Annotated in this window: 55 protein-coding genes, 1 other RNA gene and 2 pseudogenes (1 of these 58 running past the window's edge); 37 read left to right on the plus strand and 21 right to left on the minus strand. The window is 69.8% G+C overall.

Annotated features, from left to right (window positions below; translation table 11 throughout):
* From FPZ47_RS05170 to prfB, 10 genes are all read right to left on the minus strand, one after another.
* Window positions 1-1,304: site-specific integrase (locus FPZ47_RS05170; RefSeq protein WP_246133297.1), on the minus strand; the 1,304-nt coding region annotated here is incomplete at its 3' end.
* A 193-nt stretch (window positions 1,305-1,497) separates the two neighbouring features.
* Window positions 1,498-1,865: a transfer-messenger RNA gene (gene ssrA, locus FPZ47_RS05175) on the minus strand.
* Between the two features lie 96 nt (window positions 1,866-1,961).
* The gene (locus tag FPZ47_RS05180) at window positions 1,962-2,807 is read right to left on the minus strand and encodes a maleylpyruvate isomerase family mycothiol-dependent enzyme (protein ID WP_144949527.1); all 846 of its coding nucleotides are present in this window, start codon (window positions 2,805-2,807) and stop codon (window positions 1,962-1,964) included.
* A 65-nt stretch (window positions 2,808-2,872) separates the two neighbouring features.
* Window positions 2,873-3,718, minus strand: a complete 846-nt coding sequence (locus FPZ47_RS05185) for an EamA family transporter (protein WP_342781052.1) — start codon at window positions 3,716-3,718, stop codon at window positions 2,873-2,875.
* Window positions 3,715-4,224 (minus strand): SsrA-binding protein SmpB, encoded by a 510-nt coding sequence (gene smpB / locus FPZ47_RS05190; protein ID WP_144949521.1) that lies wholly within the window; start codon window positions 4,222-4,224, stop codon window positions 3,715-3,717. The genes FPZ47_RS05185 and smpB overlap by 4 nt, the downstream gene beginning before the upstream one ends.
* Before the next feature lie 2 nt (window positions 4,225-4,226).
* Complete coding sequence (gene ftsX / locus FPZ47_RS05195; protein WP_144949519.1) at window positions 4,227-5,120, minus strand: permease-like cell division protein FtsX; 894 nt, start codon at window positions 5,118-5,120, stop codon at window positions 4,227-4,229.
* The gene (ftsE, locus tag FPZ47_RS05200; RefSeq protein WP_144949547.1) at window positions 5,121-5,810 is read right to left on the minus strand and encodes a cell division ATP-binding protein FtsE; all 690 of its coding nucleotides are present in this window, start codon (window positions 5,808-5,810) and stop codon (window positions 5,121-5,123) included.
* Window positions 5,811-5,853: 43 nt separating this feature from the next.
* Window positions 5,854-6,330, minus strand: a complete 477-nt coding sequence (locus tag FPZ47_RS28265) for an Rv3103c family proline-rich protein (protein ID WP_168209368.1) — start codon at window positions 6,328-6,330, stop codon at window positions 5,854-5,856.
* On the minus strand, window positions 6,327-7,376 hold the full coding sequence (locus tag FPZ47_RS05210) for a mechanosensitive ion channel family protein (RefSeq protein WP_246133296.1): 1,050 nt from the start codon (window positions 7,374-7,376) through the stop codon (window positions 6,327-6,329). Before FPZ47_RS05210 ends, FPZ47_RS28265 begins: the two co-directional genes overlap by 4 nt.
* Window positions 7,366-8,487, minus strand: a complete 1,122-nt coding sequence (prfB, locus tag FPZ47_RS05215) for a peptide chain release factor 2 (protein WP_144949513.1) — start codon at window positions 8,485-8,487, stop codon at window positions 7,366-7,368. Before prfB ends, FPZ47_RS05210 begins: the two co-directional genes overlap by 11 nt.
* A 118-nt stretch (window positions 8,488-8,605) precedes the next feature.
* Between prfB and FPZ47_RS05220 the strand changes: the two genes are divergently transcribed.
* Window positions 8,606-9,982: an FAD-dependent oxidoreductase gene (locus FPZ47_RS05220; RefSeq protein WP_144949510.1), complete on the plus strand. Its 1,377-nt coding sequence runs from the start codon at window positions 8,606-8,608 to the stop codon at window positions 9,980-9,982.
* On the opposite strand, the gene FPZ47_RS05225 is transcribed toward FPZ47_RS05220, so the two are convergent.
* Together FPZ47_RS05225 and FPZ47_RS05230 are read right to left on the minus strand one after the other, a co-directional pair.
* Window positions 9,979-11,646 (minus strand): GAF domain-containing sensor histidine kinase, encoded by a 1,668-nt coding sequence (locus tag FPZ47_RS05225; protein WP_144949507.1) that lies wholly within the window; start codon window positions 11,644-11,646, stop codon window positions 9,979-9,981. The genes FPZ47_RS05220 and FPZ47_RS05225 overlap by 4 nt on opposite strands.
* 9 nt (window positions 11,647-11,655) lie before the next feature.
* Window positions 11,656-12,477, minus strand: a complete 822-nt coding sequence (locus FPZ47_RS05230; RefSeq protein WP_246133295.1) for a universal stress protein — start codon at window positions 12,475-12,477, stop codon at window positions 11,656-11,658.
* Between the two features lie 499 nt (window positions 12,478-12,976).
* Here FPZ47_RS05230 and FPZ47_RS28270 point away from each other — a divergent pair.
* Window positions 12,977-13,740 (plus strand): annotated as a pseudogene (locus tag FPZ47_RS28270) (PPE family protein, SVP subgroup); the annotation flags it as partial.
* 69 nt (window positions 13,741-13,809) lie between these two features.
* The gene (locus FPZ47_RS29250; protein WP_246133299.1) at window positions 13,810-13,980 is read left to right on the plus strand and encodes a PPE domain-containing protein; all 171 of its coding nucleotides are present in this window, start codon (window positions 13,810-13,812) and stop codon (window positions 13,978-13,980) included.
* Window positions 13,981-14,465: 485 nt separating this feature from the next.
* On the opposite strand, the gene FPZ47_RS29255 is transcribed toward FPZ47_RS29250, so the two are convergent.
* Complete coding sequence (locus tag FPZ47_RS29255; protein WP_246133294.1) at window positions 14,466-14,807, minus strand: hypothetical protein; 342 nt, start codon at window positions 14,805-14,807, stop codon at window positions 14,466-14,468.
* An 85-nt stretch (window positions 14,808-14,892) separates the two neighbouring features.
* Between FPZ47_RS29255 and hisN the strand changes: the two genes are divergently transcribed.
* From hisN to FPZ47_RS05390, 29 genes are all read left to right on the plus strand, one after another.
* Entirely contained in the window at window positions 14,893-15,675 is a 783-nt protein-coding gene (hisN, locus tag FPZ47_RS05250) for a histidinol-phosphatase (RefSeq protein ID WP_144949504.1), read from the plus strand.
* 78 nt (window positions 15,676-15,753) lie between these two features.
* Window positions 15,754-17,169, plus strand: a complete 1,416-nt coding sequence (locus FPZ47_RS05255; protein WP_144949501.1) for an acyl-CoA dehydrogenase family protein — start codon at window positions 15,754-15,756, stop codon at window positions 17,167-17,169.
* Window positions 17,170-17,215: 46 nt separating this feature from the next.
* On the plus strand, window positions 17,216-18,421 hold the full coding sequence (locus FPZ47_RS05260; RefSeq protein WP_144949498.1) for an acyl-CoA dehydrogenase family protein: 1,206 nt from the start codon (window positions 17,216-17,218) through the stop codon (window positions 18,419-18,421).
* Window positions 18,422-18,633: 212 nt separating this feature from the next.
* On the plus strand, window positions 18,634-19,605 hold the full coding sequence (locus FPZ47_RS05265) for an NADPH:quinone oxidoreductase family protein (RefSeq protein WP_144949495.1): 972 nt from the start codon (window positions 18,634-18,636) through the stop codon (window positions 19,603-19,605).
* Between the two features lie 165 nt (window positions 19,606-19,770).
* Window positions 19,771-20,874 (plus strand): homogentisate 1,2-dioxygenase, encoded by a 1,104-nt coding sequence (locus FPZ47_RS05270; protein WP_144949492.1) that lies wholly within the window; start codon window positions 19,771-19,773, stop codon window positions 20,872-20,874.
* A gap of 2 nt (window positions 20,875-20,876) precedes the next feature.
* Window positions 20,877-22,076 carry an alpha/beta hydrolase family protein gene (locus FPZ47_RS05275; RefSeq protein WP_144949489.1) on the plus strand — a complete coding sequence of 400 codons (1,200 nt, stop codon included), beginning with the start codon at window positions 20,877-20,879 and terminating at the stop codon, window positions 22,074-22,076.
* On the plus strand, window positions 22,073-23,275 hold the full coding sequence (locus FPZ47_RS05280; RefSeq protein ID WP_144949486.1) for a CaiB/BaiF CoA transferase family protein: 1,203 nt from the start codon (window positions 22,073-22,075) through the stop codon (window positions 23,273-23,275). Before FPZ47_RS05275 ends, FPZ47_RS05280 begins: the two co-directional genes overlap by 4 nt.
* Before the next feature lie 5 nt (window positions 23,276-23,280).
* On the plus strand, window positions 23,281-24,174 hold the full coding sequence (locus tag FPZ47_RS05285) for a hydroxymethylglutaryl-CoA lyase (protein ID WP_144949541.1): 894 nt from the start codon (window positions 23,281-23,283) through the stop codon (window positions 24,172-24,174).
* Entirely contained in the window at window positions 24,165-24,785 is a 621-nt protein-coding gene (locus tag FPZ47_RS05290) for a TetR/AcrR family transcriptional regulator (RefSeq protein WP_144949483.1), read from the plus strand. Before FPZ47_RS05285 ends, FPZ47_RS05290 begins: the two co-directional genes overlap by 10 nt.
* Before the next feature lie 10 nt (window positions 24,786-24,795).
* On the plus strand, window positions 24,796-26,034 hold the full coding sequence (locus tag FPZ47_RS05295) for an acyl-CoA dehydrogenase family protein (RefSeq protein WP_144949480.1): 1,239 nt from the start codon (window positions 24,796-24,798) through the stop codon (window positions 26,032-26,034).
* Entirely contained in the window at window positions 26,031-27,035 is a 1,005-nt protein-coding gene (locus FPZ47_RS05300) for a phosphotransferase family protein (RefSeq protein WP_144949477.1), read from the plus strand. Before FPZ47_RS05295 ends, FPZ47_RS05300 begins: the two co-directional genes overlap by 4 nt.
* Window positions 27,032-27,385 carry a DUF6285 domain-containing protein gene (locus FPZ47_RS05305; RefSeq protein ID WP_144949474.1) on the plus strand — a complete coding sequence of 118 codons (354 nt, stop codon included), beginning with the start codon at window positions 27,032-27,034 and terminating at the stop codon, window positions 27,383-27,385. Before FPZ47_RS05300 ends, FPZ47_RS05305 begins: the two co-directional genes overlap by 4 nt.
* Before the next feature lie 214 nt (window positions 27,386-27,599).
* Window positions 27,600-28,136 (plus strand): YceI family protein, encoded by a 537-nt coding sequence (locus FPZ47_RS05310; protein WP_144949471.1) that lies wholly within the window; start codon window positions 27,600-27,602, stop codon window positions 28,134-28,136.
* 29 nt (window positions 28,137-28,165) lie between these two features.
* On the plus strand, window positions 28,166-28,579 hold the full coding sequence (locus FPZ47_RS05315; RefSeq protein ID WP_144949468.1) for an Rv3143 family two-component system response regulator: 414 nt from the start codon (window positions 28,166-28,168) through the stop codon (window positions 28,577-28,579).
* 235 nt (window positions 28,580-28,814) lie between these two features.
* The gene (locus FPZ47_RS05320) at window positions 28,815-29,183 is read left to right on the plus strand and encodes an NADH-quinone oxidoreductase subunit A (protein ID WP_144949465.1); all 369 of its coding nucleotides are present in this window, start codon (window positions 28,815-28,817) and stop codon (window positions 29,181-29,183) included.
* 26 nt (window positions 29,184-29,209) lie between these two features.
* Window positions 29,210-29,764, plus strand: coding sequence for a NuoB/complex I 20 kDa subunit family protein (locus FPZ47_RS05325; protein ID WP_144949462.1), 555 nt, complete (start codon window positions 29,210-29,212; stop codon window positions 29,762-29,764).
* Complete coding sequence (locus FPZ47_RS05330; protein WP_144949459.1) at window positions 29,761-30,468, plus strand: NADH-quinone oxidoreductase subunit C; 708 nt, start codon at window positions 29,761-29,763, stop codon at window positions 30,466-30,468. Before FPZ47_RS05325 ends, FPZ47_RS05330 begins: the two co-directional genes overlap by 4 nt.
* On the plus strand, window positions 30,468-31,784 hold the full coding sequence (nuoD, locus tag FPZ47_RS05335; RefSeq protein WP_144949455.1) for an NADH dehydrogenase (quinone) subunit D: 1,317 nt from the start codon (window positions 30,468-30,470) through the stop codon (window positions 31,782-31,784). Before FPZ47_RS05330 ends, nuoD begins: the two co-directional genes overlap by 1 nt.
* 101 nt (window positions 31,785-31,885) lie before the next feature.
* A complete protein-coding gene (nuoE, locus tag FPZ47_RS05340; protein ID WP_144949452.1) occupies window positions 31,886-32,632 on the plus strand; it encodes an NADH-quinone oxidoreductase subunit NuoE in 747 nt (248 codons plus the stop codon).
* Window positions 32,629-33,957, plus strand: a complete 1,329-nt coding sequence (gene nuoF / locus FPZ47_RS05345) for an NADH-quinone oxidoreductase subunit NuoF (protein ID WP_144949449.1) — start codon at window positions 32,629-32,631, stop codon at window positions 33,955-33,957. Before nuoE ends, nuoF begins: the two co-directional genes overlap by 4 nt.
* A gap of 7 nt (window positions 33,958-33,964) precedes the next feature.
* Window positions 33,965-36,391: an NADH-quinone oxidoreductase subunit G gene (locus FPZ47_RS05350; RefSeq protein WP_144949446.1), complete on the plus strand. Its 2,427-nt coding sequence runs from the start codon at window positions 33,965-33,967 to the stop codon at window positions 36,389-36,391.
* A 2-nt stretch (window positions 36,392-36,393) separates the two neighbouring features.
* Complete coding sequence (gene nuoH, locus FPZ47_RS05355; RefSeq protein ID WP_168209369.1) at window positions 36,394-37,662, plus strand: NADH-quinone oxidoreductase subunit NuoH; 1,269 nt, start codon at window positions 36,394-36,396, stop codon at window positions 37,660-37,662.
* On the plus strand, window positions 37,655-38,215 hold the full coding sequence (nuoI, locus tag FPZ47_RS05360) for an NADH-quinone oxidoreductase subunit NuoI (protein WP_281291809.1): 561 nt from the start codon (window positions 37,655-37,657) through the stop codon (window positions 38,213-38,215). The genes nuoH and nuoI overlap by 8 nt, the downstream gene beginning before the upstream one ends.
* On the plus strand, window positions 38,212-39,012 hold the full coding sequence (locus FPZ47_RS05365; protein ID WP_144949434.1) for an NADH-quinone oxidoreductase subunit J: 801 nt from the start codon (window positions 38,212-38,214) through the stop codon (window positions 39,010-39,012). Before nuoI ends, FPZ47_RS05365 begins: the two co-directional genes overlap by 4 nt.
* Window positions 39,009-39,308 (plus strand): NADH-quinone oxidoreductase subunit NuoK, encoded by a 300-nt coding sequence (gene nuoK / locus FPZ47_RS05370; RefSeq protein ID WP_144949431.1) that lies wholly within the window; start codon window positions 39,009-39,011, stop codon window positions 39,306-39,308. Before FPZ47_RS05365 ends, nuoK begins: the two co-directional genes overlap by 4 nt.
* A gap of 10 nt (window positions 39,309-39,318) precedes the next feature.
* A complete protein-coding gene (gene nuoL / locus FPZ47_RS05375) occupies window positions 39,319-41,220 on the plus strand; it encodes an NADH-quinone oxidoreductase subunit L (protein WP_144949428.1) in 1,902 nt (633 codons plus the stop codon).
* A gap of 11 nt (window positions 41,221-41,231) precedes the next feature.
* On the plus strand, window positions 41,232-42,860 hold the full coding sequence (locus FPZ47_RS05380) for an NADH-quinone oxidoreductase subunit M (protein WP_144949538.1): 1,629 nt from the start codon (window positions 41,232-41,234) through the stop codon (window positions 42,858-42,860).
* Window positions 42,860-44,443: an NADH-quinone oxidoreductase subunit NuoN gene (gene nuoN / locus FPZ47_RS05385; protein WP_144949535.1), complete on the plus strand. Its 1,584-nt coding sequence runs from the start codon at window positions 42,860-42,862 to the stop codon at window positions 44,441-44,443. The genes FPZ47_RS05380 and nuoN overlap by 1 nt, the downstream gene beginning before the upstream one ends.
* 39 nt (window positions 44,444-44,482) lie before the next feature.
* A complete protein-coding gene (locus FPZ47_RS05390) occupies window positions 44,483-44,716 on the plus strand; it encodes a hypothetical protein (RefSeq protein WP_144949424.1) in 234 nt (77 codons plus the stop codon).
* A 70-nt stretch (window positions 44,717-44,786) separates the two neighbouring features.
* Here FPZ47_RS05390 and FPZ47_RS28875 read toward each other — a convergent pair whose 3' ends face one another.
* Window positions 44,787-45,098, minus strand: a complete 312-nt coding sequence (locus tag FPZ47_RS28875) for a hypothetical protein (RefSeq protein ID WP_210419836.1) — start codon at window positions 45,096-45,098, stop codon at window positions 44,787-44,789.
* Between the two features lie 366 nt (window positions 45,099-45,464).
* Between FPZ47_RS28875 and FPZ47_RS05400 the strand changes: the two are divergent.
* A pseudogene (locus FPZ47_RS05400) lies at window positions 45,465-47,163 on the plus strand (transposase).
* Between the two features lie 129 nt (window positions 47,164-47,292).
* On the opposite strand, the gene FPZ47_RS05405 reads toward FPZ47_RS05400, so the two are convergent.
* Genes FPZ47_RS05405 through FPZ47_RS05425 form a run of 5 tightly spaced genes read right to left on the minus strand, consistent with a single transcriptional unit; the run spans window position 47,293 to window position 51,462 of the window.
* Window positions 47,293-47,751 carry a hypothetical protein gene (locus FPZ47_RS05405; protein WP_144949421.1) on the minus strand — a complete coding sequence of 153 codons (459 nt, stop codon included), beginning with the start codon at window positions 47,749-47,751 and terminating at the stop codon, window positions 47,293-47,295.
* Window positions 47,748-49,007: a DUF58 domain-containing protein gene (locus FPZ47_RS05410; RefSeq protein ID WP_425461748.1), complete on the minus strand. Its 1,260-nt coding sequence runs from the start codon at window positions 49,005-49,007 to the stop codon at window positions 47,748-47,750. Before FPZ47_RS05410 ends, FPZ47_RS05405 begins: the two co-directional genes overlap by 4 nt.
* Window positions 49,008-49,034: 27 nt before the next feature.
* On the minus strand, window positions 49,035-50,036 hold the full coding sequence (locus tag FPZ47_RS05415; protein ID WP_144949415.1) for an AAA family ATPase: 1,002 nt from the start codon (window positions 50,034-50,036) through the stop codon (window positions 49,035-49,037).
* Window positions 50,033-50,515 carry a hypothetical protein gene (locus tag FPZ47_RS05420; protein ID WP_144949413.1) on the minus strand — a complete coding sequence of 161 codons (483 nt, stop codon included), beginning with the start codon at window positions 50,513-50,515 and terminating at the stop codon, window positions 50,033-50,035. Before FPZ47_RS05420 ends, FPZ47_RS05415 begins: the two co-directional genes overlap by 4 nt.
* Window positions 50,512-51,462 (minus strand): DUF4129 domain-containing protein, encoded by a 951-nt coding sequence (locus FPZ47_RS05425; protein ID WP_144949533.1) that lies wholly within the window; start codon window positions 51,460-51,462, stop codon window positions 50,512-50,514. Before FPZ47_RS05425 ends, FPZ47_RS05420 begins: the two co-directional genes overlap by 4 nt.
* A gap of 226 nt (window positions 51,463-51,688) precedes the next feature.
* On the opposite strand from FPZ47_RS05425, the gene FPZ47_RS05430 reads away from it, so the two are divergent.
* Window positions 51,689-53,071: a 13E12 repeat family protein gene (locus FPZ47_RS05430; RefSeq protein ID WP_144949410.1), complete on the plus strand. Its 1,383-nt coding sequence runs from the start codon at window positions 51,689-51,691 to the stop codon at window positions 53,069-53,071.
* 230 nt (window positions 53,072-53,301) lie between these two features.
* Here the strand turns inward: FPZ47_RS05430 and FPZ47_RS05435 are convergent, their stop codons facing one another.
* Both FPZ47_RS05435 and FPZ47_RS05440 read right to left on the minus strand, forming a co-directional pair.
* Window positions 53,302-54,171: an SDR family NAD(P)-dependent oxidoreductase gene (locus tag FPZ47_RS05435; protein ID WP_144949407.1), complete on the minus strand. Its 870-nt coding sequence runs from the start codon at window positions 54,169-54,171 to the stop codon at window positions 53,302-53,304.
* The gene (locus tag FPZ47_RS05440; protein WP_144949404.1) at window positions 54,168-54,770 is read right to left on the minus strand and encodes a TetR/AcrR family transcriptional regulator; all 603 of its coding nucleotides are present in this window, start codon (window positions 54,768-54,770) and stop codon (window positions 54,168-54,170) included. Before FPZ47_RS05440 ends, FPZ47_RS05435 begins: the two co-directional genes overlap by 4 nt.
* Window positions 54,771-54,850: 80 nt before the next feature.
* Between FPZ47_RS05440 and FPZ47_RS05445 the strand changes: the two genes are divergently transcribed.
* The 3 genes in view from FPZ47_RS05445 to FPZ47_RS05455 are tightly spaced (at most 54 nt apart) and all read left to right on the plus strand, a layout consistent with a single transcriptional unit that may run on beyond the window.
* Window positions 54,851-56,011, plus strand: a complete 1,161-nt coding sequence (locus FPZ47_RS05445) for a phosphotransferase family protein (RefSeq protein WP_144949401.1) — start codon at window positions 54,851-54,853, stop codon at window positions 56,009-56,011.
* On the plus strand, window positions 56,011-57,135 hold the full coding sequence (locus tag FPZ47_RS05450; RefSeq protein WP_144949398.1) for an Rv3169 family protein: 1,125 nt from the start codon (window positions 56,011-56,013) through the stop codon (window positions 57,133-57,135). Before FPZ47_RS05445 ends, FPZ47_RS05450 begins: the two co-directional genes overlap by 1 nt.
* Before the next feature lie 54 nt (window positions 57,136-57,189).
* Window positions 57,190-57,671 carry the 5' portion of a flavin monoamine oxidase family protein gene (locus FPZ47_RS05455; RefSeq protein WP_144949395.1) on the plus strand. It continues 895 nt past the right edge of the window, so the window shows 482 of its 1,377 coding nt (coding positions 1-482); it begins with the start codon at window positions 57,190-57,192; the stop codon falls past the right edge of the window.

The raw sequence follows: 57,671 nt of genomic DNA on the forward strand, positions 1-57,671 counted from the left end.
GTAGTGGGACCGTTGCCTTCGCCCACTCGCCAGGCGACCTGCGACAATTCGCCCGTCTGATGCAATTCCCGAGGGTTGAGGTAGTGCATCGTGGTTTGGACACTGGCGTGACCGAGGAGTTCCTTCACGGTCAGCACCGGGTTCGCCAGCAGCAGATAGTGGTCCCCGGTGCGCTGCCCTCCTTCCTTCATCAGCGCTGCGAGCATCCGGACCGCGTAGGAATGTCGCATCGTGTGCGGTGTGACATGAACGTGGCGGGGTGGTTGATCCCGGTGGCCGGAGCGGCGGACTCGTTCGCGAGCGTCGGCGAAGAGTTGGTTCCAGCGTTCGAGACCGGGCGCAAGTCCATTACGGGACACGAACAACGCGAGTGGGTCGATGGTGCCGTCGTCAAGAACCCGGACCGATTGGGCACGGTCCTTGTTGCTGAACCGAACCAACGGAATGCGCTGGGACCCGACGGCGACGTAGAGCTTTCCCCGCCGCTCGATCAGATCGTCGATCACCAGCAGTGAACCGTCACGAACCTTGGCGCGGAGGCTGCGCTGTGCCGCCTGTACGACGCGGTGCCGTTCAGTCTGGCGGTAGAGGTCGGCGGCGTGAGCTACCTGTGCGGTGACGTAGACAGATCGGACCACCTGCTTCTTGCCGAGCCGATCGAAGACGTGGATGGACTCCGATCCCATCGTCTCCGGTGCCGGAACCTCGGCGTCGACGAGAAGCGCGCACTCCTCACGTCGCAGGCCAGTCGTTGCGAGCAACAGCCCGTACACGTAGTCCCGCTCCGGGTACCCAGGTGTGCTCGCCGACTCGCAGCCGTCACCACGCACGCCAACTTCGAGGAAGTGCTTGGTCTGAGCCGCCGTAAGGAAGCGCGCTCGACGTTGATGTCGTGTCCGGGAAATGAGGGTGTTGCGGTTGTTGCGGCCCCAGCGAGGGATCGGGTCTTTCGCCATCCAGCCGACCTGGGTGGCGAAAAAGAAGAATGAGGAGAAGCAGCCAAACTCGGTCGCCAGCGTGGTGCTTTGGACTTCCTGCTGGCGGGCGTCGCGATACGCCGTCAGATCGTCGGTCGTTGCCGCGGTGAGGTCTATTAATTCCCCGCATCGGCGTGCCCGGACGAACCTGAGTAGCCGGGCGAGATGGTAGGCGTGGAAGCTCCGGAGGCTGTCGAGGTCGTAGGCCCGTTGACGCCACGCGATGAGCAGGTAGGTGTTGAGTCGGTCGCAACCGGTCAGTGAGCCGTCGTCGTCGACGATGAACGGCAGGCCCTCCGGGATGTCGTGGCGGTCGAGCGTCTCCACAACCGACGACCATGAGAGCGACGACGCGCCGTCGGAAGCGTGAAGCACTTCGTGCGCATGTGCGCTTCTCTGCGCCACAACTATCCGCATAAAGAAACCTCCTTGCCGACTGTGCATCCAGTGGTACTCCACGGGTATGACACTTTTGCTCGTCGGCAAGGAGGTCTCAGATATGAAGTTGTCTGTACTTCAAAAGTGGAGCTGCCGGGAATCGAACCCGGGTCCTACGGCATTCCCTCAAGGCTTCTCCGTGCGCAGTCCGCTATGTCTCTACTCGGATCTCCCGGTCACGCGAACCAGCCAGGATGACGATCCCAGTCGCTGTGAGTGTCCCGATGAGTCCCGCGACCGGACTCACCGGTGGATCCCTCTAGCTGACGCCAGGCTCCGGGTCGAGGGCTTTCCCGGTCTGACGGACTAGCTGTCGCTTAGGCAGCGAGAGCGTAGTCGCGCTGATGTGAATCGGCGCTTATCTGGTTGCAACGACGCTTACGGTGGTCTCTTGCCTGCACCGGCACGCTTCCCTTGATTCGATGCGCGAAGTCGAAACCGTTCAGCCCCATGTCTTCGAACATCCCCGCCAACTTTCGGCAGGAAAATCCATAGTACCCCGCTACCAACCGGCACCGACGCAGCTTTGTTCCCGACACCAGCGGGTCAGATGACGAAGTTCAGGTGGTCGACGATGCGCTGGGCGACCTCCCGGTCACCACCGAGTTCGACGTCGCGCGCGCGGCTCGGACACATCGGCCGCCCGCCGGCCAGCCTGGTGAACTGCAGCCCGTCCAGGCGGATCGTCGCGGTCGGCTCCTGCGGGCCGAAGTCGTCGACCACCCGCGCGCGGCCGTCGACGCTGACGCGGATGCTGCGGGCCAGCGGCCCCGTCAGCTCGAACAGGACGCGGGAGCCGTCGGGGGCCTTGGCGCGCTTGCCCACGACGAAGCCCATGGTGCCGGCGATCTCGTCCAGGGACAGCTGTGCCGCCGGCCCGTCGAGTTCGGCGTCGGACGACGGCCGCTGCAGCGCGGCGCGGATGTCCTGCTCGTGCATCCAGCAGTCGAACACCCGGATCCGCATGAACCGTCCGTAGCTGTCCATGCCCGCCGGCGTCGGGGTGACCGCGTTCCACGCCTCGTCGGACATGCCGGCCAGGGCCTTGCGGCGGCTGTCGGTGATCTCCCGGAACCGGGCCAGCACGTCGGCGCCGCGTTCCCCGCCGAGATGGCGCACCCAGCACTCGTTCATCGCTCCGATGTCGTTGCGCACGTGCTCGAGCGTCTTGACGTCGCAGTCGGGCTCGGGTGCGGGGATGCCGGACAGGAACGACTCGGTGCCGATCATGTGCGACACCAGCGCCTGCACATCCCAGCCGGGCAGCGGGCTCACCGCCTGCCACTGCGTGTCCGGCAGCCCGTCGAGGAGCGCGCCGAGGTCGTCCCATACCGCGAAGAGCCCGGCGAGCACCGCAGACTTGGGGAGGATGGTCACGGGTCGGTCGGCCATCGTCGGATCGTAAGCCGCTGCGCTTTCCCCGACGCGGCCGGCCTGGGTGGGTAGAGCCGTCGCGGTCACCCCGAAGCGATCATCGCCACGGAACCCATGGCCAGGAGCATGCCGATGCCCTGCCAGCGGGTCACCCGCTCGCGCAGCACCACCATCGCCAGCACGACCGTCGCCGCCGGGTACAGCGAGATCAGCATGCTGGCCAGCGACAGCAGCCATGACCGCAGCGCAGCGAGCATGGTGAGGTTGGCGACGATGTCCAGCAGCGCCACCACGCCGGTCAGCATCAACGTCTTGCCGCGGGGCAGTCGCAGGTTCTTGCTCGTCGCGGCGAGCGCCAGCACCACCACGGTGGCCAGCAGACGCGCGAAGAACAGGGGCCAGAGCCGGCATTCGTGCGGCGCCTGGTGCAGGAACACCAAGTCCAACCCGAACGCCACCCCGGCCGCGACCGTGAGCCAGGCGACCTTGGGGGTGAACCGGTACGGCGACCCGCCCTCCGCGGTGCCCTCGCGGCTGACCAGCAGCACCGCGAGCATTGCCAGTACGACACCCACCGACGCCAGCTGCCCCGGCCGCTCCCCCAGCACCACGCCGACGGCCACGGGCACGGCGGCGTTGAGCACGGCCGCCAGGGGCGACACCACCGAGATCGGCCCGGACCCCACCGCCGCGAAGAACGCCCACATACCCAGCGCCTGGCTGATGCCGTACAGGGCACCCCAGACGATGGCACCGAGGCGAATCGGCCCGCCGGCGCCGACGGCCAGCACAGCCAGCAGCACGACCTCCACCGGGTAGGCGACCAGCAAGACCCGCAGCGCCGCGACGCGGCGTGCGGCTACCCCGCCCACGAAATCGCTGACGCCGTAGGAAACGGCCGACAGCTGGGCGTAGGCGGCGCCGATCAGGTCAGCCCCTTGGCCCGGCGGCCCAATTCGCGGACCACTTCGCGGTTGGCGTCGCGGCGAGCCAAATCCTGGCGCTTGTCGTACGCCCGCTTGCCGCGCGCCAATGCGAGTTCGACCTTGACTTTGCCTTCGGAGAAATACAACGACAACGGCACCAGGGCGAGGTTACCATCGCGGATCTTGCCGATCAGGGTGTCGATCTGGCGGCGGTGCAGCAGCAACTTTCTTTTGCGGCGGGGCTCATGATTGGTCCAGCTGCCATGCTGGTACTCCGGAATGTGCAGGTTGTGTAGCCACACTTCGCCGTCTTCGACGAGCGCGAAAGCGTCGGCCAGCGAGGCGTGACCCTCGCGCAGGCTCTTCACCTCCGTACCCTGCAACGCGACCCCGGCCTCGAACAATTCGATGATCGAATAGTTGTGGCGCGCTTTGCGATTGGTAGCGACGATTCGTTTGCCACCGCGTTTGTCGCCCGCCGCCTTAGCCCGCCCCGAGTCGTTGGCCACAGCTAGTCCCGCACGTAGAGCCGCAAAGTCACGTACGCCGTCAGGCCGGCCATCGCCACGCCGAGCAGGAACAGCCACGGCGAGATGTACAAGATGTCGGCGTAGTCCACCCGCGCGATCAAGTTTGCCTGGTAGAACTGGTTCAGAGCGTTTTCCAGGAACGAGGCCCGCACCAGGATCAGGCCGGCGATTGCTATCGCCACCCCGACGGCGGCGGCGACCATCGCCTCCACCAGGAAGGGCAGCTGCGTGTACCAGCGGCTGGCGCCGACCAGCCGCATGATCCCGATCTCGGTTCGCCGCGTATACGCCGCGACCTGGACCATGTTGGCGATCAGCAGCACGGCCCCGACCGCCTGGACCAGGGCGACCGCGAACGCCACGTTGCTCAGGCCGTCCAGGACCGCGAACAACCGGTCGATCAGATCCTTCTGGTTGAGCACCGACAGCACCCCCGGCTGGCCCTGCATGGCCATGTCGAAGTCCTTGTGCTGCTCGGGGTTGTTCAGCTTGACGATGAACGACGCCGGGAAGGAGTCCTTGCCGGCGACCTCCTTGTACTGCGGGAACTTGCGGATGGCGTCCTCGTAGGCGTCGGTGCGGTTGAGGAACCGCACCGACTTGACGTCGTCGCGGGCCTCGATGCGCTGCCGCAGCGCCTTGCAGGGGTCGGCGTCGCAGGCCGGGTCGTTGGCGGAGACGTCCTCGGTCAGGAAGACCTGCGTCTCGACGCGGTCGAGGTAGATGGCCCGCGAGTTGTCGGCCAGCCGGATCACCAGCAGACCGCCGCCGAACAGGCCGATCGAGATCGCCGTCGTCAGGACCATCGCCGCGGTCATGGTGATATTGCGACGAAGACCGGTCAGGACCTCGTTGAGCAGGAAGCCGAAGCGCACTTAGCGGTCCATCCCGTAGACGCCGCGCTGTTCGTCACGAACCAGCCTGCCCAACGACAACTCGACGACCCGCTGCCGCATCGAGTCGACGATGTGGTGGTCGTGAGTGGCCATCAGCACCGTGGTACCGGTCCGGTTGATCCGCTCCAGCAGGTCCATGATGTCGTTGCTGGTGTCGGGGTCGAGGTTGCCGGTGGGTTCGTCGGCCAGCAACAGCAGCGGCCGGTTGACGAACGCGCGGGCGATCGCGACGCGCTGCTGCTCACCCCCCGACAGCTCGTGCGGCAGCCGGTTGGCTTTGCCGGACAGGCCGACCGTCTCGAGCACGTCGGGCACGACCCGGTTGATGGCGTCGCTGCGTTTGCCGATCACCTCCAGGGCGAAGGCCACGTTCTCGTACACCGTCTTCTGCTGCAGCAGCCGGAAGTCCTGGAAGACGCAGCCGATCACCTGCCGCAGCTTCGGTATGTGACGGCCGGGGAGCTTGTTGACGTGGAACTTCGACACCCGCACGTCACCGACGCTCGGTGACTCCGCGCCCAGCAGCAGCCGCATGAACGTCGACTTGCCCGAACCCGACGGTCCGATCAGAAAGACGAATTCACCCTTGTCGATCTTGACGTTCACGTCCTCCAGCGCCGGACGGGCCGACGCTTTGTACTTCTTGCTGACATGGTCCAGGGTGATCATCACGGCACGCCAGTGTAGCGGTGGATTTCGCCGGCGGGCGCCGTCAACCGGCCGGTGGCGCGGAAGTCGGCACCGGGCCGGGGCCCGGCGGCGGTGGCGTGGTCGGGGTGGTGCTGGGCGGGCAGAAGGGCGGCGGCAGCAGGCACGGCAGCTGCGGCGGCACGAACGGCGGCGCCGCGGTGGTCGTCGTCGTGACGGGCGGCGGCACGGTGGTGGACGGGACCGGCGGCACCGTCGCGGTCGGGATGGGCGTGTACCTGGCGGTGGGTGGCGGCTGCACCCTGGTGCGCGGCACCCAGGTGTAGTTCGGATCGGGCACGAAACCCGGCGGCACCACCGCCGGGACCGGCGGCTTGGCGGGCGGCGGCGGGCGATAGGTGTCGTAGACCCACCACACCGCCAGGAACGCGATGATCAGCACCAGCGTCGACGTGCGCAAACGCCCGCCGAACAGGTAACCCGGCCAGTGACGTTCCTGCTCGGCGCCGTGCTTCCCGAGGATGTTGAGGGTGACTTTCACCGGCGCTGCACCGCGTCCGTGGTCGTGTCGCCGGCATCCGTGGTGTCCTCCCGGGCCGCCGTGGTCTTCTCGAGGGCGGCCTTGGCGGCCGGCACCGCGGGGTCGTCTTCGACCAGGCCCACCTTCGCGTCGGCCGCGGTGACGATGCCGACGCGCGCCAGCGCCCGGATGACCAGCACCCGCAGCTGCCGGCCCACCTCGAACTGCTTGCCGGGCAGCGTGCGGGCCACCATGCGCAGGGTGACGGTGTCGACTGCGATGCTTTCCACCCCCATCACGGTCGGCGCGTCCAGCAGCAGGTCCTTGAGCACCGGGTTGCCCATCGCGCGTTCGCATTCCTGGTGCAAGACGTCGTTGACGCGGTTGAGGTCGGCGTTGATCGACACCGGAATGTCCACCACCGCGCGCGCCCAGTCCTTGGACAGGTTGACCACCTTGACGATCTGGCCGTTGGGAATGGTCAGCACCTCACCATCCGCCGAGCGCAGTCGGGTCACCCGCAGGGTCACGTTCTCGACCGTGCCGCTGGCTTCCGTCGAGGCAACCACGGTCACGGTGACCAGGTCGCCGAAGCCGTACTGCTTCTCGACGATGATGAAGAAGCCGCTCAGCAGGTCCCTGACCAGCTGCTGGGCGCCGAAGCCCAGCGCGGCGCCCACCACGGTGGCCGGCGCGATCAGGCCACCCACCGAGAACCGCAGAATATCGGCGATCTGCAGCATCACCCAGATGCCGACGATGACGATCGACACCCACGAGATCACCGAGGCCACGGCCTGCCGGTGCTTGGTGGCCTCCGAGCGCACCAGCGCGTCGCTTTCGGTGAACCCGATGTCCAGCTTCCGGGTCACCTGTTGCGCCACCCAGTTGACGAAGCGGGCCGCCAGCACCGCCGCGATCAGCACCATGACGATCCGCAGACCCCTGGTGATGATCCATTCGCCGATCTCGCCGCGCCAGAAGTCGTGCCAGCGCTGGGTCGCGGAGGCTGCGGAGACCCTGGCCGCGGCGAGGGCGGTGGGGTTGACGGTGGGGTTAGTCGTCATCTTTTCGGTTGCGCCAGCGGATTCCCGCTTCCAGGAACCCGTCGATGTCGCCGTCCAGGACCGCCGCCGGATTGCCCACCTCGTACTCGGTGCGCAGGTCCTTGACCATCTGATACGGGTGCAGCACATAGGAGCGCATCTGGTTGCCCCAGGAGCTGCCGCCCTCACCTTTCAGGGCGTCCATCTCGGCACGCTCCTCGGAGCGCTTGCGCTCCAGCAGCTTGGCCTGCAGCACCCGCATCGCCGAAACCTTGTTCTGCAGCTGGGACTTCTCGTTCTGGCAGGTCACGACGATCCCCGTCGGGATGTGGGTCAGACGCACCGCCGAGTCGGTGGTGTTCACCGACTGGCCGCCGGGCCCGCTGGAACGGTAGACGTCCACGCGGACGTCGCCCTCGGGGATGTCGATGTGATCGGTGGTGTCCACGACCGGGAGCACCTCGACTTCGGCGAACGACGTCTGGCGCCGGCTCTGGTTGTCGAACGGGCTGATCCGGACCAGGCGATGGGTGCCCTGCTCCACCGACAACGTGCCGTAGGCGAACGGCGCGTGCACGGCGAAGGTGGCGCTTTTGATGCCGGCCTCCTCGGCATAGGAGGTGTCGAACACCTCGACCGGGTACTTGTGCTGCTCGGCCCACCGGATGTACATGCGCATCAGCATCTCGGCCCAGTCGGCGGCGTCGACCCCGCCCGCGCCGGAGCGGATGGTGACCAGCGCCTCCCGCTCGTCGTACTCGCCGGACAACAGGGTGCGCACCTCGGTGGCTTCGATGTCGGCGCGCAGCGCCTCGAGCTCAGCGTCGGCCTCGGCCAGCGCTTCAATACCGCTGGCCGCGCCCGCGTCCTCCTCGGCGGCCAGCTCGTAGAGCACCGGCAGGTCGTCGAGGCGCCGCCGCAGCTCCTCGATGCGGCGCAGCTCGCCCTGGGTGTGCGAGAGCTCGCTGGTCACCCGCTGGGCCCGGGTCTGGTCGTCCCACAGCTGCGGATCGGAGGCCTCGTGCTCGAGCTTCTCGATGCGGGTGCGCAGACCATCCACATCGAGCACCCGCTCCACCGTGGTCAGGGTGGAGTCGAGAGCGGCGATGTCGGCTTGACGGTCGGGTTCCACAGCCGACCACGTTACCGGCGCGGCGGCGCGCGGCGAATGCTCAGGTCGCCGTCGGCGAGCAGACGTTTAGCATCGAGGGACCGCTTCGTTGCATCCCCGACCGCGCAAAGGCTTGAGCATGCGTCCGCCCCACCCGTATCACGTTGCCATCGTCGGCTCCGGACCGTCGGGATTTTTCGCCGCGGCCGCCCTGCTGAGGGCGGCCGACGCGTCGGAAGACTTCGACATCTACGTCGACATGCTGGAGATGCTGCCGACGCCGTGGGGGCTGGTGCGCTCGGGGGTGGCACCCGATCACCCGAAGATCAAGTCGATCAGCCGGCAGTTCGAGAAGACCGCAGAAGATCCGCGCTTCCGGTTCTTCGGCAACGTGGTGGTGGGCGAGCACGTGCAGGCGGGCGAGCTCGCCGAGCGCTACGACGCCGTCGTCTACGCCGTCGGGGCGCAGTCCGACCGCGCGTTGCGCATTCCCGGCGAGGACCTGCCGGGCAGCGTCGCCGCCGTCGACTTCGTGGGCTGGTACAACGCCCACCCCAACTTCGCGCGGATGGCGCCCGACCTGTCGGGCGCCCGGGCCGTCGTCATCGGCAACGGCAACGTCGCACTCGACGTCGCCCGCATCCTGATCACCGATCCGGACGTGCTGGCGCGCACCGACATCGCCGATCACGCGCTGGAGACGCTGCGGCCCCGCGGTGTGCGGGAAGTGGTGCTCGTCGGCCGGCGCGGCCCGCTGCAGGCCGCGTTCACCACGCTGGAGCTACGCGAGCTCACCGACCTCGAGGGGGTCGATGTGATCGTCGACCCCGCCCAGCTGGACGGCATCACCGACGAGGACGCGGCCGCGGCGGGCAAGACGGTCAAGCAGAACATCAAGGCGCTGCGCGACTATGCGGGCCGCGAACCCCGCCCGGGGCACCGCCGCCTGGTGTTCCGGTTCATGACATCGCCGATCGAGATCAAGGGCGACGGCAAGGTGGAAAGCATCGTGCTGGGCCGCAACAAACTGGTCACCGACGCCGGCGGGCGGGTGACGGCCGAAGACACCGGGGAGCGCGAGGAGTTGCCGACCCAGTTGGTGGTGCGGTCGGTCGGTTACCGCGGTGTGCCGATCCCGGGACTGCCGTTCGACGAGCGGAGCGGGACCATCCCCCACACCGACGGCCGGATAGCGGGCCGCCGCAACGAGTACGTCGTCGGGTGGATCAAGCGGGGGCCGAGCGGGGTGATCGGCACCAACAAGAAGGACTCCCAGGACACCGTCGACACCCTGATCGCCGATCTGAGCGGCGCCGGCGCGGACGAGCCGGCCGGCCGCGAAGCCGGCCGTGCCGACGAACTGGCCGAGTGGCTGTCCTCGCGCCAGCCCAAGCTGGTCACCGCCGCCCACTGGCAACTCATCGACCGCTACGAGCGCGCCGCCGGCGAGGCGCACGGGCGCCCCCGCGTCAAACTGCCCGACCGGGCGGAGCTACTGCGCATCGCCCACGGTTAGACGAGCGGCGCCGTCCACCGCAGCGCCGTTCCCCCGGTCGCGGTGGTCTCGACGGTGAGCTCGCCGCCGGCCTGCGCCGCACGCCGCCGCAGCCGCGCCAGGCCGGAGCCGGCGCCGCCCGCGGGAGTGCCGCAACCGTCGTCGCTCACCTCGATGCGCAGATCGTCGCCGACGGTGACCCGGATCGTCACCGCGCCGGCCCGGGCGTTCCGCACGGCGTCGACGAGCGCTTGGGAGACCACCGCCTCGGCGTGGTCGGCCAGGGTGCCCTCGACCACCGACAGCGGCCCGACGAACTGCACGCTGGTGCGCAGGTCACCGGCGAGCCGGGCGACCGCGTCGTCGATCCGTTCGCGCAGCGAGGCCCCCGCCGGCGCTCCGTGCAGGCCGTAGATGGTCGCCTGGATCTTCTGGATGACACCCTGCAGGTCGTCGACGGCGTCGGCGAGTCGTCGCTGCACTTCGGGAACGCGCGCGAGCGGAACGGCGGCCTGTAACGCCAGGCCGACCGCGAAGAGCCGCTGTATCACGTGGTCGTGCAGGTCACGCGCGATGCGGTCCCGCTCGGTGACCACGTCGAGTTCGCGCATCCGCCGCTGCGAGGTGGCCAGCTGCCAGGCCAGCGCGGCCTGGTCGGCGAACGCCGCCATCATCTCGACCTGTTCGTCGGTGACCGAGCCCGCCGTGCCGCCGTGCAGCACGACCACGATGCCCGCGACGGTGTCGGTGGCCCGCAGCGGCAGCACCAGCGCGGAGCCCAGGTCCACACCGTGCAGATCGACGTGGTCGACCTGCCGTGGACGGCCGTCGGCCAGCACGTCGGCCAGCGGTGTGCGCGCCACGGCAAGCGTTCGCTCGCTCGCCGAAACCCTTGCGCTGCCTTCGGTTTCGATCACCAGCAGCTCGTGGACGGCGGCGATCGGCATCCCCTCGTCGACGGGGACCGCGACGAGGACACCGTCGGCCGCGGTCAACGCCAGGGCCTCCTCGGCGACGAGCCGGAACACCGTCGCGGGATCCGTGCCGGACAACAGTTCGGTGGCGATGTCGCGGGTGGCCTCGATCCACGACTGCCGCGCCCTGGCCTGCTCGTAGAGCCGGGCGTTCGCCAGGGCGATGCCGGCGGCGGCGGCCAGCGCCTTGACCAGCACCTCGTCCTCCTCGCTGAACGGCTGCCCGCTGAGCTTGTCGGCCAGGTAGAGGGTCCCGAACGAGTCGCCGCGCACCCGGATCGGCACCCCCAGGAAGGTCCGCATCGGCGGGTGGTGCGGCGGAAACCCCACCGAAGCGGGGTGGTCGGCAATGCTGTCCAGCCGCAGCGGTTGCGGATCGCGGATCAGCAGACCGACGATCCCCTTGCCCTCGGGGACATGACCGATGCGCCGGACCGTTTCCTCGTCGATGCCGTCGTGGACGAATTGCGACACGCGCCGATTCCGGTCGTGCACTTCCAGGGCTCCGTAGCGGGCGTCGACCAGGTCGGTCGCCGAGTGCACGATCGAGCGCAGGGTGGCGTCCAACTCCAGCCCGGCCGTGACCACCAGCATCGCCTCGACCAGCCTGTCGAGGCGGTCACGGCCCTCGACCATCTGCTCGACGCGGTCCCGCACGTCGGCCGCGTCCCCGGCGGGACCCGCTGGCGTCCTGGCCTTCGCGGGATTCATCGCGCCGCCCTACAGGTTTCCGAAACGGAACGCCAGCACGGAATGTTTGGCATTGGTGGCGCCGCACAACTCGCGGCAGACACGCGAGTCGGTGACGAACAGTTGGTCGGACTCGCCGTCGGCGGCCAGGTATTTCTCGACGGTCCCGCGCACGACGACGGACTCGACCGGCACGTCGGGGTACAGGCGCGCCCATGGGGCGATCCGCCGGCTCAGTTCGGCCTGCGCCAGCCGTTTGCCGTCGGCGTTGTCGGGCCCCGCGGAGGCGGCCACCGAGAGCGCGCGCAGCGGGGCACGCCGCAGCCTGGCCTCGTCGAAGGCGCACCGCAGCAGCGCGGCGTTGTCCGCCTCGACGACGACCCGGCTGACCCGATGATCCGCCGGCTGGCCCGGCGCCCGCCGGATCACCGCCACCGGGCACAGGGCCGAGGCCGCCAGGGACGCCGCCAGCGAACCGACACCGTGCTGTGCGTGGTTGAGCCCGAGCGCCCCGACACAGATCATCGCGGCGGCCCGCGACTCTTCTACCAGTACGACAAGTGGCTTCCCCGTGAGGATTTCGGTCTCGACCTGCACCGGCTTACCGGTCGCCTCGACGGCGCGTTGAGCGTCGCGCAGGGCCGACCGGGCGGTGGCATGCCCGCCCGCGCCGACTTCCGCGCCGACCGGGTGCGACGACTCGACGACGTAGACCAATCGCAGCGGTATGTCCCGGCCGACCGCCTCGTCGACCGCCCACCGGGCCGCATCGCCGGCCGCCTTGGACCCGTCCACGCCGACGACGACCGTCGGAGCCGACGTGCGCAGGTGCTCTCCCCTGGACTGGCTCACGTCGCCACGTTAACCGCGAGAAGCCCGGCGGTTCAGGGGCATTGGATGCACAAACGGGTGCCATTGGTCCCTATTCGCGGTCTCGGGGGTTGCCAACCCCGATGCGGCCCCATTCGAGCCGTCCGATGCGGGTGCCACGACTCGGCGTGTGGCGCGTTGGTCGCACGTCGGGTCACCGGACCCTTGGGATTTCACTTGATCAACGCAAACAATTGATATATTCCGCATGCGGCGCGCATGCCAACTTGCGATTTTTATGACGGTCCCAACCGAAGGTCACCTTCAATGCCCTGCGCGCGCATGCCCCCAGCGGGTGTCATCCGCACCACGTGTTTCATTGGCACCAGATTGGTAACCCGTGCCGCGCCGTCTGACAGCATTCCCGCTCACCCAAGCCCGTCGACCCGAAAACCGCTTCCTGGCTTTACATTTGGTTCCCAATCCCATGCAGGCAGGCACCGCCCCCACCACACCGGCCGCTAATCCCTCAACCAAGGCGATGCGACACAGGTATTACCTCTTCTCTGCACCGGAGATCAATTCCACCCGGATGTACACCGGCCCCGGCGCCGGCTCCCCTCCTGGCCGCCGCGGGAAGCTGGGACGCGGTCTCCGCCGAGCTGAGCGCCACCGCCGAGGGATACGAGTCGGCGGTCTCGGGGCCGGACCTGCACTGGCGTGGCCCGGCCGCGGAGGCGATGACGGCCACCGCCGCCCGGTACATGGGTTGGCTGCAATCGACGGCCGAGCAGGCGAAGCGGACGGCCATGGCGGCCAGGACGGCGGCGGCGGCCTACGAGCACGCGTGTGCGATGAGGGTTGCGGTCAGCTCCGCCTACTACATGGAGGCGTTGCCCGCCGGCGTGATCGGCGCCGAGAACAACCTGGGCGTCCTGCCCAACCTCGGTGCCGCCGGGCGGCTGTCGCCGCTCCGGCCGAGATCGCCCCGGGGATCGCCCCGGCGCTGAGCGCCGCGTCCACGGGCGGTGCCGGGGGGCTGGGCAACGTCGCCGCGACACTTGCCCGTGCGGGCACGATCGGACCGATGTCCGTGCCGGCCGGCTGCTCCGCGCCGTCGACCAGCACCGTCGCGGCGCTGGAGCCCGTTGGGATGACCACGCTGCTGGGGACCGAGGAGGCGGCCGCATCCCCGGCTACCCGGGCTACCCGGGGATGCCCGGCGGGATGGCCGCGCGCGGCATGGGCATGGGCGCCCCGCCCCGGTACGGCGTCAAGCCTACGGTGATGCCGCGCCCGCCGGCTGATACGAGTCCGGCCCGCTGGCCGTTCGCTGCTGTTCGCGGCACTCACCAGCTAGGGAAAAGTGGGACAATGGATTTCGCTTTGTTGCCCCCGGAGGTCAACTCCGGCCGGATGCACAGCGGCCCGGGATCGGGCTCACCGATGGCCGCCGTGGGCCGCTGGGACTCCCTGTCGGCCGAGTTGGACAACACCGCCGCCACCTGCGCACCGGTGTTTTCGAGCCGGACCGGCCTGCACTGACACGGCCCGGCCGCCCGGACCAGGACGGCCACCACCGCCGAACACACCAGACAACCGAACACACCAGACAAACCGCCCTGCGGGCCCGCGCCGCCGCAGCCGCCTGCCAACTGGCCTCCGCCATGACAGTGCAACCACTCGGACTTCCCCGCGAGCATCCTCGGGCCTTGAACGACGCGCAGGTGTTGCCCAGCCCGGTGACCGCGGCGGCACCGTCCGCGCGCGGTGCCGTCGCTCGGCGACGCCGCCGGGTCCGGGGCGGGCCACCCGAACCGGTGGTCGCCCCCTGCCCGGGCGGAGTCGAGCCGGCTCGCCGTTGCCGGGCAACGACATTGCGGCGCAACCGGCATCCGGCTTGGTCACCCGGGCCGGCTCGGATGCGCCCGGGATGCCTGGGATGGCGGTCGGCTAGGCCTTCGGCCCCGCGGCCGTCGTCGCACGCTACGGCGTGCGCCTCACGGTGATGCGTCGCCCCGCGCGGGCGGCTAGCCTGCGGGCGGCGGCCCGGGCGGCTCGGGCGGTGCGAGCCTCCAGTTGTCGGGATTCTTCGGCGAGTACACCACCGGCAGCAGCTGGCCCATCGTGGGCCATTGGTCCACTTCGACTTCCATGCGCTGGTATACGGCGTGCTCAGCGACGGTGGGCCCGTTGATGACGCCGGCGATGGTGACGTACTGCCTGCCGGTGGCGTCCGGTCGCGGACTGACCCCGGTGACCAGCAGCGTGCCGCCGAGCGACTCCCCGCGCGGGCCGCGCGAAAGGAACCGCTGGGCAAGGAACACTCCCAGCACCGCCACCAGGATGAGCAGCACACCGAATTCCCACACCCGGACATGGTAGGACTGCTGTCATGAGCCGCGCCGGCGACGATGCAGTGGGGGCCCCTCCCGCTTGCGGGGGAGAGCGGCGCCCATGAGCCCCGCCGACCTGGCGCTGGCGCTGGCACTGGCCGACCATGCGGACACCTGGACCCGCGCCCGGTTCGGTGCGCTGGACCTGCGCGTCGACACCAAGCCGGACCTGACCCCGGTGACCGACGCCGATCGCGCCGTCGAGACCGAACTGCGCGAGCTGCTCGGGCGCGACCGGCCGGACGACAGCGTCCTCGGCGAGGAGTTCGGGGGCACGACGACTTTCCGTGGGCGGCAGTGGGTCATCGACCCGATCGACGGGACCAAGAATTTCGTCCGCGGGGTGCCGGTGTGGGCCAGCCTGATCGCATTGCTCGACGACGGCGTCCCGACGGTCGGCGTGGTGAGCGCGCCGGCGCTGCGGCGCCGGTGGTGGGCAGCCCGAGGCCATGGCGCCTTCGTCGGCGTCGACGGTGACCCCCCGCGCCGGCTGGCGGTTTCGGCTGTGGCACAGCTGGATTCGGCCAGCATGTCGTTCTCGAGCCTGTCGGGGTGGGCGCAGCGCGGGCTGCGCGACCGTTTCATCGAGTTGACCGATGACGTGTGGCGGGTGCGCGCCTACGGCGACTTTCTCTCCTACTGTCTCGTCGCGGAGGGGGCCGTCGACATTGCCGCCGAACCGGAGGTGTCGGTGTGGGACCTGGCGGCGCTCGACATCCTGGTGCGCGAAGCGGGTGGGGCGTTCACCGGCCTGGACGGGATGGCGGGCCCGCACCGCGGCAGCGCCGTGGCCACCAACGGCTTGTTGCATCAGCAGGTGCTGGGCAGGATCGTTGTGAATTAGATAACAGGCGGCCCTCGCTATCTTACTCCAAAGTAAGATAGAGTTCTCCGCACTGCCCCGACGACAGAGGCTGCCGACATGACCGCAACTCGTTCCGGTTCGAACTCCAATTCCTCCCGCAGGCCCAACTCCCGCAGGCCCGAACGGGGCGGCGGCAGCACCGGCGTGGGTTTGCCACCGCACAAGCGGACCGCCATCGACGTCGCCATGGCGCTGATCACTCCGCTCGTCGGCCAGCAGTTCCTGGACAAGTACCACCTGCGCGGCCCGCTCAACCGCGGCCTCGGCTACGGCGCCAAGACGATCTTCTCCGCCGGCGCCGCCGCTTCCCGCCAGTTCACCCGGGTCCAGAACCTGCGCAGCGGGCCGACCCGGCTGAAGTCCAGCGGCAAGGACTATTTCGATCTGACGCCCGACGAGGACCAGAAGCTGATCGTCGAAACGGTCGGGGAGTTCGCCGAGGAGATACTGCGGCCGGCGGCGCGCGACGCCGACGAGGCCGCCGCCTATCCGCCCGACCTGATCGCCAAGGCCGCGGAACTGGGCATCACCGCGATCAACATTCCCGAGGACTTCGACGGCATCGCCGCGCACCGCTCCAGCGTGACCAACGCGCTGGTGGCCGAGGCGCTCGCCTACGGCGACATGGGCCTGGCTTTGCCCATCTTGGCCCCGGGCGGCGTGGCATCCGCGCTGACCCACTGGGGCAGCGCCGACCAGCAGGCCACCTACCTGCCGGAGTTCGCCGGCGAGAACGTCCCGCAGGCCTGCGTCGCCGTCGCCGAACCCCAACCGCTGTTCGACCCCACCCGGTTGCGGACGACGGCGGTGCGCACACCGAGCGGCTACCGGCTCGACGGCGTGAAGTCACTGGTCCCCGCCGCGGCCGACGCCGAGCTGTTCATCGTCGGCGCGCAACTGAACGGCAGGCCCGCCTTGTTCATCGTCGAGTCGTCCTCCGCGGGTGTGACCGTCAAAGCGGATCCGAGCATGGGGATCCGCGCGGCGGCACTCGGCCAGGTCGAATTCTGCGGGGTTTCGGTGCCGCTGAACGCCCGGCTCGGCGAGGACGAAGCCTGCGACGACGACTACTCGGAGGCGCTGGCGCTGTCCCGGCTGGGCTGGGCGGCGCTGGCGGTCGGCACCGGGCAGGCGGTGCTGGACTACGTCGTGCCCTACGTCAAGGAACGCCACGCCTTCGGTGAGCCGGTCGCCCACCGCCAGGCCGTCGCGTTCATGTGCGCCAACATCGCCATCGAACTCGACGGCCTGCGGCTGATCACCTGGCGCGGCGCCGCACGGGCCGAGCAGGGCCTCAGCTTCACCCGGGAGGCGGCGCTGGCCAAGCGGCTCGGCGCCGACAAGGCCATGCAGATCGGTCTGGACGGCGTGCAACTGCTCGGCGGCCACGGCTACACCAAGGAGCACCCGGTCGAGCGCTGGTACCGCGACCTGCGGGCCATCGGCATCGCCGAGGGCGTCGTCGTCATCTGAGTCGCGGTCTTGAATCGCTAGTCAAACCCGAGCCGAAAGTTCAACCATGGCAATCAATCTGGAACTCCCCCGCAAGCTGCAAGCGGTAATGGACACCACGCATCAGGGCGCCGCCGAGTTGATGCGGCCGATCGCGCGCAAATACGACCTGAACGAACACGCCTACCCGATCGAACTCGACACGCTCTTCAGCCTGTTCGAGGGCGCCTCCTCGGCAATGGCCTTCGCCGGAGCGGACGCGCTGCGCGACCAGGAGGAACGGCGGGACACCAACCACAACGGCGCCAACATGGCCGCCCTGTTGCAGACCCTGGAGGCCAGCTGGGGCGATCTGGCGATGATGCTGTCGGTCCCCTATCAGGGGCTGGGCAATGCGGCCATCTCCGCGGTCGCCACCGACGAGCAGCTGGAACGCCTGGGCAAGGTGTGGGCGGCGATGGCGATCACCGAACCGGGATTCGGGTCGGACTCGGCGGCCGTGTCCACCACCGCCAGGCTGGACGGCGACGAGTACGTCATCAACGGCGAAAAGATCTACGTCACGGCCGGTTCGCGTGCCACCCACATCGTGGTGTGGGCCACGTTGGACAAGTCGGCGGGCCGCGCGGCGATCAAGTCGTTCGTGGTCCCCCGCGAACATCCCGGCGTCTCGGTCGAGCGACTCGAGCACAAGCTCGGCATCAAGGGCTCCGACACGGCGGCGATCCGCTTCGACAACGTCCGCATCCCGAAAGAGAATCTGCTGGGCAACCCGGAAATCGAAGTGGGCAAAGGGTTTTCCGGGGTCATGGAGACCTTCGACAACACCCGCCCGATCGTGGCGGCCATGGCCGTCGGGGTCGCCCGCGCCGCGCTCGAGGAGATCCGCAAGATCCTCACCGCGGCCGGGGTGGAGATCTCCTATGACAGGCCGTCGCACGTGCAGAGCGCCGCGGCGGCCGAGTTCCTGCGCATGGAGGCCGACTGGGAGGCCAGCTACCTGCTGTCCCTGCGCGCGGCGTGGCAGGCCGACAACAACATCCCCAACTCCAAAGAGGCCTCGATGAGCAAGGCCAAGGCCGGCCGGGTCGCGACCGACATCACCTGTAAGACGGTCGAATTGGCCGGCACCACGGGGTATTCCGAGCACACGCTGCTGGAGAAGTGGGCGCGCGACTCCAAGATCCTCGACATCTTCGAGGGCACCCAACAGATCCAGCAGCTGGTGGTCGCCCGCCGCCTGCTGGGCCTGTCGTCGGCGGAGCTCAAGTAGCGAGGGCGCCCGTTGCGCCGAGCGTGTAGCCAGGGCGAGACTTCGACCCGTGGATTCAGGCGGCCGAATTTCGCCCTGTGTGCGCGTTCGGCGAAACCTCCCGGCGTGCTCGACCAACTGCGGGCCGGCGCGCACACCGGCCGGGCGGTGGTGCGGGTCGCCGGCGGCTGCTGCGGCGGAAGTAGGCTGACGGCACCGACGATGGAGGTGACATGCGCGCGGCACAAGTGACCCGGCTGGACGGTCCGGAGGCGATCGAGGTGGCCGAGGCCGAGGAACCACAGGGCGACGGTGTGGTCGTCGACGTGCACGCCGCCGGGGTCGCGTTCCCCGATGCGCTGCTCACCCGCGGCCTCTACCAGTACCGGCCGGAGCCGCCGTTCGTGTTGGGCGCCGAGATCGCGGGGGTGGTGCGAGCGGCGCCGGAGGGCGCCCACGTGCACGCCGGCGACCGGGTGGTCGGCCTGACGATGCTGTCCGGCGGCATGGCCGAGGTTGCGGTGCTGTCGCCGGACCGGGTGTTCAGGCTGCCCGACAACGTCAGCTTCGAGGCGGGTGCCGGCCTGCTGTTCAACGACATGACGGTGTACTTCGCGCTGACGGTCCGCGGCCGGCTGGCCCGGGGCGAGACGGTGCTGGTGCACGGCGCGGCCGGCGGCATCGGGACGTCGGCGCTGCGGCTGGCGCCGGTGCTCGGGGCGTCGCGCACCATCGCGGTGGTCAGCACGCCGGAGAAGTCGCAGATCGCCACGGCGGCCGGCGCGACGGACGTGGTGCTGGCCGAGGGCTTCAAGGACGCGGTCAAGGAGTTGACCGACGGGCGCGGGGTCGACGTCGTCGTCGACCCGGTCGGCGGCGACAGGTTCACCGACTCGCTGCGCTCGCTCGCGCCGGGCGGCCGCCTGCTGGTCATCGGGTTCACCGGTGGCGAGATCCCCACCGTGAAGGTGAACCGCCTGCTGCTCAACAACATTGACGTCGTCGGCGTCGGGTGGGGCGCCTGGACGGGCACCCACCCCGACGCGCTGGCGCAGCAGTGGGCCGGCCTCGAGGAACTGCTCGGCTCCGGCCGGCTGACACCGCCGGAACCGGTGGTCTATCCGCTCGACGAGGCCGCCGCCGCCGTCGCGTCGCTGGAGAACCGCACCGCCAAGGGGAAAGTCGTGCTGCGAGTTCGCGATTGATGACGCGGCCGTGGCCGTGGCGCGGTGACGTCTGCCCCACCCGGGCGCGACCGATGGGCTATCTGGGGTGGCCTGCGGCCCGAGCCCGCCCTTGTGCGGGGCAGAAAAGAAAACTAATGTCACTTTTAGTTCTGCGCCCTGGCCGTACCATCCCGGAGTCGCCCCATGGAATCCTTCGTCCACCTGCGCAAAGGCAGGACGCCGCGGCGCCTGCACGCCGACCTCGACGGACTCAAGGACGACGAGCTGGGCCGGGCCGGGTTCACCGGCCGGACCGCCAACATGTACCGCCGCCACGATCCCACCGCCTACCGTTCGGCCGGTCCGCTGCGCCCCGTCGACGTGCTGTCCGGCGACCTCAAACCCGCTGACGCCACCGACGCCCGCGGCGGCCCGCTGCTCATGTTCGACAACGACGACTGCCGAATCTCGTTGAGCCGCCGCCACGAACCGATGCCGTTCCACACCCGTCACGTCGATGGGGACCTGCTGTGCTTCGTGCACCGCGGCGCCGGCCTTCTCGAGACCGAGTTCGGGCCGCTGCGCTACCGGGAGGGCGACTGGGTCTACCTGCCCAAGGCGTGCACCTGGCGGCAGGTGCCGGACCCCTCGTCCGAAGGGGCGACGACGCTGCTGATGATCGAGACCACCGACGAGCTGCGCGTCCCTCCCCCGGGCGCGCTGGGCCGGCACTTCCCGTTCGACCCCTCCCAGGCCACCATCCCGGAGCCGGTCCCCATCGACGATGACGGCCGCGACGAGTACGAGGTCCGGCTGATCCATGACGGCGGCCCGACAACCCTGTACTACCAACACAACCCGATCGACGTCGAGGGCTGGCGCGGCGACAACTTCGCCTTCACCTTCAACATCGCCGACTACAACGTCGTCACCTCCGACAGTGTCCACCTGCCGCCCACCGTCCACCTGTTCATGCAAGCCGCCGGCGTGTACGTGATGAACTTCCTGCCCAAGCCCGCCGAAGGGGTCCCCGGCACCGAGCGCACCCCGTGGTATCACCGCAACGTCGACTACGACGAGATCGCCTTCTTCCACGGCGGCTCGCTCTACGGCATCCCGATGCCCCCCGGTCTGGTCACCCACGCGCCGCAGGGGGTGCACCACGGCGCTCCGGAGAAGGCGCGCGAACGGGCGCGCCGCAAGTTCGACGAGCATTCGCGGGTGGACTGGCAGGTGATCGCCGTCGACACCCGCCGGCGGCTGACCCCGTCGGCCGAGGTGTTGGCCCACGACCTCGGGCAGCACTGACGATGACGACTCGCCACGAGTACGAGCGCATCCCTTATCTCGTTGCCTTCCGCAACGATTCCGACGTCCGCGACGTCTACGGCGGCCTCGCCGAGATCACCGTGCTGGAGAGCTACCTGCTCGAGCCGAAGGACACGCCGTCGGACACCGTGCTGGTGTTCATGCACCCGATCGGCGGCGGGGCGTACCTGCCGATGATCAACGCGCTGGCCCGGGCCGGCCACCACGTCATCTATTGCAACAGCCGGTTTCGCGGCACCGACTCGGCGCTGCTGATGGAGAAAGTGGTCGAGGATCTCGGCGAGTGCATCAAGGACGCCAAGAACCGGCTGGGCTACTCCAAGGTGGTGCTCGCCGGGTGGAGCGGCGGCGGTTCGCTGTCGGTGCTCTACCAGCAGCAGGCCCAGCACGCGACGATCACGTCGAGCCCGTCCGGGGACGGACCCGACCTGACCCGGCTCGGCCTGATCCCGGCCGACGGGATCATGCTGCTCGCCGCGCACATCAGCCGGCACGGCACGCTCACCGAATGGCTGGACGCCTCCATCCTCGACGAATCCGACCCCACCAGGCGCGATCCCGAGCTCGACCTGTACAACCCCGACAACCCCAACCAGCCGCCCTACCGCCCGGAGTTCCTCGATCGCTACCGGGCTGCCCAGATCCAGCGCAACCGGCGCATCACCGCGTGGGTCAAAGACAAGCTCGCCGAACTGAAATCATCGGGGCGCCCCGACGCTGATGTCGCAGAGTTCTGCTTCGTCGTGCACGGCACCATGGCCGACCCCCGCTGGCTGGATCCGACGGTCGACCCCAACGAACGCGTCCCGGGAACCTGCTACCTGGGCGACCCCCGGGCGGTGAACATGAGCCCGGTCGGGCTGGCCCGCTTCTCCACGTTGCGCGGCTGGCTGTCGCAGTGGAGTTACGACGACGCCCGCGCCGACGGGGTGACGTGCGGGCGCGACATCGCCGTCCCGGCGCTGGTGATCGGTAATCTGGCCGACGACGCCTGCACGCCCAGCCACACCCGGCGGCTGTTCGAGGCGATCGGGCGCGATGACGATCACGACAAGGAGATGCACGAAATTCCCGGCGCCACCCACTATTACGCGGGCCCCGACCAGCGCGACAAGCTGCGCGCGGCGGTCGACATCGTCACCGACTGGCTGGTCCGCCACGACTTCGCGGCGCCCCGGTGACGGCGGGACCGCTGGACGGCATCCGGGTGCTCGAACTGGGCACCCTGATCGCCGGGCCCTTCGCCGGGCGCCTGCTCGGGGACATGGGTGCCGACGTCATCAAGGTCGAGCCGCCCGGCGCCCCGGACCCGTTGCGGACGTGGGGCCAGGCCGAGGTCGACGGCCGGCACGTCTTCTGGACGGTGCACGCGCGCAACAAGCGGGCCGTCACGCTGGACCTGCGCCGGCCGCGCGGCAGGGAGCTGTTCTGTGACCTCGTCGCCAAATCCGACATCGTGGTGGAGAACTTCCGGCCGGGCACCCTGGAGAAATGGGAGCTGGGCTACGACGTGCTCAGCGCGCGCAACCCGGGCATCATCCTGGTCCGGGTGTCCGGCTACGGGCAGACCGGTCCCGACGCGCACAAGGCCGGTTACGCCTCGGTGGCCGAGGCCGCCAGCGGGCTGCGGCACCTCAACGGCTTCCCGGGCGGACCGCCGCCCCGCCTGGCGCTCTCGCTGGGCGACAGCCTGGCCGGCATGTTCGGCGCCCAGGGCGCGCTGGCCGCGCTGTACCGCCGCGGCGTCACCGGGCGCGGCCAGGTGGTCGACGTCGCACTGACCGAATCCTGTTTGGCCGTGCAGGAATCCACCATTCCGGACTACGACGTCGGCGGTGTGGTACGCGGGCCGTCGGGCACCCGGCTCGAGGGCATCGCGCCGTCGAACATCTACCGCAGCGCCGACGGGTCGTGGGTGGTGATCGCCGCCAACCAGGACACCGTGTTCGCCCGGCTGTGCAAGGCGATGGGCCGCCCGGAACTGGCAGCAGACGACAGGTTCGCCACCCACGTGGCCCGCGGCCGCAACCAGGATGAACTCGACGACATCATCGGCGCGTGGGCCGCGCAGCGCGGCCCCGGCGAGATCATCGAAACATTAAGCGCCGCAGGGGTGATCGCGGGACCGATCAACACGGTGGCCGAGGTGGTGCACGACCCGCAGCTGCGGGCCCGCGGGATGCTGGTCGAGCACTACGACGAACGCCTGGAGCGGGCCGTGCTGGGGCCGGGCGTCGTGCCGGTGCTCTCCGAGTCGCCCGGGGGCGTCCGCACCGCCGGCCCGGCCCGCCCGGGGCAACACAACGACGACGTCTACGTCGGCCTGCTGGGCAGGACGCCCGCGGAGCTCGCAGAGCTGCGGGCTGAGGGGGTGCTGTGACGCGCGTGGACATTCGCGAGGTGGCGCTGCGCGACGGCCTGCAGATCGAGCAGCCGATCCCGTTGTCGGCCAAGCTGGAACTGCTGGCCGCGGTGGCCGCCACCGGGGTGCGGGAGGTGGAGGCGACGGCGTTCGTCTCCCCGTCGAAGGTGCCGTCGATGGCCGATGCCGCCGAACTGGCCGCGCACCTGCGCGACTATCCCGACATCGAGTTCTCCGCCCTGGTCGCCAGCCCGAACGGCGCCAGGCGGGCCGTCGCGGCGGGACTGCGGTCGATCGAATACGTGGTGGCGGCCAGCGACGCCTTCAGCCGGGCCAACGTCGGGCGCTCCGCCGCCGAGGCCACCCGCCAGATCGGCGAGATCGTCGCCATCGCCCACGACGGCGGCGCCACCGTGGAGGTCATCGTGGCCACCGCGTGGGACTGCCCGTTCGCGGGCCCCACCCCGCCGCAGCGGGTGCTCGAGATCGCCGCGGCCACCCGCGCGCGGGGGGCCGACCGGTTCTGCGTCGCGGACACGATCGGCACCGCCACCCCGGGACGGGTGGGTTCGCTGGTCGCCCTCCTGCGCCCGGTGATCGGCGACCTCCCGCTGGGCGGACACTTCCACAACACCCGCGGCGCGGGGCTGGCCAGCGCCTACGCGGCGGTGCAATCCGGCGTCACCCGGCTGGACGCGTCGGCCGGCGGGCTGGGCGGCTGCCCGTTCGCGCCGGGAGCCACCGGCAACATCGCCACCGAGGACCTGGTGTACCTGCTGACCGACAGCGGAATCGCTGTCGACGTGGACCTGCAGGCGGCCATCGCCGCCGCCGGTGTCGCGAAATCGGTTGTCGGCCATGACCTGCCGGGCGCGCTGCTGCGCGCCGGCGACCGGATCCGGAACCCATGCCCGTAGCGACCCTGACCGCCAAAGGCCGCCAGACCCGGGCGGCCATCGAGCAGGCCGCCCGGAAGCTCTTCGCCGAACGGGGTTTTCACGGCACCACGCTGGCCGACATCACCGCGGCGGCGGGCAAGTCGCCGGCGGTGTTCTACCGGTACTTCGCCGACAAGGAGGACCTGCTGGCCTGCTTGGCGGAGTCCTTCCTGCACGACGTGGTGACGCCGTCGGGGCTGAGCCTGCAGTTGCCGGACTCCGCCGACGACGACGCGTTCTTCGCCTCGGTGGTGACCGGCTACTGGAACATGTTCAAGCAGAACATCGGCATCATGATCGCGGTCGCGCAGCTGGCCGCCACCCAACGACGGTTCGCCCGCCTGCAGAACGAGTTCCGGCGGTTCGGCATGGACATCGTGGCGGCCTCCGTGCGCCGCGCACAGGAGCAGGGCCACGGGACCGACCTGCACCCCCAGCACACCGCGGCGGCCATCGCGCTGCTGTTCGAGAACTTCACCACCGTGTTCGTCGGCGCCTCGGGTCCCGAGGGCCTCGGCCTGAAGATCAGCGATGAGGACGCCATCACGACCCTGTCGACGGTCTGGAAGAAAACCCTGTACGGCACATAAGGAGATCATCATGGATTTTACCGTCCCCGAACATCTTCCGGGCCTGCTCGCCGAGATGGACGCGTTCATCGAGGCGGAGATCAAGCCGCTGGAACGCGACCACGCCCAGTACTTCGACAAGCGCCGCGAACATGCCCGCACCGACTGGGACAACGACGGCATCCCGACCCGGGAGTGGGAGGACCTGCTCGCCGAGATGCGCCGGCGCGCCGACCGGGCGGGGTGGCTGCGCTACGCGTTGCCGGCGTCGCTGGGCGGCCGCGACGGCACCAACCTCGACATGGCCGTCATCCGCGAGCATCTGGCGCACAAGGGCCTCGGCCTGCACAACGACCTGCAGAACGAGTCGTCGATCGTCGGGAACTTCGCGCAGGTGATCATGATGGAGCGGTTCGGCACCGACGAGCAGCGCGGCACCTGGTCGGAGGCGCTGATCACCGGGGAGCGCTCCATGGCGTTCGGCCTGACCGAACCGAAGCACGGCTCGGATGCCACCTGGCTGGAAACCCGTGCCGTACCCGACGGCGACGACTGGGTGATCAACGGCTCCAAACGGTTCAACACCGGCGTGCACCGCGCCACCCACGACCTGGTCTTCGCCCGCACGTCCGGGGAGCCGGGGCAGGCGCACGGCATCACCGCGTTCCTGGTCCCCACCGACGCCCCCGGCTTCGGCGTGCCGTACTACTGGTGGACGTTCAACATGCCCACCGACCACGGCGAGGTCGAACTCGACGACGTGCGGGTGCCCGCCGACGCGGTGCTCGGCGAGGTGGGCCGCGGCCTGGAGGTCGCGCAGACGTTCCTGCACGAGAACCGGATTCGGCAAGCCGCGAGCAGCCTGGGCGCCGCGCAGTACTGCATCGACCGCGCCGCCGCGTACGCCGGGCAGCGCAGCGTGTTCGGCAAGCCCCTGGCGGTCAACCAGGCCGTGCAGTGGCCGCTGGCCGAGTTGCAGACCGAGGCGCAGATGGTGCGGCTGCTCGTGGCCTACGCGGCCTGGCATCTGGACCGCGACCACCACATGGAGGTCTCCGACAAGGTGTCGATGGCCAACTACCGCGCCAACCGGCTGGTCTGCGACGCCGCCGACCGCGCCATGCAGGTCTTCGGCGGCCTCGGCTACAGCCGGCACGAACCCTTCGAGCACATCTACCGCCACCACCGCCGCTACCGGATCACCGAGGGTGCCGAGGAGATCCAGATCCGCCGGGTGGCGCAGCGGCTGTTCAAGTTCGGCAAGCAGTGACGTCCGCACCGGAGCTGCTCCCCAAGCTGACGGGGGTTCTGACGCGGGTTCTCGGCGCGGGCACCGCCGTCGAGAGTCTGCGCCCGCTGACCGGTGGCGCCAGCCGCACCACCTGGGCGTTCGACGCCGTCACGGACGGCGGGCGCCGGGCGTTGATCTTGCGCACCGGCCCCCCCGACGACGTGCACGCCGGTATGGAACTCGAGGCCCGCGCGCAAGCCGCGGCGGCCGCGGCCGGCGCGCCCGTCCCCCACGTCCTGATCGCCGAGGATTCGCCCGCCGCACTGGGCAATCCGTTTCTCATCTGCGACGCGATCACCGGCGAGACCATCGTCCGGCGCATCCAGCGGCAGCTCGACGCCGACGGCCGCGGGCACGAGGCCCGCACCGGGCTGCTCCGCCAGTGCGCGCGGGCGCTGGTCGCCATCCACCGGGCCGACCCCGACCTGCCCGGGCTGACCCACGAGGACCAACTCGCCCAGTGGCGCGAGCGCCTCGACGCGATGGGCGACACCACCGCCACGTTCGAATGGGCATTCCGTTGGCTGGCCGCCCGCCGGCCCCGACCGTCGGCGCGGGTCCTGGTGCACGGCGACTTCCGGATGGGAAACCTCATCGTCGACGGCTCCGACCTCGCCGCGGTCCTCGACTGGGAACTGGTGCACGCCGGGCAGGCCTACGAAGACCTGGCCTGGTTCTGCATCCGGGCCTGGCGGTTCGCCGCCCCGGCCAGCCTGGGCGCGGGGGGCCTGGGCAGTGTCGAAAGCTTCCTGCGAGCCTACGAGGAGGCCGCCGGGACCAGCGTCGACCGGGTGGCGTTCCACTGGTGGCGGGTGCTGGCGACGCTGCGCTGGGGTGTCATCTGCCGCTACCAGGCGGAGCGGCATCTGAGCGGGCAGTCCCGCTCGGTGGAGTTGGCGACGATCGGCCGGCGCGTCTGCGAGACCGAATGGGACCTGCTCGACCTGCTCGAGGGCGCGCGGCCGAAGGGGGGCCCGTGATCGGCGCCTATGGCCGCCCGCTGGCGGCCGAACTCGTCGCCGCGGTGGCCGAGTTCCTCGAATCCGAGGTCCGGGAATCCACCACCGGACAGGTCAACTTCCACGCCCGGGTGGCCGCCAACGCGTTGCGCATCGTCGAGCGGGAACTGCTCGACGAGAGCGAGGCGGACAGCAAGGCGGCGCTGGCCCGCCTCGGCTACGCCGACGAGGACGAGCTCGCCGCCGCGATCAGGGCCGGCGACCTGGACGGGCGCGCCGAGGAGGTCACCGCCTGCCTGCGCACCCTGGTGGGGCGCCGGCTGGCGGTCGCGCACCCGGGATACGACGAGCCGGACGGCCAAACGGAATAGAGAATAGATCTGCGCGTAGCCCTCCCCAACGGGCGCGGGAGGTGGTACGACGGTCGCATGCCCGATTCCACCGCCGAGACCATCGTCGACCTGGCCGGCCGCCCGTTCGGCGCGATCGGGAGCGGCGACGGGGCAACGGTGGACCGCCCGTGGCGCACGCCGGGATCGCGCCGCTGATCCACCGGCCGGGGTCCGCAACCGGAAAGGGAGGACGATGACGACTTTGGAGACACTGCTGAACGATCCCGGCACGCCCGGGGTGTGGGCCCTTGCCCCGGAGCGCTCCTCGATCACCTTCGCGATCAAGAACATGTGGGGCCTGCTGAGCGTCAAGGGCCGCTTCACCGAGTTCACCGGCGAGGGGCGGGTCACCGACGACGGCGCGGTGTCCGGACGCGTCGACATCCGGGCCGCGTCGCTGGACACCGGTATCGGCCGTCGCGACGCGCACCTGCGTTCGGCCGACTTCTTCGACGTCGAACGCTTCCCCGAGATCACCGTCGTCGTCACCGGGATGCACCCCAACACGGGAAGGGCTGCCGACGTGCGCGCCGACTTCACCGTCAAGGGGGTCACCGCGCCCTTGCCGCTGCCCGTCACCGTCACCGAACTCGACGACGGCGCGGTCCGCATCGCCGGCCAAACCCGGGTCGAGCGGTCCCGGTTCGGCTTGGGCTGGAACAAGTTCGGCATGATGGCGGAGACGACGACGGCGGCGGCCGACGCCGTCTTCGTGCGGGTAACCGGGTAGGCGCGGGGCCGCCGCAGTACCATCTGCTCGTGCCCGCCTCGAACCCCGACTCCACCGTCGCCCTGCGCGTCCTCGTCTACAGCGACAACGCCGACACGCGCCGGGAAGTGATCCAGGCGTTGGGCCGGCACCTGCACCCGGACCTGCCCGAGCTGAACTACGTCGAGGTGGCGACCGGCGCCATGGTCGTGAAGCGGATGGACGAAGGCGGGATCGATCTCGCCATCCTCGACGGGGAGGCGTCGCCGACCGGCGGCATGGGAATCGCCAAACAGCTCAAGGACGAACTGGACACCTGCCCGCCGATCGTCGTGCTCACCGGGCGTCCCGACGATGCCTGGCTGGCCAAGTGGTCGCGTGCCGAAGCCGCGGTGCCGCATCCCATCGACCCGATCGTGCTGGGCCGCACGGTGCTGGGCCTGCTGCGGACGCCCGCTCGCTAGCCCGCTCGCCCCACCAGGCTGCCGTGGCCGAGGTGAGGGTCCGCGCAAGGCGGGTCGACGTCCCGGTCGAGGGCCGGGCAACCGACTCGATAGCCCACCCCCGGGCAAGCGCTGCGGCCGCCGCGACGCTATGTTAGAGGTCACTGCGAACGGACACAGCCCCTGTCCGTCACAGCGGCCCGGCCACCCCGCCCGGCCGCCGCCCGGCGGCCCGTACGACGGATCTTGGAGCGAGTTGAACGCCTACATACCCATCCTGGTACTGGGAGCCATCGCCGCCGCGTTTGCCGTGGGCTCGGTGGTGATCGCGAGTCTGCTCGGCCCGTCGCGGTACAACCGGTCGAAGCTGGCGGCCTACGAGTGCGGGATCGAGCCCACCGAAAGCACTGCCCACACGACCGGCGGACAGCGGTTCCCGGTGAAGTACTACCTCACCGCGATGCTGTTCATCGTCTTCGACATCGAGATCGTGTTCCTGTATCCCTGGGCGGTCAGCTACGACTCGCTGGGGACGTTCGCGCTGGTCGAAATGGTCGTGTTCATGCTCACGGTTTTCGTGGCCTACGCCTACGTGTGGCGCCGCGGGGGCCTGACGTGGGACTGAGAACCGAAATGGGATCGAGGTAGGGCGTGGGCCTGGAAGAACAGCTGCCCGGCGGGATTCTGCTGTCCACCGTCGAGAAGGTCGCGGGCTACGTGCGCAAGAACTCGCTGTGGCCGGCGACGTTCGGGTTGGCCTGCTGCGCAATCGAGATGATGGCGACGGCCGGGCCGAGGTTCGACATCGCACGGTTCGGCATGGAGCGGTTCTCGGCGACACCGCGGCAGGCCGATCTGATGATCGTGGCCGGGCGGGTCAGCCAGAAGATGGCCCCCGTGCTGCGCCAGATCTACGACCAGATGGCCGAGCCGAAATGGGTGCTGTCGATGGGCGTGTGCGCGTCGTCCGGCGGGATGTTCAACAACTACGCGATCGTGCAGGGCGTCGACCACGTGGTCCCGGTGGACATCTATCTGCCCGGCTGCCCCCCGCGCCCAGAGATGCTCCTGCACGCAATCCTCAAGCTGCACGAAAAGATTCAGGAGATGCCGCTCGGCGTCAACCGGGAACATGCCATCGCCGAGGCCGAGGAGGCGGCGCTGGCGGCCCGGCCCACCATCGAGATGCTCGGACTGCTGCGGTGAGCGGGCCGGACCAGGACCCGCAGCAGGCGGTGGCCCGCGCCGACGAGGAACTGATCGACGTCCGCCGCGGCATGTTCGGGGTCTCGGGCACCGGCGACACCTCCGGCTACGGCCGGCTGGTGCGCGAGGTCACGTTGCCGGGCAGCACTTCCCGGCCCTACGGCGGCTACTTCGACGACGTCGCCGACCGGCTGGCCGAGGCGCTGGGGCGCGCCGGTGTCGAATTCGACGACGCGATCGAGAAGGTCGTCGTGTACCGCGACGAGCTGACGCTGCACGTGCGCCGGGAGTTGCTGCCGCAGGTCGCCCAGCGGCTGCGCGACGAACCGGAACTGCGTTTCGAGATGTGCCTGGGGGTCAGCGGCGTGCACTACCCGCACGAGGCCGGCCGGGAACTGCACGCCGTCTACCACCTGCAGTCGATCACCCACGGGCGCCGCGTCCGGCTGGAAGTGGCTGCGCCGGATGATGATCCGCACATCCCGTCGCTGTACGCGGTCTACCCGACCAACGACTGGCACGAACGCGAGACCTACGACTTCTTCGGCATCGTCTTCGACGGGCATCCGTCGCTGACCCGCATCGAGATGCCCGACGACTGGCAGGGGCACCCACAGCGCAAGGATTACCCCCTCGGCGGAGTCCCGGTGGAGTACAAGGGCGCGCGGATACCCCCGCCCGACGAGCGGAGGGGCTACAACTGATGAGCGAAACGAGAGGATTGACCGACCCCGAAACCCTGGTGGTCGCCGGCGGCCAGGACTGGGAGCAGGTCGTCGAGGCCGCCCGCAAGGCGGACCCCGGTGAGCGCATCGTCGTCAACATGGGACCCCAGCACCCGTCCACCCACGGGGTGCTGCGGCTGATCCTGGAGATCGAGGGCGAGACGGTCACCGAGGTCAGGTGCGGAATCGGCTACCTGCACACCGGGATCGAGAAGAACCTCGAGTACCGCTACTGGACCCAAGGCGTCACCTTCGTGACCCGGATGGATTACCTGGCACCGTTTTTCAACGAGGCCGCGTTCTGCCTGGGCGTGGAGAAGCTGCTGGGCATCACCGACCAGATCCCGGAGCGGGCCAGCGTCATCCGGGTGATGATGATGGAGCTCAACCGGATCTCCTCGCACCTGGTGGCGCTGGCCACCGGTGGCATGGAACTGGGCGCGATGACCCCGATGTTCGTCGGCTTCCGGGGCCGCGAGATCGTGCTGCGGCTGTTCGAGTCGATCACCGGCCTGCGGATGAACAGCGCCTACATCCGGCCCGGCGGCGTGGCGCAGGACCTCCCGCCCAACGGGATCGACGAGGTCGCGCAGGCCCTCGAGGAGTTGCGTGATCCGCTGCGCGAGATGGGCGCCCTGCTCAACGAGAACGCCATCTGGAAGGCCCGCACCGAGGGCATCGGCTACCTGGACCTGACCGGGTGCATGGCGCTGGGGATCACCGGCCCGATCCTGCGGTCCACCGGTCTGCCGTACGACCTGCGCAAGAGCGAGCCCTACTGCGGGTACCAGAACTACGAGTTCGACGTGATCACCGCCGATACGTGTGACGCCTACGGGCGCTACATGATTCGCGTGAAAGAGATGTGGGAGTCGATGAAGATCGTGGAGCAGTGTTTGGACAAGCTGCGGCCGGGTCCGACGATGGTCGAGGACCGCAAGATCGCCTGGCCGGCCGATCTGAAGGTGGGCCCCGACGGCATGGGCAACTCCCAGGAGCACATCGCCAAGATCATGGGCGGCTCGATGGAGGCGCTGATCCATCACTTCAAGCTCGTCACCGAGGGTATCCGGGTGCCCGCGGGCCAGGTCTACAGCACGGTCGAATCGCCGCGCGGCGAGCTGGGCGTGCACATGGTCAGCGACGGAGGCACCCGCCCCTACCGGGTGCACTACCGGGACCCGTCGTTCACCAATCTGCAGTCGGTCGCCGCGATGTGCGAGGGCGGGATGGTCGCCGACCTGATCGCCGCGGTGGCCAGCATCGACCCGGTGATGGGCGGGGTGGACCGATGACAGATTTGCCCGACTCTCCCCCGCAAGCGGGCGGTACCCCCACCTCGGCCGCTGCGCGGCCGCATCGTCGTCAGGCGGAGACGGATCCGCAGGGTCAGCCCGTGTTCCTCCGGCTCGGCCCCCCGATCGACGAACCCAACGCGTTCGTGGTCGAGGGTGCGCCGCAGTCCTACCCGCCCCAGGTGCAGGCCCGGCTGGAGGTCGACGCCAAGGAGATCATCGGCCGCTACCCCAGCAAGCGCTCCGCGCTGCTGCCGCTGCTGCACCTGGTGCAGGCCCAGGACTCCTACCTGACGCCCGCGGGTCTCGAATTCTGCGGTGAGCAGCTGGGATTGACCGGGGCCGAGGTGTCGGCGGTGGCGAGCTTCTACACGATGTACCGCCGCGGACCCACCGGCGACTACCTGGTCGGGGTCTGCACCAACACGCTGTGCGCCGTCCTGGGCGGCGACGCGATCTTCGAGAGCCTCAAAGAGCACCTCGGCATCGGCAACGACGAGACGACGGCCGACGGGTCGGTCACGCTGCAGCACATCGAGTGCAACGCCGCCTGCGACTTCGCCCCGGTGGTGATGGTCAACTGGGAGTTCTTCGACAACCAGACACCCGAGTCGGCGCGCGAACTCGTCGACTCCCTGCGTTCCGGGACGCCCAAGTCGCCCACTCGCGGCGCCCCGCTGTGCGTCTTCCGGGAGACGTCGCGGATCCTGGCCGGCCTGCCCGACGAGCGCCCCGACCAGGGCCAGGGCGGCGCCGGCGCGGCGACCCTGGCCGGCCTGAAGGTGGCCCGCGAACTGGGCATGGAGGCGCCGGCCGCGCCCGAACCGGGGCCGGAGGCCCAGTCATGACGGCATCGCAGGCGACGCCGCTGACGCCGGTGATCAGCCGCTTCTGGGACGACCCCGAGTCCTGGACGTTGGACACCTACCAGCGCAACGACGGCTATAAGGCGATGAAGAAAGCCTTGTCCATGGAGCCCGACGCGGTGATCGCCACCGTCAAGGACTCCGGGTTGCGCGGGCGCGGCGGCGCGGGCTTCTCGACCGGCACGAAGTGGTCGTTCATTCCGCAGGGCGACTCCGGGGCGGCCGCCAAGCCGCACTACCTGGTGGTCAACGCCGACGAGTCGGAACCCGGTACGTGCAAGGACATGCCGCTGATGCTGGCCACACCGCACCTGCTGGTCGAGGGCGTCATCATCGCGGCGTACGCGATCCGGGCCCACCACGCGTTCATCTACGTGCGCGGGGAGGTGCTGCCGGTGTTGCGCCGCCTGCAGAACGCGGTGGCCGAGGCCTACGCCGCCGGTTACCTGGGCCGCGACATCAACGGTTCGGGTTTCGATCTGGAGCTGGTGGTGCACGCCGGGGCCGGCGCGTACATCTGCGGTGAGGAGACCGCGCTGCTGGACTCGCTGGAGGGCCGGCGCGGCCAGCCGCGGCTGCGGCCGCCGTTCCCCGCGGTGGCCGGGCTCTACGGCTGCCCGACCGTGATCAACAACGTCGAGACGATCGCCAGCGTGCCGCCGATCATCCTGCACGGCGTCGACTGGTTCCGGTCGATGGGCAGCGAGAAATCGCCCGGCTTCACGCTGTATTCGCTGTCCGGTCACGTCACGCGGCCCGGCCAGTACGAGGCCCCGCTGGGCATCACGCTGCACGAGCTGCTCGCCTACGCCGGCGGGGTGCGGGCCGGGCACCGGCTCAAGTTCTGGACCCCGGGCGGATCGTCCACCCCGCTGCTCACCGACGAGCACCTCGACGTGCCGCTGGACTACGAGGGCGTGGGCGGCGTCGGCTCGATGCTGGGCACCAAGGCGCTGGAGATCTTCGACGAGACCACCTGCGTGGTGCGCGCCGTGCGTCGCTGGACGTACTTCTACAAGCACGAGTCGTGCGGGAAGTGCACGCCGTGCCGCGAGGGCACCTTCTGGCTGGACCAGATCTACGAGCGGCTCGAGACCGGTAGGGGCACGAGCGAGGACATCGACAAGCTGCTGGACATCTCCGACTCGATCCTGGGAAAGGCGTTCTGCGCGTTGGGCGACGGCGCGGCCAGCCCGGTGATGTCGTCGATTCAGTTCTTCCGCGACGAGTACGTGGCCCACGTCGAGGGCGGCGGATGCCCGTTCGACCCCAAAGACGCGATGCTGACGCCGAATGGAAAGGCATGACGCCCCGATGACTAGTGCGGCCAAAACCGAGACCGGCGGCGGGGTGAGCCATCCGGACATGGTGACGCTGACCATCGACGGCAACGAGATCAGCGTGCCCAAGGGCACGTTGGTGATCCGCGCCGCCGAACTGATGGGCATCCAGATCCCGCGCTTCTGCGACCACCCGCTGCTGGACCCGGTCGGCGCGTGCCGCCAATGCCTGGTCGAGGTCGAGGGGCAACGCAAGCCGATGGCGTCGTGCACCACGGTGGCCACCGACGACATGGTGGTGCACACCCAGCTGACCTCCGAGGCCGCCGACAGGGCCCAGCACGGCGTGATGGAACTGCTGCTGATCAACCACCCGCTGGACTGCCCGATGTGCGACAAGGGCGGCGAGTGCCCGCTGCAGAACCAGGCGATGTCCAACGGCCGCACCGATTCTCGTTTCACCGACGTCAAGCGCACGTTCGCCAAGCCGATCAACATCTCCTCGCAGGTGCTGCTGGACCGGGAGCGCTGCATCCTGTGCGCCCGCTGCACCCGGTTCTCCGAGCAGATCGCCGGGGATCCGTTCATCGACATGCAGGAGCGGGGCGCGCTGCAGCAGGTCGGCATCTACGCCAACGAGCCCTTCGATTCCTACTTTTCGGGCAACACCGTGCAGATCTGCCCGGTCGGCGCGCTGACCGGGATGGCCTACCGGTTCCGGGCCCGCCCGTTCGACCTGGTCTCCAGCCCCAGCGTCTGCGAGCACTGCGCCTCGGGCTGCGCGCAGCGCACCGACCACCGCCGCGGCACGGTGCTGCGCCGCCTGGCCGGCGACGACCCCGAGGTCAACGAGGAGTGGAACTGCGACAAGGGCCGGTGGGCGTTCAACTACGCGACCGCACCGGACGTGATCACCACCCCGCTGATCCGCGGCGAAGACGGCACGCTGGTGCCCGCGTCGTGGTCGCACGCGATGGCGATGACGATCCGGGGCCTCGACGCGGCCCGCGGGCGCACCGGTGTGCTGGTCGGCGGCCGGGCCACCCTGGAAGACGCCTACGCGTACTCCAAGTTCGCCCGAATCGTATTGGACAGCAACGACATCGACTTCCGCGCCCGGCCACACTCGGCCGAGGAGGCCGACTTCCTGGCGGCGCGGATCGCCGGCCGGCGCGACGTCGGCTATGCGGACCTGGAATCGGCGCCGGTGGTGCTGCTGGTCGGGTTCGAGCCCGAAGAAGAGTCGCCGATCGTGTTCCTGCGGCTGCGCAAGGCGGCCCGCAAGCGCGGCGTCCCGGTGTACGCGGTCGCGCCGTTCGCGACGCGCGCGCTGCACAAGATGGCAGGCCGGCTGCTGCAGACCGCTCCCGGGGCCGAAGCGGCGGCACTGGACGGCCTGGCCACCGGCGAGGTGGCCGAGCTGCTGTCGACTCCCGGCGCGGTCATCATGGTCGGCGAGCGCCTGGCCACGGTGCCCGGCGGGCTGTCCGCCGCCGCGCGGCTTGCCGACGCCACCGGGGCCCGGCTGGCGTGGGTGCCGCGCCGCGCCGGCGAGCGCGGCGCGCTGGAGGCCGGGGCCTTGCCCGGACTGCTGCCCGGTGGCCGCCCAATCGGCGACGAGACCGCCCGCGCGCAGATCGCCGCGGCGTGGAACGTCTCCGAACTGCCCTCCGCCGGTGGACGTGACGTGGCCGGCATCCTGGCGGCCGCCGCCGACGGGACGCTGGGCGCGCTGGTGGTGGGCGGTGTCGAGCCCGACGACTTCGCCGACCCCGACGCGGTGCTGGCCGCGCTGGACGCCGCCGGGTTCGTGGTCAGCCTGGAGCTGCGGCACAGCGCCGTGACGGAGCGCGCCGACGTGGTGTTCCCGGTCGCGCCGACGACGCAGAAGGCCGGGGCGTTCGTCAACTGGGAGGGCCGGTACCGCCCGTTCGAACCGGCGCTGCACGGCACCAGCGGGCACGCCGCCCAATCCGACCACCAGGTGCTCGACGCGCTGGCCGACGAGATGGGCATCTACCTGGGGCTGTCGACCGCCGACGCGGCCCGCGCCGAACTGTCCGGGCTGGGCACCTGGGACGGCAACTGGGCCGCCGGGCCCGACGTCGCGACCCCGCAGCCGGCCGAATCCCGTGACGGGCCGCAAAAAGGTCAAGCGGTGCTGACCGGCTGGCGGATGCTGCTCGACGGCGGCCGGATGCAGGACGGCGAACCGCATCTGGCCGGGACCGCGCGCAAACCCGTGGCGCGGCTGTCGGCCGGCACGGCCGCCGAGATCGGCGCCGCCGACGGCGACGCGGTCACGGTCAGCACGGCGCGCGGCTCGATCACGTTGCCGCTGAGCGTCACCGACATGCCCGACCGGGTGGTGTGGCTCCCGCTGAACTCGCCGGGTTCGGCGGTGCACCGCGAGCTCGGCGTCACCGCCGGCAACATCGTGGGGATTGGAGCGACCCGATGACCTTGGCCGCCTTCGGGCACGACACCTGGTGGCTGGTGCTGGGCAAGGCGCTGGCCGTCTTCGTGTTCCTCATGCTCAACGTGCTGGTCGCGATCCTGATGGAGCGCAAGATTCTCGGCTGGATGCAGCTGCGGCCCGGCCCCAACCGGGTGGGGCCGTGGGGCGCCCTGCAGAGCCTGGCCGACGGGATCAAGCTGGCGCTCAAGGAGAGCATCACCCCCAAGGGCGTCGACTGGTTCGTGTACATGGCGGCGCCGGCTATCTCGGTGATCCCGGCGTTCACCGCGTTCGCGTTCATCCCGTTCGGCCCGGTGGTGTCGGTGTTCGGCCACCGGACGCCGCTGCAGCTGACCGACCTTCCGGTCGCGGTGCTGTTCATCCTCGCGCTCTCGGCGATCGGGGTGTACGGCATCGTGCTGGGCGGGTGGGCGTCCGGGTCCACCTACCCGCTGCTGGGCGGGGTGCGCTCCACCGCCCAGGTCATCTCCTACGAGGTCGCGATGGGGCTGTCGTTCGCGGCGGTGTTCCTCTACGCGGGCTCGATGTCGACGTCGCAGATCGTCGCCTCCCAGAACCGGGTCTGGTACGTGTTCCTGCTGCTGCCGTCGTTCATCATCTACCTCATCTCGATGGTCGGCGAGACCAACCGTGCGCCCTTCGATCTGCCCGAGGCCGAGGGTGAGCTGGTCGCGGGGTTCCACACCGAGTACTCGTCGCTGAAGTTCGCGATGTTCATGCTGGCCGAGTACGTCAACATGATGACGGTCTCCTCGCTTGCCACGGCCCTGTTCTTCGGTGGCTGGCACGCGCCGTGGCCGCTGAACATGTGGGCGGGCGCCGACTCCGGATGGTGGCCGGTGCTCTGGTTCACCGCCAAGATGTGGACCTTCCTGTTCGTCTACATGTGGCTGCGCGCCAGCCTGCCCCGGCTGCGCTACGACCAGTTCATGGCGCTGGGCTGGAAACTGTTGATCCCGGCCTCGCTGGTGTGGGTCCTGATCGCGGCCGTCATCCGCACGCTGCGCAACCAGGGTTACCCGTACTGGACACCGCTGCTGGTGGTCAGCAGTGTCGTGGTGGCCGCCGTGCTGGTGCTGCTGTTGCGCAAGCCGTTCACCAGTCCCGACGTCCGCGCGATGGAACGGGAGCTGCGCCGCCGCGGGAAGGGTCGCGGTGCCGCGGCCCTGGAGCCGGCGTTCCCGGTGCCGCCGCTGCCGATGAAGGCCCTGACGACCCCGATCGGTGCGAGCAAGGAGAATGCCCGTGGCTAAGTTCCTCGACGCCAGATTCTTGGACGCCGTAGCCGGATTCGGCGTGACGTTCGCCGCGATGTTCAAAAAACACGTGACCGAGGAGTATCCGGAGAAGCCGGGCCCGGTGGCGCCCCGCTACCACGGCCGTCACCAGCTCAACCGCTACGCCGACGGCCTGGAGAAGTGCATCGGCTGCGAGTTGTGCGCCTGGGCCTGCCCGGCGGACGCCATCTACGTCGAGGGCGCGGACAACACCGAGGAGCAACGGTTCTCCCCCGGCGAGCGCTACGGCCGGGTGTACCAGATCAATTATCTGCGCTGCATCGGCTGCGGGCTGTGCATCGAGGCCTGCCCGACGCGCGCGCTGACGATGACCAACGAGTACGAGTTGGCCGACGACAACCGAGCCGACCTGATCTACGAGAAGGACCGGCTGCTGGCGCCACTGCTGCAAGACATGCTCGCCCCGCCGCACCCCCGGACGCCGGGCGCCACCGACAAGGACTACTACCAGGGCAACGTGACCGCACAGGGGTTGCGCGCACACCAGGCCGCCGGGGACCCCCGGTGACTGCGTCCACCGTCCACCTCCTGGCGGCCGACGCCATCGTGCGCACCTCCACCGGCGAAGCGGTGACGTTCTGGGTGCTGGGCGCGCTGGCGCTGATCGGGGCGCTCGGGGTGGTGCTGGCGGTCAACGCCGTCTACTCGGCGATGTTCCTGGCGATGACGATGATCATCCTGGCGGTGTTCTACATGGTCCAGGACGCGCCGTTCCTCGGCGTCGTGCAGGTCGTGGTCTACACGGGCGCGGTGATGATGTTGTTCCTGTTCGTGCTGATGCTGATCGGCGTGGACACCGCCGAGTCCCTGAAAGAGACGCTGCGCGGGCAGCGCGTCGCGGCCGTGGTGACCGGGTTCGGGTTCGGCGTCCTGCTGGTCGCCGCCATCGGCAACGTGGCGGCGGGCGGCTTCGCCGGGCTGGGCGCCGCCAATGCCAACGGCAACGTGGAAGGCCTGGCGGCGCTGATCTTCTCGCGGTACCTGTGGGCCTTCGAGTTGACCAGCGCGCTGCTGATCACCGCCGCCATCGGGGCGATGGTGCTGGCGCACCGGGAGCGGTTCGAGCGCCGCAAGACGCAGCGGGAGCTTTCCGAGGAGCGCTTCCGGCCCGGCGGGCATCCCACGCCGCTGCCCAACCCCGGCGTCTTCGCGCGCCGCAACGCGGTCGACACGGCCGCGCTGCTGCCCGACGGCTCGTATTCGCAGATGTCGGTGTCGCCGATCCTGCACAGCCACACCGGCGACGGCACGCAGCTGCCCGCCCGGGAGGCGAGCCCGAGCCTGCCTCAGGGGGGTGCGTCGTGAATCCGGCCAACTACCTGTACCTTTCGGCCCTGCTGTTCACCATCGGGGCCTCGGGTGTGCTACTGCGCCGCAACGCCATCGTGATGTTCATGTGCGTCGAGCTGATGCTCAACGCCGTCAACCTGGCGTTCGTCACCTTCGCCCGGATGCACGGCCGCCTGGACGGGCAGATGATCGCGTTCTTCACGATGGTGGTGGCCGCGTGCGAGGTCGTGATCGGCCTGGCCATCATCATGACGATTTTCCGTGCCCGCAAATCGGCGTCAGTCGACGACGCGAACCTACTCAAAGGCTGAGAACGCCACCGTGACAAATCTTTTGGTGACTCACTACACCTGGCTGCTGGTGGCCCTGCCGCTGGCGGGTGCCGCGATCCTGCTGTTCGGCGGTCGGCGCACCGACGCCTGGGGCCACTGGCTGGGCTGTGCCGCCGCGCTCGCATCGTTCGGTGTGGGCGCGACGCTGTTCGCCGACATGCTCGGCCGTACCGCGGACGACCGTGCCATCCACCAGACGTTGTTCACCTGGATCCCCGTCGAGCAATTGAGAGTCGACGTCGGGCTCCAAATCGACCAGCTGTCCATGTGCTTCGTGCTGCTGATCACCGGCGTCGGGTCGCTGATCCATATCTACTCGGTCGGCTACATGAAAGAGGACGCCGATCGCCGTCGTTTTTTCGGCTACCTCAACCTGTTCCTGGCGTCCATGCTGCTGCTGGTCGTCGCCGACAACTATCTGGTGCTCTACGTCGGCTGGGAGGGCGTCGGGCTGGCGTCCTACCTGCTGATCGGCTTCTGGTACCACAAGCCTTCGGCGGCCACGGCGGCCAAGAAGGCGTTCGTGATGAACCGGGTCGGAGACGCCGGGCTGGCCGTCGGGATGTTCGTCATGTTCAGCACCTTCGGCACGCTGTCGTATGCCGGGGTGTTCGCCGGGGCACCGGCCGCCAGTCGCGGTGCGTTGACCGCGATCGGACTGCTGCTGCTGCTGGGCGCCTGCGCCAAGTCCGCGCAGATTCCGCTGCAGGCCTGGTTGGGTGACGCGATGGAGGGCCCCACCCCGGTGTCCGCGCTGATCCACGCAGCCACCATGGTGACCGCCGGCGTGTACCTGATCGTGCGGTCCAACCCGCTCTACAACCTGGCGCCCGACGCGCAGCTGGCCGTCGTCATCGTCGGCGCCGTCACGCTGCTGCTCGGGGCGGTCATCGGCTGCGCCAAGGACGACATCAAGCGCGCGCTGGCCGCCTCGACGATGAGCCAGATCGGCTACATGGTGCTCGCCGCCGGCCTCGGCCCGGCGGGCTACGCGTTCGCGATCATGCACCTGCTCACCCACGGCTTCTTCAAGGCCGGGTTGTTCCTGGGCTCCGGCGCGGTCATCCAGGCGATGCACGAAGAGCAGGACATGCGCCGTTACGGCGGCCTGCGCGCCGCCCTGCCCATCACGTTCGCCACGTTCGGGCTGGCCTACCTGGCGATCATCGGTGTGCCGCCGTTCTCGGGATTCTTCTCCAAGGACGCCATCATCGAGGCGGCAATGACCTCGGGCGGCACCCGGGGTTACGTGCTGGGCGGGGCCGCGCTGCTGGGTGCGGGCATCACCGCGTTCTACATGACACGGGTGATGCTGATGACCTTCTTCGGCCATAAGCGGTGGGCGCCGGGCGCGCACCCGCACGAGGCGCCGGCGGTGATGACCTGGCCGATGATCGTGCTGGCCTTCGGCTCGGTGTTCGCCGGTGGTCTGCTCGCGGTGGGCGGGACGCTGCAGCGCTGGCTCAAGCCCGTCGTGGGAGCCCACGAACCGGCCGCGAACGCCCTGCCGTCCTGGGTCAGCACCGCCCTGTCGCTCGGTTTGGTCGCCATCGGAATCGCGGTGGCCTACCGGATGTACGCCACCGCACCCATCCCGCGAGTCGCCCCCTTCGCGGTCAACCCGCTGACGACGGCCGCACGCAGAGACCTCTACGGCGATGCCCTCAACGAGGAGGTGTTCATGCGCCCCGGCGCCCAACTGACGCACGCGCTGGTCGAATTCGACGACGCGGGCGTGGACGGCTCCGTCAACGCCCTTGCGGCGCTGGTGAGCGCGACGTCGGACCGGCTGCGCGGCTTGCAGACCGGGTTCGCGCGCAACTACGCATTGTCCATGCTGGCGGGCGCCGTCCTGGTGGTCGCGCTGATCCTGGCGGTGAGGTTCTGGTGAGCGGGGCTTTCATGACCAACCTCCCCTGGCTGAGCGTGCTGTGGCTGCTGCCACTCGCGGGTGCCGTGCTGGTCATCCTGCTGCCGCCCGGGCTGCGGCAGCTCGCCAGGTGGGCCGGCCTGGTGTTCGGCCTGCTGACGCTGGCGGTGGCGGTCGTGATCACCGCCGGCTTCGAGGCCGGCGGCCCCACCTACCAGTTCGTCGAAAGCCATTCGTGGATCCCGGCTTTCGGGGCCGGCTACACCCTGGGCGTCGACGGCATCGCCGTGGTGCTGGTGCTGCTCACCGTGGTGCTGATCCCGGTGCTGCAGGTGGCCGGATGGACGGACGGAGGCGGACGCACTCACGACGATGGTGGCGACCCGCCGCGCTCGACTTCGCCGAGCTTGCGGTCCTCACGCGGCCCACACGCCTACATCGCCCTGACGCTGGCGATCGAGTCGATGGTGCTGGTCTCGGTGATCGCCCTGGACGTGCTGCTGTTCTACGTGTTCTTCGAGGCCATGCTCGTCCCGATGTACTTCCTGATCGGCGGCTTCGGTCAGGGTTCGGGCCGGTCGCGCGCCGCGGTGAAGTTCCTGCTGTACAACCTGTTCGGCGGGCTGATCATGCTGGCCGCGGTGATCGGGCTGTATGTGGTGACCGCGGAGCACGGTGCGGGCACCTTCGACTTCCGCACGATCGTGGACGCGGTGCACAGCGGGCGTCTGGGCGTCGACCCCGCGGTGTTCAAGGCGCTCTTCGGAGGCTTCATGTTCGCGTTCGCGATCAAGGCGCCGCTGTGGCCGTTCCACCGATGGCTGCCCGATGCCTGCGTGGAGGCCACGCCCGCGACCGCGGTATTGATCACGGCGGTGATGGACAAGGTCGGCACCTTCGGCATGTTGCGCTACTGCCTGCAGCTGTTCCCCGACGCCTCGACGTATTTCCGGCCGCTGATCGTGACGCTGGCCATCGTCGGCGTCATCTACGGTGCCGTCGTGGCGATCGGCCAGAAAGACATGATGCGCCTGATCGCCTACACCTCGATCTCGCACTTCGGGTTCATCGTCGCGGGCATCTTCGTGATGACCAGCCAGGGCCAGAGCGGGTCGACGCTGTACATGTTCAACCACGGCCTGTCCACCGCGGCGGTGTTCCTGATCGCCGGCTTCCTGGTTTCTCGCCGGGGCAGCCGGTTGATCGCCGACTACGGCGGTGTGCAGAAGGTGGCGCCGGTCCTGGCGGGCACCTTCCTGGTAGCCGGCATGGCCACCCTGTCGCTGCCCGGGCTGGCGCCGTTCGTCAGCGAATTCCTGGTGCTGCTGGGCACTTTCAACCGGTACTGGCTGGCCGGGGCGTTCGGGGTGACCGCGCTGGTTTTGGCGGCCATCTACATGCTGTGGCTCTACCAGCGGGTGATGACCGGGCCGCTGGCCGCGGGCAGCGAAAAGATCACCGACCTCAAGGCGCGTGAACTGCTCGTCGTCGCACCGTTGATCGCGCTGCTGATCGGTCTCGGGGTCTACCCCAAGCCGGTGCTGGAGCTGATCAACCCGGCCGTCGCCAACACGATGACCACCATCGGCCAGCACGATCCCGCGCCGAGCGTGCCGCCGGGCACCGGTCTACCCCGCACAGCCGAAGGACCGCACCGATGATCCTGCTCCCCTCCCCCAGCATCGAGTACTTCCTGCTGTCCCCGATGCTGATCGTGTTCGGCGTCGCGGTGGCCGGCGTGCTGGCCGAGGCGTTCGTGCCGCGCAGGTTCCGTTACGGCGCCCAGGTGAGCCTCGCCCTCGGCGGTCTGGTGGCGGCGTTCATCGCGGTCGTCGTGGTGAGCCGCTCGGTCTGCACGTCGGGGCGCACCGCGGTGCTCGGCGCGATGGCCGTCGACCGCACCGCGCTGTACCTGCAGGGCACCGTGCTGCTGGTGGCCGTGCTCGCGGTCATCTTCATGGCCGAACGCACGCAGTCCAAGGCGGAAAGCAGGGCGGCCGTGGGTGCCGCACGGGCGGCCGGCCTGGATTCCTTCACCCCGCAGGCCTCCGCGGTGCCCGGCAGCGACGCCGAGATCGAGGCCGAGCGGGCGGGGGCCGCGCAGACCGAACTCTTCCCGCTGACGATGCTGTCGGTCGGCGGCATGATGGTGTTCCCCGCGTCCAACGACCTGCTGACCATGTTCGTCGCGCTGGAAGTGCTGTCGCTGCCCCTGTACCTGATGTGCGGGCTGGCCCGTCATCGCCGCCTGCTGTCGCAGGAGTCGGCGATGAAGTACTTCCTGCTGGGCGCGTTCTCGTCGGCGTTCTTCCTCTACGGGGTCGCGCTGATCTACGGCGCGACCGGCACGCTGCTGCTGCCCGGCATCCGCAAAGCCCTTGCCGCCCAAGCCGACACGTCGATGGCGCTGGTCGGCGTCGCGCTCCTGTCGGTCGGCCTGCTGTTCAAGGTCGGCGCGGTCCCCTTCCACTCCTGGATTCCCGACGTCTACCAGGGCGCGCCCACCCCGGTCACCGGACTCATGGCGGCGGCCACCAAGGTCGCGGCGTTCGGCGCGCTGCTGCGGGTGGTCTACGTGGCGCTGCCGCCGCTGCACGACCAGTGGCGGCCGGTGTTGTGGACGATCTCCATCCTGACCATGGCGGTGGGCACGGTCACCGCGGTCAACCAGACCGACGTCAAGCGGCTGCTGGCCTACTCGTCGGTCGCCCACGTCGGTTTCATCCTCACCGGCGTCATCGCCGACAGCCATTCGGGCCTGTCGGCCACGTTGTTCTATCTGCTCGCCTACAGCTTCAGCACGATGGGGGCGTTCGCCATCGTGAGCCTGATCCGCGACGCCGACGGCGTCGAGGACGCCACCGTGTCGCACTGGGCGGGGCTCGGGCAGCGCTCACCCATTGTGGGCGTGATGTTCTCGCTGTTCCTGCTGGCCTTCGCCGGCATCCCGCTGACGAGCGGGTTCGTCAGCAAGCTGGCCGTGTTCCGGGCCGCCGCCCAGAGCGGGGCGGTGCCGCTGGTGGTCGTCGGTGTGATCGCCAGCGGGGTCGCCGCGTATTTCTATGTGCGCGTGATCGTGTCGATGTTCTTCACCGAGGCGACCGAGGACACGCCCCACGTGGTCGCGCCCGGCATCCTGAGCAAGGCCGCGATCGCCGTGTGCGCCGTGGCCACCGTGGCGCTGGGGGTGTTCCCGCAGCCGCTGCTCGACCTGGCCGACCACGCCGCGCACCTGCTGCACTGAGCCGGCCGCCCCGCCGGGCCGTCAGCCCTGGTTGACGCAGTGTTGTCCCCGGGGTTCCGTACGCCCGAGGTCAAGGTGGCCCCGCTGGCATTGGTGGCCGCGTTCGCGATGCCAGCGTTGTTCGCGCCCGAGTTGTCGATGCCGGTCAGCTGGGTGCCCGAGTTGTCGATGCCCCTATTGCCGTCGCCGATGTTGCCGAATCCCGCGCTCGGTACCCCGATGGCGCCGGTGCTCGTGTTCTGGTATCCGGAGACCTCGACGCCCGAGCTGTAGAACCCGGAGACGGCGGTGCCGATGCCCGAGACCGTGCCGGCCTGCGTGCACGAGCTGCCGATACTCGTGTTCAGGCTGCCCGCGTTGCCCAGGCCGGTTCCGGGGTTCCCCGAGTTTCCAGCGCCAGGTGTTGGGGGGTGTCGGAGGCGGAGAAGCCGACGTTGCCGGTGGACTCGCCCGCGTACGCGCCGGTGGTCCCCCGCCGGCTGGTGCCACCGGGGTTGAACGCCCCATGTTCGTCAAGCCCGAGTCGAAGGCCCCATCTCGGAGGCACCGGAGTTGTAGCCCCGGAGTTGTCGAACCCGTTGTCGTGGTAGCCGGCGTTCTGGAAGCCGAAAGGTTGGGTGCCCGCGGTCGTGAGCCCGGCCAGTGTCGACGTCAACGAACCGAACGGTGCTGCGGCAGAACTCAACTCGGCTGCCAGGCCGTCCCACGCCGCGCCGCCTCAAGCATTCGGGGGCGAACCGGTCACCGCGAACATCAGCAGCCAATAGATCTGCGGCGACAACGCCGAAAAGCTGCCGACGCGACTCCCGTTCGCAGGCCACCCCACACCGGTCAGGACGGATCCGGTCAGGACGGATCCGGTCAGGACGGGGCAGGAAAGCCGCGCGATGAACGGTTCGACACATTGTGGGAAGGCCCGTTGTCGGTGGTGCGGCCCCCGACTAGGGCGGTGCTGTTTTGGTCAGCGGATTTCGGCGTGCCTGAGCGGATTTAGCGCGGGCGGGCGGCGAGGATCAGATGCGTGGCTTTGGGACGGGAGAATCGGCAGGGCCGATTCGATGACGTGATGCTGCTGGTCGGTGATCAGCTGCCGGCGAGCAGTGTCTATCGGCTGCTGGCCGAGCACGGTGGGGCGCTGTTCGGTGATGACTATTTCGCCGACTTGTTCAAGCGCTCCGTGCTGGGTCGGCAGCCGGTGCCAGCGCGGGTAATGGCCACGGTGATGCTGCTGCAGGAATACGAGGGGCTTTCGGATCGGGAGGCCTGCGACCGGCTGGCATTTGATCTGCGCTGGAAAGCGGCCGCGGGGTTGACCGTGGACGCCGAGGCATTTCATCCCACGGTGCTGGTCGGCATGCGCAACCGGCTACGCGCATCCAAGCGGCCACGCCGGTTGTTCGAGGACGTCAACACCATCGCGCGAGCGGCGGGGTTGTTGCGCGGACGCCGGCGGGTGCTGGATTCGACGCCGCTGTTGGATGCGGTGGCCACTCAGGACACGGTGATCCAACTGCGAGCTGCGATCCGCAAACTACTCACGGTCGCCGATCGGGCCGATCCGGAGTTGGCCGGTGCCGTGCGCACCGCGCTGACCCGCGACGATGACGACACCAGCTTGGGCAAACCGCCATGTGACTGGGACGATCCCAAAGCTCGCGAAGCCTTGGTGGATGCACTGGTGCAGGACGCCAACGCCGCACTGGATGCCTGCGATGGTCGCGAGCTTGACGGGACACTCAGTGAGGCGGTCGAGTTGTTGGCACTGGAGGCCGGCCAAGACGTCGAGGCCGGCGACGACGGGGTTTTTCGTATCGCCCGGCGGGTGGCCCGCGATCGGCTGATCTCCACCGTCGATACCGAAGCCCGCCATGGACACAAGTCGCGCGCGCGGACCTTCGATGGCTGCAAGTCCCATCTCGCTATCGACCCCGACGACGAGCTGATCACCGGAGTGGCCGTCACCCCGGCCAACGCCGCCGACCGTGAGGTCATCGACGAGCTGCTGGGCAACCCCGCCACCGACACCACAAGTGCTGCACCCGACGCCGACGCCGACGCCGACGCCGACGCCGACGCCGACGCCGATGCCGATGCCGATGCCGATGCCGATGCCGATGTAACGATCACGGTGAGCAGGTGCACAACGAGTCGGAGCCGAATGTCTTTGAGGTATATGGTGATTCGGCTTACGCCGATGGAGCCACCCTCGATGAGCAGACCCAACGCGGTCATGACATGCGCGCCAAGGTGCCCCCGGTGCGCAACGCCAACGGCTATTCCAAAGACCAGTTCCGCATCGACCTGGCTGCCAGCACCGTCACCTGCCCAGCCGGGCACACCGTGGCCATCAGCACCGGCCGGCGTCAGCAGATAGCTCACTTCGGGGCATTGTGTGAGTCGTGTCCGCTGCGGGCGGGCAGACTGCACCAAAGCCCGCCGTGGACGGGTGATCACCATCCATACCCATGAAGCCGCCCTACAGCACGCCAAAGCCCGCCAACGCGATCCAGACTGGCAGGCCGATTACCGAACGTATCGGCCGGTCGTGGAAACGCAAGATCAGTCACTTCACCCGTCGCCCCTGGGGTGGCCGCAAGGCTCGGTGCGGCGGACAAAAACGCATTCTGACCGACATCTTGGCAAGAGCAGGAGCCATCAACCTCGCTCGATTGGCCACCCTGGGCCTGCATTCAGACGCCGGGGGCTGGGCCATCGCCTGATTCGGGACCACCGGGCCATCAGGCCGCCTGGCGATCCCGTTGATATCAGCCAGCGAAAGCCCCCCAACCGTCGAGACCCCGATACCGCAAAACCCCCGCCCTGCTGGAGGCCACTACATCAGCGGCGTCCTAGGTGAACGGCCGCGCGGCCAGCACGAAAATCGCCAACGCGCCCGGCGGGGCCACAAGCGGCAACCACGGCGACTGCAGCGGGAACGACGCCGCAACCAACCCGGCCGACGTAAAGCACAGGGCGGCAACCCACGTCGCCCTGCTGCCGACGACAACGGCGGCCGACGCACCGGCGGCGTGCCGGGACACCAGATACGCCGCGGCGCACAGCCCCGCCAGGCCGACGGGCACGGGCGGCGGGCCGGACAGCGCGATCGTGACCACCACGAGCAACACGGCAAGCGTTGCGGCGGCGCGGAACACCGTCCCGACGGCGACCGCCGTCAAAGCCGCCGCGCCCGCGACCATCGCCGGCCCGTGCGAGCCCGCGGCGACCGACACCACCATCAGCAGACCGGCCGCGATCGACACCGCGGGAATGCCCACCCGTGCCGCGCCCGCGATGCCCGCGCTCATCCCCGCAGCCGTCCCCGCACCCGGTGCCGACGGTCCGGCAGCACGCCCATCGCCTGCTCCAACGCGGCGCCTTCCCGCCACGGCACGATGTCGACACCGACGGCGGCCATGTCGCGATACATGGCGGAGCGCTGCAGCGCCCACAATTCGTCCACCAGGGGGTCGCGCTCGCCCTCGAACGGGGAGCGGTCGAGGATGTCGACCGCCAGGACGACGTGCCCGCGCCGGCGGAGGTCGATCAACGCCAGCGCGAACTCGGTGTCGAGCAGCGTGGAGAACGCGATGACGATCGCCCCCGCGGGGACGGCCGCGCGCGGCGCCAGCGTGCCGGTGGTGTCCTCGAAGTGCTCGCCGGCGCCCAGCACGGTGTCGAGCACCCGGAAGAACTGGCGCTGGCCGATGTCGGCGCCGAGCCATCGCGGGCGGTTGCCGCCCAGGGCGACGATGCCGGCGCGATCACCGTGCCGCAGCGCCGTCTGCACCACCTGCGCCGCTCCGCGGACGGCCCGTTCGGTGGCCTCGGTGGCCGGGCCGGCCGGCTGACGATAGGTGTCGATCAGCACCACCACGTCGGCGGCGCGGTCGGTCAGCCGTTGCGTCACGTGCAACGCGCGGCGGCGCGCGCTCACCGGCCAGTTCACCGCCCGCAACTGGTCGCCCGGCACGTAGGGGCGAATGTCGGCGTATTCGACGCCCGGGCCGGCGTGCCGGGTCAGGTGTGCGCCCAGGCGGTCGAGCAGCTCGGTCTGCGGGATCGGCGTCGACTGCGGCGGCGTCAGCGGGAACACGATGACGGCGGCGACGTCGACGGTGGCCGTACCGGTCAGCAGCCCGCCCCGCGCGACCACGTCCACGCGGGCCCGCACGCAGTACCGGCCCCAGCGATGCGCCGTCGCCGCAACCGTTTTCGCCGCGCCGCCATCGGAGTCGAGGACTTCGAGCCGCATGCCCGCGACGGCCGGGACCGCCAGCTCGACGGTTATGGCCCCGGCGTCGTCGGTGGTCGCCCACACCCTGAGCCGCACCTGCTCGTCTTCGAAGCAGCGCTGCGACCCGGGTTCGCCGTGCACGCGGATCGGGGGCACCGGACGCTGCCAGCTGATCGAGCACAGCATACCGAGCAGCGGTGCGGCGAACGCGATCAGTTGCCACCGGTCGCCGATCACCGCGGCAACCAGCGCAGCCGCCGCACACGTCGCGACCGCCAGCGTCAACGGGGCTGCGCGCCAGCGGAACTCGACCGCGCGGGCCTCCATCACGCCGGGCCCGTCACGCCGGGGCCGTCACGCCGGGCCCGGCGTGGCTTGACCGTCGCCGCCGCCGGTGCGGGGCACCGGCAGGCGCCGCAACAGTTCTTCGACGACGTCGGCGCCCTGGATCTTTCGCACCCACATCTCGGGCCGCAGCGTGATCCGGTGCGCGACCGCCGGGATCGCCAGCGCCTTCACGTCTTCGGGAATCACGTAGTCCCGCCCGAGCAACAACGCACGGGCACGGGCCAGCTGGACCAGGTCGAGCTCGGCACGCGGGCTGGCACCGACCGCGACCTGCGGATGGTGCCGGGTGGCCGCGGCCAGCGACACCACGTAGCGCAGGACGTCGTCGTGCACGCTCACCTGTTCCACCGATTCGCGCATGGCCAGCAGATCGTGCGCGTCCACCACCTGATCGACCACCGGCTCGGCCGAACCGCGTTCCAGGCGCCGGCGCAGCATCGCGGTCTCGTCGCGCTCGGAGAGGTAGCGCAGTTCCAGCCGGATCGCGAACCGGTCCAGCTGCGCCTCGGGCAGCGGGTAAGTGCCCTCGTACTCGATCGGGTTGTCGGTCGCCAGGACGATGAACGGCGTTGGGAGCTGGTGTGTTTCGCCGTCGATGCTGACCTGGCGTTCGGCCATCGCCTCCAGCAGGGCGGCCTGCGTCTTGGGCGGGGTGCGGTTGATCTCGTCGGCGAGCAGCAGGTTGGTGAAGATGGGTCCGGCGCGGAAATCGAACCGGCCCGACTGCATGTCGTAGATCGTCGAGCCGAGCAGGTCGGCCGGAAGCAGGTCGGGCGTGAACTGCACCCGGGTGAACCGCAGCCCCAACACGGCGGCGAAGGACCGCGCGATCAGCGTCTTGCCGAGTCCCGGCAGGTCCTCGATCAGCACATGCCCGCGGGCGAGCACCGCGGTGAGGATGAGCGTGAGCGCCGAACGCTTACCCACCACCACCCGTTCGATCTCGTCGATCACCGCGCCGCAGTACGCGGTGGTCTTGTCGGCCGGCAGCGCGGTGGGCAAGGTCATACCTGCTCCAGCTTCCGTAGGATCGCCTCCAGCGCGGCGCGGCCGGGGCCGGGCCCGCGGTCACCGCCGCGGGTGACGTTGTCGGGATTGACCCAGTCCCAGAGTTCGGCTCCGAACAGCATCCGGCCGCTGGCGTGATACGCGGCGGAATCCTTCGAAAGCCTTTGCCCGGTGGCGAGCTCGTAGCGCCGCGCCAGCATCGGTCGCAGATGGCGGTCCCAGTCGGCCCGCGTCGAGTCCGACCATCGGATGGTCGTTTCCGTGTTGGCGACCCAGCGGCGCAGCGAGTCCCCAAGGTCGTCGGTGCCGGGTTCGTCGTCGGGTTGCGGTCCCCTTCCCACGACGCGGCGGACGTTGAGCAGCACCAGCGCCAGCGCGACACCGGCGGCCACGAGCACGAGCGCGCGGTCGGGCAGCGCCAGCGCCAGCAGTTCCACACTGACGATGAGGCAGAGGCCAAGGATGACAATCCTTTTCATGCGTGGCTCGCGGATCGGAGCTCGCCGAGCACCAACTGCAGCAGTCGTACCGCGACGTCGCGGTGGCCCTCGTTCATCACGTGCGGGCTGAACCGCGCCTCGCCGAACAGGTCGACCAGCTGGATGGCGTTGTCGGCGTGCAGCGCATGGCGCTCGACGGCGCGGGCCAACACCTCGGTCGGGGTGTCGAAGTCCTGCGGGACGGCGCCCGGCACGTTGGCGAGCTCGCGCTCCATCGCGGCGTAGCAGGCGATGATCGCCTCGCGCGGTTCCCGGCGCAGGTCTGCCATCTCGGCCAGGCCGCGCTCGGCGGCCCGCACCAGCGAACCCGAATTCGTTGGCGGCGCAGGGGATTCGCGGTCGTCCACGGCCGTTAGGCCGGGCGTCTTGGCGCGCCAGCGCCGTCGCGACTCGAGGATCGTGCCAACGACGAGGATCGGCAGCAGGGGCAGCGTACAGGCGATCAGGACTCCGGACATGTTGCCGGAGTTGCCCTGTGGGGGTTGCCGGGGCGATGCGGATCCGGCGTGCGCCGGGCGCTGCGACGCGCTCGTGGACCCCGGCGCGGGGGGCGTGACGTCGTGCCCGGCCGCGACCCGGGTCAGCAGCGTCAGCACCAGCAGCAGGCCCGCGATCACCCCGAGGCCGATCAGCAGCACGCGCCAGCCCGGCCGGCCGGTGCCGGTGCCGAGCAGCGCGGGCAGGTCCGGCCCACCGGGTGCGAACCCTCGCGGATCGCGCAGCCGCGCGACCACGGCGATCGCGAGCAGCGTGACCGTCCCGGCCAGCGCCGCGACGACGGCCGTCCAGGCCGCGGGGTTGCTGCCCGCGTCGGTGCGGGGGGCCCGGTCGTGGGCCGGAAGGTAGCCGCGCAGCGCCGCCGCGACGACGAGCAGGAGCACGATCAGCGCCAGGACCCGCGCCGTCGGTTTGTCACTACCGGGCATCTCGTCACTACCGGGCATCTCGTCACTACCGGGCATCGGCACACCACTCGACCGGTTCACCGCCGCCGTTGCGGCTTGGGTTTTTCATACTGGCACGCCGGGCGGCCGCTTCGCCAGGGCCGCCGGCGCCGGCCGGGCAGGTCGCGCGTCATCCACAGTCCGCGTTTCATCCACAGCCCGACCGAACGCCATGGTTGTACGAACATATGTTCGATAGCGTGGGGTCATGGTCGCGTTGGGCCCCGAACAGGCACGAGAGCGGATCGGCGCCGCCCTCGACGCGATCGACGCCGCGCACGACACGCTGCGCGAGACCTCCTCGGATGTGGTCGGCAACGCCTTCCGGGTCGGCGTGGCCGAGCGGCTCGAGACTCAGCACCGCACCAACCGCGGCCTGATGTACCGGTTCTTCGCCGAGATCGCCGAACCGCCCGACGGCAGCCAGTGCGTGCCGGCGGAACGAGAGAGGCTGTGGGCCCGGCTGCGCATCCCGCCGCGGGAAATCAAACGCCGCTTCAAGCTCGCCGCGCGGATCCGGCCGCGGCGCTCGTTGACGGGCCAGCCGCTGCCTCCGGAGCTGCCGGATCTGGCCGCCGCGGTCGAGGCGGGCGACATCGGCGAGGACCACATCCGCGCGGTATGCGACGCGGTCGACGTGCTGCCGTCCTGCGTTTCGCCCTCCGACGTGGCGGATGCCGAGCGAACGCTGGTGCGGCACGCGCGGAAACTCGATGCCGGCGTCGTCGCCAAGCTCGGTCAGCGGATCGCGGACCACCTCAATCCCGACGGGCTGTTCAACGACGAGGATCGGGCCCGCCGCCGCGCGCTGCGCCTGGGCCCGCAGGGGCCCGACGGCATGTCGCGGCTGTCGGGGTTGATCGACCCCGAGGCTCGGGCGTACTTCGAGGCCATCGAGGCGGCCGTGCGTCCGGGCCGCCACCAGACCGACGACACCGAGCCCGGCGCGCGCGACGAGCGCACACCCGCCCAGCGCTGCCACGACGCGCTCAAGCTCGGGCTGGAGGCCGCGATCTCCTCCGGCCGGCTCGGCGTGCACCGCGGCCACCCCGTGACGGTGATCGTCACCACCACGCTGGCCGAACTCGACCGGGCCGCCGCCGCGGCTGCCGACGAGTCGGTCCCGATGCCCCCGCCCGCGCGCACCGGCGGCGGCTCCAGGCTGCCGATGCCGGACCTGATCCGCATGGCCGCCGAGGCGATTCACTGCCTGGCGGTGTTCGACGAGCACACCGGCCGGCCGCTGTACCTGGGCCGCCAGAAGCGGATCGCGACAGCCGATCAGCGGCTCATCTGCTACGCCCGCGACCGGGGCTGCACGCGCCCCAATTGCCTTGAATCGGGCTATAACTGCGAAGTTCACCATTCACCGGACTGGGCCGAAGGCGGCCGCACCGACGCGGATTCGTTGCATTTCGCCTGCGGCGGCGACCACGGCGGGGCGAGCCGCGGCGAGTGGCGCACCGAGGTCACCGGCAACGGTCGACTCGGCTGGACCAACGGCGACGGCCCGCCGGAGATCAATCACGCGCACCATCCCGAGGAACTCCTGCGCAACGATCCCGACCCGCCTTCCGAACGCGACGGTTGAGGCGCTGAAACGGGTTTCGCCGCCGGTTCGCCGGGTAGCGGTCCAGGGCCCGGATCCGCTCGACCCAGATCGATCGAGAATGGGGGAACCATCATGGACATCACGGACAGGCCCTGCACCGGCCCCCGCTGCGCGCACGCAGGCCACCACGCACGGGACCAGCTTCCCGCCCGACGAGCCGGCGCCGCCGGGCCCGCCCGGCGCCTGAGCCCGGGCCCGAGCAGGGCCGCTCAGTCGCGTTCGAACGGCCGGAAGCTGCCGTCGAGGACCTGCAGATGGCCGATCGTGCGGCCCGTCACCTTGCCCGGATCGACCAGGGTCAATTCGACTGCCGCACGAGCGAATTCATCGGCGTCGGAGGTGTCGCCGAACTCCCGGGCGTAGTACGCCAGCCCCGGGGTCAGGATGGGCTTGGACGGCGACAACGCATTGACCGCGACGTGGTGCTCGGCGAGGTCGTAGGCCGCGCACTGGGTGAGGTGCTCGAGCGCCGCCTTCGACCCGCCGTAGCCGGGCAGCACCCCCCCGCCGCGGTCGGGGTAGGGCCCGTCGCCGGGCAGTCGGGACGCGATGGAGCTGATGTTGACGACCGAGCCCCCGCCCGCGTCGATCATGTCGGGGCACACCCGCTGCATCAGCTCGTAGGCGGCGAAGACCGCGATCTCGAAGTGCCGGCGGTACGCGGCCAGGGGGATGCTGACGAACCCGGGCCAGCCGGGCTTGGCGCCACCCGCCGTGGCCGTCGGCTTGGTGCGCGGCGCGGCGCCCGGCGCCCGCGGGCGCCCCGGCGCGGTGAAGGCCGCATTGTTCACCAGGATCGTGATGGGCCCCAGGGCATCCCGTGCCGACTGCACCAATCGCCCGACGTCCTCGCGGTCGGTCAGGTCGGCCCGGACCGCGACGGCGCGGCCGCCGGCCGACTCGATCGCTGCGACCGTCTCGCCGATGGTCCCCGGCAGCCTCTCGTCCCACACCTGCTCGGTGCGGCCCGCGACGGCAACGGCCGCACCCTCGGCCGCGAGAGCCACGGCGATCGCGGCGCCCAGGCCGCGGCTGCCGCCGGTGACGATCGCGGCCCGCCCCTCGAGCCGGCCCGTCATCGCCGCACCCCGTGCACGACGATGGCGGTGGTCTGGTCCACCCACGCCTCGTCGAGTTCGTCCTCCGGGCGCAGCAACATCCGCAGCATCGTCGCTCCTCCGATCAGCTCGATCAACCGGTCCGGGTCCACGTCGGCGTGCGCCTCGCCCCGCTTGACGGCCTCGCCCAACCGCAGGCGCACCGCGGCGAACACGTCGACGAAGCGCGACATGACCCGCGCGTTGAGGGCGGGGTCGGCGGTCATGTCGGCCACCAGGCCGGGCAGCGCGGCGCGCACGATTGGCGTGGTGAACACGTCGCGGGTGGCCTCGATCATCATCCGGACGTCGGCGGCGATGTCGCCGGCCGGCGCATCCAGCGCGGTGGGGGCCGTCGGGAAGGCCGCCTCGTGCACCAGTTCGGCCTTGCTCGACCACCGCCGGTACAGCGCGGATTTCGTCGTGCCGGCACGCTCGGCGACCGCGGCCAGGCTCAGATTCGAATAGCCGATCTGCACAAGCAGTTCCGCGGTTGCCGATAAGATGGCCGAATCGATGCGCGGGTCCCGCGGTCGGCCGGCGCCGGGGGCCTTGTCAAGGGCGGACGGGTCTGCTTTCATATCGCTACCTACCGTATCGTAATTGCCCCTATCGTATGCCGCGAAAAGCCGCGAACAAGTCTCAAAGAATGGAGGCCCCCGTGGCCACCGAACCTGTCCTCGACAAAGTCGACCGCCTGCAGCGCTCGAGCCGGGACGTCACCACCCTGCCGGGGGTGATGTCGCGATGGCTGTCGACCGTCCTGCCGGGCGGCGCGACGCCGGAGGTCACCGTCGAGAGCGGCGTGGATTCCACGGGCATGTCCTCGGAAACCATCATCCTGACCGCCCGCTGGCAGCAGGACGGGCAGCAGATCGAACAGAAGCTCGTGACCCGGGTGGCCCCCGCCGCCGAGGACGTGCAGGTCTTCCCCAGCTACCGGCTCGATCACCAATTCGAGGTGATACGCAAGGTCGGCGAGCTCACCGAGGTCCCCGTTCCGCCGGTCCGCTGGCTGGAACCCACCGGCGGTGTGCTGGGCACGCCGTTCTTCGTGATGGACTACGTCGACGGCGTGGTGCCGCCCGACGTCATGCCCTACACCTTCGGCGACAACTGGTTCGCCGACGCGCCCGCCGAACGACAGCGCGAACTGCAGGACGCCACCGTCGGGGTGCTGGCCAAGCTGCACGCAATACCGAACGCCGCCAAAGAATTCGGGTTCCTCACCGAGGGCTCCGAGGGCGACACCGCCCTGCGCCGCCACTTCAACTGGGTGCGCTCCTGGTACGACTTCGCGGTGCCCGACATCGGCCGCTCACCGCTGCTGGAGCGGACGTTCGCATGGCTCGAAACCCACTGGCCGGCCGAGGCGGCCGCCGGCGAAACCGTGCTGTTGTGGGGCGATGCCCGGGTGGGCAACGTGTTGTACCGCGACTTCCAGCCGGTGGCGGTGCTGGACTGGGAGATGGTGACGCTCGGCCCACGCGAACTCGACGTGGCGTGGATGATATACGCGCACATGGTCTTTCAAGAACTCACGGGCCTCGCGGGCATGCCGGGCCTGCCGCAGGTGATGCGCGAGGACGACGTGCGCGCCACCTATCGATGGCTCACCGGCGTCGACATCGGCGACCTGAACTGGTTCTACGTCTACTCGGGCGTGATGTGGGCCTGTGTGTTCATGCGCACCGGCGCCCGGCGCGTGCACTTCGGCGAGATAGAGCGGCCCGACGACCCGAATTTCGCGGAATCGCTGTTCTACCACGCCGGACTGATGCGCCGTTTGATCGGCGAGGGTCTCATCGGAGAGGACCGGTAATGCCGCCGTCACTTGGCCCGCTCGACGAGTTCCCCATACACCAGATCCCCCAGCCGATCGCGTGGCCGGGCCCCTCGGACCGCAACTTCTACGACCGCTCCTATTTCAACGCCCACGACCGCACCGGGGACATCTTCGTCATCAGCGGCATCGGCTACTACCCGAACCTGGGCGTCAAGGATGCGTTCATGCTGGTCCGGCGCGGCGACACCCAGACCGCGGTGCACCTGTCCGACGCCATCGACTCCGACCGCCTCAACCAGCACGTCAACGGCTACCGCATCGAGGTCGTCGAGCCGCTGCGCAAGCTGCGGCTGATCCTCGACGAAACCGACGGCATCGCAGCCGATCTCACCTGGGAGGGCCTGTTCGACGTGGTCCAGGAGCAGCCACACCTGATGCGGTCCGGCAACCGGGTGACGCTGGACGCCCAGCGTTTCGCCCAGCTGGGCGCCTGGAGCGGCCGCATCGCGATCGACGGCGACGAGATCGCCGTCGACCCGGCGACCTGGATCGGCAGCCGCGACCGGTCCTGGGGCATCCGGCCGATCGGCGAGCCCGAGCCGGCGGGCCGCCCCGCCGACCCGCCCTTCGAGGGCATGTGGTGGCTGTACGTGCCGATGGCGTTCGACGAGTTCGCGATCGTGCTGATCATCCAGGAAGCGCCCGACGGCTTCCGCTCGCTCAACGACTGCACCCGGGTGTGGCGCGACGGCCGCGTCGAGCAGCTGGGCTGGCCGCGAGTGAAAATCCACTACCGCTCCGGCACCCGCATCCCGACCGGGGCGACCATCGACGCCACCGCCCCGGACGGCACGCCGGTGCACTTCGACGTCGAGTCCAAGCTGCCCGTCCCCATCCACGTCGGCGGCGGCTACGGCGGCGACTCCGACTGGCTGCACGGAATGTGGAAGGGCGAGAAGTTCGCCGAACGGCTGACCTACGACATGACCGACCCGACGATCGTCGCGCGGTCCGGGTTCGGCGTCATCGACCACGTGGGCCGGGCGCTGTGCCGCGACGGCGACGCGGGGCCGGTGGAGGGCTGGGGACTCTACGAGCACGGCGCGCTGGGCCGCCACGACCCGTCCGGGTTCGCCGACTGGCTGTCGGTCGCCCCGTAGCCGCTTGGGGGTGGAAGCTGGGCATTCCCGCCCGGGTGCGGTTCACTGGACGGCGTGACAGCTCCGCCCCCGAACGCCGGCCCCCCTAACGCCGGCAGCTGGAACGTTGACGTCGTCGTGGTCGGTGCCGGCTTTGCCGGCTTGGTCGCCGCGCGGGAACTGACCCGACTGGGCCATGACGTGGTGGTCTTCGAGGGCCGCGACCGCGTCGGTGGCCGCTCGTTCACCGGCAGCGTCGCCGGGCTGCCCGCCGACATGGGCGGCACCTTCGTCGGCCCCACCCAGGACGCGGTGCTGGCGTTGGCCGCCGAACTGCAGATCCCGACCACACAAACCCACCACGACGGCCGGAGCATCATCCAGTGGCGCGGGTGGGCGCGGCCCTACCGCGGCACCATCCCCAAGCTTTCGCTGGCCGGGCTGATCGACATCGGCCGGCTGCGCTGGCAGTTCGAGCGGATCGCCCGCCGCATCCCGCTGGCGGCCCCCTGGGACGCGCGCCGCGCCCGCGAGCTCGACGCCCAGTCGCTCGGCGA

The organism is Mycobacterium helveticum (assembly GCF_007714205.1).
Classification (GTDB): domain Bacteria; phylum Actinomycetota; class Actinomycetes; order Mycobacteriales; family Mycobacteriaceae; genus Mycobacterium; species Mycobacterium helveticum.

Bases quoted from the DNA above. Each gene is read 5' to 3' on its own strand.
- FPZ47_RS05180 (WP_144949527.1), bottom strand. From the start codon at position 2,807: ATGGCCGACCGACCCGTGACCATCCTCCCCAAGTCTGCGGTGCTCGCC.
- ftsE (WP_144949547.1), bottom strand. From the start codon at position 5,810: ATGATCACCCTGGACCATGTCAGCAAGAAGTACAAAGCGTCGGCCCGT.
- FPZ47_RS05210 (WP_246133296.1), bottom strand. From the start codon at position 7,376: ATGACGACTAACCCCACCGTCAACCCCACCGCCCTCGCCGCGGCCAGG.
- FPZ47_RS05220 (WP_144949510.1), top strand. From the start codon at position 8,606: ATGCGTCCGCCCCACCCGTATCACGTTGCCATCGTCGGCTCCGGACCG.
- FPZ47_RS05225 (WP_144949507.1), bottom strand. From the start codon at position 11,646: ATGAATCCCGCGAAGGCCAGGACGCCAGCGGGTCCCGCCGGGGACGCG.
- FPZ47_RS29250 (WP_246133299.1), top strand. From the start codon at position 13,810: ATGGATTTCGCTTTGTTGCCCCCGGAGGTCAACTCCGGCCGGATGCAC.
- hisN (WP_144949504.1), top strand. From the start codon at position 14,893: ATGAGCCCCGCCGACCTGGCGCTGGCGCTGGCACTGGCCGACCATGCG.
- FPZ47_RS05255 (WP_144949501.1), top strand. From the start codon at position 15,754: ATGACCGCAACTCGTTCCGGTTCGAACTCCAATTCCTCCCGCAGGCCC.
- FPZ47_RS05260 (WP_144949498.1), top strand. From the start codon at position 17,216: ATGGCAATCAATCTGGAACTCCCCCGCAAGCTGCAAGCGGTAATGGAC.
- FPZ47_RS05265 (WP_144949495.1), top strand. From the start codon at position 18,634: ATGCGCGCGGCACAAGTGACCCGGCTGGACGGTCCGGAGGCGATCGAG.
- FPZ47_RS05270 (WP_144949492.1), top strand. From the start codon at position 19,771: ATGGAATCCTTCGTCCACCTGCGCAAAGGCAGGACGCCGCGGCGCCTG.
- FPZ47_RS05275 (WP_144949489.1), top strand. From the start codon at position 20,877: ATGACGACTCGCCACGAGTACGAGCGCATCCCTTATCTCGTTGCCTTC.
- FPZ47_RS05290 (WP_144949483.1), top strand. From the start codon at position 24,165: ATGCCCGTAGCGACCCTGACCGCCAAAGGCCGCCAGACCCGGGCGGCC.
- FPZ47_RS05295 (WP_144949480.1), top strand. From the start codon at position 24,796: ATGGATTTTACCGTCCCCGAACATCTTCCGGGCCTGCTCGCCGAGATG.
- FPZ47_RS05310 (WP_144949471.1), top strand. From the start codon at position 27,600: ATGACGACTTTGGAGACACTGCTGAACGATCCCGGCACGCCCGGGGTG.
- nuoD (WP_144949455.1), top strand. From the start codon at position 30,468: ATGAGCGAAACGAGAGGATTGACCGACCCCGAAACCCTGGTGGTCGCC.
- nuoF (WP_144949449.1), top strand. From the start codon at position 32,629: ATGACGGCATCGCAGGCGACGCCGCTGACGCCGGTGATCAGCCGCTTC.
- FPZ47_RS05350 (WP_144949446.1), top strand. From the start codon at position 33,965: ATGACTAGTGCGGCCAAAACCGAGACCGGCGGCGGGGTGAGCCATCCG.
- FPZ47_RS05380 (WP_144949538.1), top strand. From the start codon at position 41,232: ATGACCAACCTCCCCTGGCTGAGCGTGCTGTGGCTGCTGCCACTCGCG.
- FPZ47_RS05405 (WP_144949421.1), bottom strand. From the start codon at position 47,751: ATGAGCGCGGGCATCGCGGGCGCGGCACGGGTGGGCATTCCCGCGGTG.
- FPZ47_RS05410 (WP_425461748.1), bottom strand. From the start codon at position 49,007: ATGGAGGCCCGCGCGGTCGAGTTCCGCTGGCGCGCAGCCCCGTTGACG.
- FPZ47_RS05415 (WP_144949415.1), bottom strand. From the start codon at position 50,036: ATGACCTTGCCCACCGCGCTGCCGGCCGACAAGACCACCGCGTACTGC.
- FPZ47_RS05420 (WP_144949413.1), bottom strand. From the start codon at position 50,515: ATGAAAAGGATTGTCATCCTTGGCCTCTGCCTCATCGTCAGTGTGGAA.
- FPZ47_RS05425 (WP_144949533.1), bottom strand. From the start codon at position 51,462: ATGCCCGGTAGTGACAAACCGACGGCGCGGGTCCTGGCGCTGATCGTG.
- FPZ47_RS05430 (WP_144949410.1), top strand. From the start codon at position 51,689: ATGGTCGCGTTGGGCCCCGAACAGGCACGAGAGCGGATCGGCGCCGCC.
- FPZ47_RS05435 (WP_144949407.1), bottom strand. From the start codon at position 54,171: ATGACGGGCCGGCTCGAGGGGCGGGCCGCGATCGTCACCGGCGGCAGC.
- FPZ47_RS05440 (WP_144949404.1), bottom strand. From the start codon at position 54,770: ATGAAAGCAGACCCGTCCGCCCTTGACAAGGCCCCCGGCGCCGGCCGA.
- FPZ47_RS05450 (WP_144949398.1), top strand. From the start codon at position 56,011: ATGCCGCCGTCACTTGGCCCGCTCGACGAGTTCCCCATACACCAGATC.